General features: G+C 37.3%; 55 protein-coding genes (2 of these 55 cut by a window edge). 53 read left to right on the top strand and 2 right to left on the bottom strand.

What is annotated here, in order from left to right; all coding sequences use genetic code 11:
• From ACFQU5_RS04150 to ACFQU5_RS04125, 6 genes are all read left to right on the top strand, one after another.
• Window positions 1-904, top strand: the 3' portion of a protein-coding gene (locus ACFQU5_RS04150) for a YpbB family protein (RefSeq protein ID WP_390285038.1). 140 nt of this gene lie to the left of the window's left edge; only the last 904 of its 1,044 coding nucleotides appear in the window; its start codon lies off the left edge, out of view; its stop codon occupies window positions 902-904.
• Window positions 894-2,339, top strand: a complete 1,446-nt coding sequence (locus ACFQU5_RS04145) for a RecQ family ATP-dependent DNA helicase (protein WP_390285036.1) — start codon at window positions 894-896, stop codon at window positions 2,337-2,339. The genes ACFQU5_RS04150 and ACFQU5_RS04145 overlap by 11 nt, the downstream gene beginning before the upstream one ends.
• A gap of 162 nt (window positions 2,340-2,501) precedes the next feature.
• Window positions 2,502-3,149: a LysM peptidoglycan-binding domain-containing protein gene (locus ACFQU5_RS04140; protein WP_390285034.1), complete on the top strand. Its 648-nt coding sequence runs from the start codon at window positions 2,502-2,504 to the stop codon at window positions 3,147-3,149.
• Window positions 3,150-3,371: 222 nt separating this feature from the next.
• Window positions 3,372-4,136, top strand: a complete 765-nt coding sequence (locus ACFQU5_RS04135; protein WP_390285032.1) for a metallophosphoesterase — start codon at window positions 3,372-3,374, stop codon at window positions 4,134-4,136.
• Between the two features lie 135 nt (window positions 4,137-4,271).
• The gene (locus ACFQU5_RS04130) at window positions 4,272-5,237 is read left to right on the top strand and encodes a YpdA family putative bacillithiol disulfide reductase (RefSeq protein WP_390285030.1); all 966 of its coding nucleotides are present in this window, start codon (window positions 4,272-4,274) and stop codon (window positions 5,235-5,237) included.
• A 323-nt stretch (window positions 5,238-5,560) separates the two neighbouring features.
• On the top strand, window positions 5,561-7,402 hold the full coding sequence (locus ACFQU5_RS04125; RefSeq protein ID WP_390285028.1) for a V4R domain-containing protein: 1,842 nt from the start codon (window positions 5,561-5,563) through the stop codon (window positions 7,400-7,402).
• Between the two features lie 144 nt (window positions 7,403-7,546).
• On the opposite strand, the gene ACFQU5_RS04120 is transcribed toward ACFQU5_RS04125, so the two are convergent.
• Entirely contained in the window at window positions 7,547-8,512 is a 966-nt protein-coding gene (locus ACFQU5_RS04120; protein WP_390285026.1) for an asparaginase, read from the bottom strand.
• Between the two features lie 85 nt (window positions 8,513-8,597).
• Between ACFQU5_RS04120 and prsW the strand changes: the two genes are divergently transcribed.
• The 35 genes from prsW to ACFQU5_RS03945 all read left to right on the top strand — a co-directional run bounded on the left by prsW (window position 8,598) and on the right by ACFQU5_RS03945 (window position 41,887).
• On the top strand, window positions 8,598-9,272 hold the full coding sequence (gene prsW / locus ACFQU5_RS04115) for a glutamic-type intramembrane protease PrsW (protein ID WP_390286501.1): 675 nt from the start codon (window positions 8,598-8,600) through the stop codon (window positions 9,270-9,272).
• A gap of 144 nt (window positions 9,273-9,416) precedes the next feature.
• The gene (gene sleB, locus ACFQU5_RS04110) at window positions 9,417-10,202 is read left to right on the top strand and encodes a spore cortex-lytic enzyme (RefSeq protein ID WP_390285024.1); all 786 of its coding nucleotides are present in this window, start codon (window positions 9,417-9,419) and stop codon (window positions 10,200-10,202) included.
• A gap of 12 nt (window positions 10,203-10,214) precedes the next feature.
• Window positions 10,215-11,504: a PepSY1/2 domain-containing protein gene (locus tag ACFQU5_RS04105; RefSeq protein WP_390285022.1), complete on the top strand. Its 1,290-nt coding sequence runs from the start codon at window positions 10,215-10,217 to the stop codon at window positions 11,502-11,504.
• Between the two features lie 179 nt (window positions 11,505-11,683).
• Entirely contained in the window at window positions 11,684-12,343 is a 660-nt protein-coding gene (locus ACFQU5_RS04100) for a flagellar brake protein (protein ID WP_390285020.1), read from the top strand.
• A gap of 125 nt (window positions 12,344-12,468) precedes the next feature.
• Window positions 12,469-13,143: a (d)CMP kinase gene (gene cmk, locus ACFQU5_RS04095; RefSeq protein WP_390285018.1), complete on the top strand. Its 675-nt coding sequence runs from the start codon at window positions 12,469-12,471 to the stop codon at window positions 13,141-13,143.
• A 126-nt stretch (window positions 13,144-13,269) separates the two neighbouring features.
• Entirely contained in the window at window positions 13,270-14,415 is a 1,146-nt protein-coding gene (rpsA, locus tag ACFQU5_RS04090) for a 30S ribosomal protein S1 (protein WP_390285016.1), read from the top strand.
• A 228-nt stretch (window positions 14,416-14,643) separates the two neighbouring features.
• The gene (gene der / locus ACFQU5_RS04085) at window positions 14,644-15,954 is read left to right on the top strand and encodes a ribosome biogenesis GTPase Der (protein WP_390285014.1); all 1,311 of its coding nucleotides are present in this window, start codon (window positions 14,644-14,646) and stop codon (window positions 15,952-15,954) included.
• A 22-nt stretch (window positions 15,955-15,976) separates the two neighbouring features.
• Entirely contained in the window at window positions 15,977-16,987 is a 1,011-nt protein-coding gene (locus ACFQU5_RS04080) for an NAD(P)H-dependent glycerol-3-phosphate dehydrogenase (RefSeq protein WP_390285012.1), read from the top strand.
• 87 nt (window positions 16,988-17,074) lie between these two features.
• Window positions 17,075-17,335, top strand: coding sequence for a DUF2768 domain-containing protein (locus ACFQU5_RS04075; protein ID WP_390285010.1), 261 nt, complete (start codon window positions 17,075-17,077; stop codon window positions 17,333-17,335).
• A gap of 68 nt (window positions 17,336-17,403) precedes the next feature.
• Window positions 17,404-18,156: a hypothetical protein gene (locus ACFQU5_RS04070; RefSeq protein WP_390285008.1), complete on the top strand. Its 753-nt coding sequence runs from the start codon at window positions 17,404-17,406 to the stop codon at window positions 18,154-18,156.
• Window positions 18,157-18,386: 230 nt separating this feature from the next.
• Window positions 18,387-19,865: a stage IV sporulation protein A gene (gene spoIVA, locus ACFQU5_RS04065; protein ID WP_390286499.1), complete on the top strand. Its 1,479-nt coding sequence runs from the start codon at window positions 18,387-18,389 to the stop codon at window positions 19,863-19,865.
• Window positions 19,866-20,259: 394 nt separating this feature from the next.
• On the top strand, window positions 20,260-20,532 hold the full coding sequence (locus ACFQU5_RS04060) for an HU family DNA-binding protein (protein ID WP_004232618.1): 273 nt from the start codon (window positions 20,260-20,262) through the stop codon (window positions 20,530-20,532).
• A 302-nt stretch (window positions 20,533-20,834) separates the two neighbouring features.
• Entirely contained in the window at window positions 20,835-21,404 is a 570-nt protein-coding gene (folE, locus tag ACFQU5_RS04055) for a GTP cyclohydrolase I FolE (protein ID WP_390285005.1), read from the top strand.
• Window positions 21,405-21,614: 210 nt separating this feature from the next.
• Window positions 21,615-21,836 (top strand): trp RNA-binding attenuation protein MtrB, encoded by a 222-nt coding sequence (gene mtrB, locus ACFQU5_RS04050; RefSeq protein ID WP_390285003.1) that lies wholly within the window; start codon window positions 21,615-21,617, stop codon window positions 21,834-21,836.
• A 125-nt stretch (window positions 21,837-21,961) separates the two neighbouring features.
• Window positions 21,962-22,711, top strand: coding sequence for a heptaprenyl diphosphate synthase component 1 (locus ACFQU5_RS04045; protein ID WP_390285001.1), 750 nt, complete (start codon window positions 21,962-21,964; stop codon window positions 22,709-22,711).
• 28 nt (window positions 22,712-22,739) lie between these two features.
• A complete protein-coding gene (locus ACFQU5_RS04040; RefSeq protein ID WP_390284999.1) occupies window positions 22,740-23,444 on the top strand; it encodes a demethylmenaquinone methyltransferase in 705 nt (234 codons plus the stop codon).
• 18 nt (window positions 23,445-23,462) lie between these two features.
• Complete coding sequence (hepT, locus tag ACFQU5_RS04035; protein WP_390284996.1) at window positions 23,463-24,437, top strand: heptaprenyl diphosphate synthase component II; 975 nt, start codon at window positions 23,463-23,465, stop codon at window positions 24,435-24,437.
• Between the two features lie 109 nt (window positions 24,438-24,546).
• A complete protein-coding gene (gene ndk / locus ACFQU5_RS04030) occupies window positions 24,547-24,963 on the top strand; it encodes a nucleoside-diphosphate kinase (protein ID WP_390284994.1) in 417 nt (138 codons plus the stop codon).
• Between the two features lie 313 nt (window positions 24,964-25,276).
• Complete coding sequence (locus tag ACFQU5_RS04025) at window positions 25,277-25,534, top strand: hypothetical protein (protein ID WP_390284992.1); 258 nt, start codon at window positions 25,277-25,279, stop codon at window positions 25,532-25,534.
• 121 nt (window positions 25,535-25,655) lie between these two features.
• Window positions 25,656-26,426 (top strand): CheR family methyltransferase, encoded by a 771-nt coding sequence (locus ACFQU5_RS04020; protein WP_390284990.1) that lies wholly within the window; start codon window positions 25,656-25,658, stop codon window positions 26,424-26,426.
• Window positions 26,427-26,688: 262 nt separating this feature from the next.
• On the top strand, window positions 26,689-27,870 hold the full coding sequence (gene aroC / locus ACFQU5_RS04015) for a chorismate synthase (RefSeq protein ID WP_390284988.1): 1,182 nt from the start codon (window positions 26,689-26,691) through the stop codon (window positions 27,868-27,870).
• A gap of 2 nt (window positions 27,871-27,872) precedes the next feature.
• Window positions 27,873-28,964 (top strand): 3-dehydroquinate synthase, encoded by a 1,092-nt coding sequence (gene aroB / locus ACFQU5_RS04010; protein WP_390284986.1) that lies wholly within the window; start codon window positions 27,873-27,875, stop codon window positions 28,962-28,964.
• Window positions 28,961-29,335 carry a chorismate mutase gene (gene aroH, locus ACFQU5_RS04005; RefSeq protein WP_390284984.1) on the top strand — a complete coding sequence of 125 codons (375 nt, stop codon included), beginning with the start codon at window positions 28,961-28,963 and terminating at the stop codon, window positions 29,333-29,335. Before aroB ends, aroH begins: the two co-directional genes overlap by 4 nt.
• A gap of 13 nt (window positions 29,336-29,348) precedes the next feature.
• A complete protein-coding gene (gene hisC, locus ACFQU5_RS04000) occupies window positions 29,349-30,449 on the top strand; it encodes a histidinol-phosphate transaminase (RefSeq protein ID WP_390284982.1) in 1,101 nt (366 codons plus the stop codon).
• Entirely contained in the window at window positions 30,446-31,543 is a 1,098-nt protein-coding gene (locus ACFQU5_RS03995) for a prephenate dehydrogenase (protein ID WP_390284980.1), read from the top strand. Before hisC ends, ACFQU5_RS03995 begins: the two co-directional genes overlap by 4 nt.
• A 34-nt stretch (window positions 31,544-31,577) precedes the next feature.
• On the top strand, window positions 31,578-32,876 hold the full coding sequence (gene aroA / locus ACFQU5_RS03990) for a 3-phosphoshikimate 1-carboxyvinyltransferase (protein WP_390284978.1): 1,299 nt from the start codon (window positions 31,578-31,580) through the stop codon (window positions 32,874-32,876).
• Window positions 32,877-33,043: 167 nt separating this feature from the next.
• Complete coding sequence (locus ACFQU5_RS03985; RefSeq protein ID WP_390286497.1) at window positions 33,044-34,279, top strand: tetratricopeptide repeat protein; 1,236 nt, start codon at window positions 33,044-33,046, stop codon at window positions 34,277-34,279.
• A gap of 16 nt (window positions 34,280-34,295) precedes the next feature.
• On the top strand, window positions 34,296-34,853 hold the full coding sequence (locus tag ACFQU5_RS03980; protein WP_390284976.1) for a ReoY family proteolytic degradation factor: 558 nt from the start codon (window positions 34,296-34,298) through the stop codon (window positions 34,851-34,853).
• 426 nt (window positions 34,854-35,279) lie between these two features.
• Window positions 35,280-35,729 (top strand): YpiF family protein, encoded by a 450-nt coding sequence (locus ACFQU5_RS03975; protein WP_390284974.1) that lies wholly within the window; start codon window positions 35,280-35,282, stop codon window positions 35,727-35,729.
• Between the two features lie 156 nt (window positions 35,730-35,885).
• Window positions 35,886-36,389, top strand: coding sequence for a QcrA and Rieske domain-containing protein (locus tag ACFQU5_RS03970; protein ID WP_390284972.1), 504 nt, complete (start codon window positions 35,886-35,888; stop codon window positions 36,387-36,389).
• A gap of 21 nt (window positions 36,390-36,410) precedes the next feature.
• Entirely contained in the window at window positions 36,411-37,085 is a 675-nt protein-coding gene (gene qcrB, locus ACFQU5_RS03965) for a menaquinol-cytochrome c reductase cytochrome b subunit (protein WP_036203671.1), read from the top strand.
• A 52-nt stretch (window positions 37,086-37,137) separates the two neighbouring features.
• A complete protein-coding gene (locus tag ACFQU5_RS03960) occupies window positions 37,138-37,926 on the top strand; it encodes a menaquinol-cytochrome c reductase cytochrome b/c subunit (RefSeq protein WP_390284969.1) in 789 nt (262 codons plus the stop codon).
• Between the two features lie 128 nt (window positions 37,927-38,054).
• On the top strand, window positions 38,055-38,663 hold the full coding sequence (lhaT, locus tag ACFQU5_RS03955) for a lipoprotein heptaprenylglyceryl N-acetyltransferase LhaT (RefSeq protein ID WP_390284967.1): 609 nt from the start codon (window positions 38,055-38,057) through the stop codon (window positions 38,661-38,663).
• Window positions 38,664-38,797: 134 nt separating this feature from the next.
• Entirely contained in the window at window positions 38,798-39,472 is a 675-nt protein-coding gene (locus ACFQU5_RS03950; RefSeq protein ID WP_408063436.1) for a zinc metallopeptidase, read from the top strand.
• Between the two features lie 201 nt (window positions 39,473-39,673).
• Window positions 39,674-41,887: an outer membrane protein assembly factor BamB family protein gene (locus tag ACFQU5_RS03945; protein WP_390284963.1), complete on the top strand. Its 2,214-nt coding sequence runs from the start codon at window positions 39,674-39,676 to the stop codon at window positions 41,885-41,887.
• A gap of 163 nt (window positions 41,888-42,050) precedes the next feature.
• Here the strand turns inward: ACFQU5_RS03945 and ACFQU5_RS03940 are convergent, their stop codons facing one another.
• On the bottom strand, window positions 42,051-42,917 hold the full coding sequence (locus tag ACFQU5_RS03940) for a YitT family protein (RefSeq protein ID WP_390284961.1): 867 nt from the start codon (window positions 42,915-42,917) through the stop codon (window positions 42,051-42,053).
• A gap of 528 nt (window positions 42,918-43,445) precedes the next feature.
• Between ACFQU5_RS03940 and dapB the strand changes: the two genes are divergently transcribed.
• The 12 genes from dapB to asnS form a co-directional block, all read left to right on the top strand.
• Window positions 43,446-44,243 (top strand): 4-hydroxy-tetrahydrodipicolinate reductase, encoded by a 798-nt coding sequence (gene dapB, locus ACFQU5_RS03935; protein WP_390284959.1) that lies wholly within the window; start codon window positions 43,446-43,448, stop codon window positions 44,241-44,243.
• Between the two features lie 15 nt (window positions 44,244-44,258).
• The gene (gene mgsA, locus ACFQU5_RS03930) at window positions 44,259-44,663 is read left to right on the top strand and encodes a methylglyoxal synthase (RefSeq protein WP_390284957.1); all 405 of its coding nucleotides are present in this window, start codon (window positions 44,259-44,261) and stop codon (window positions 44,661-44,663) included.
• A 191-nt stretch (window positions 44,664-44,854) separates the two neighbouring features.
• Window positions 44,855-45,991 carry an N-acetyl-alpha-D-glucosaminyl L-malate synthase BshA gene (gene bshA, locus ACFQU5_RS03925; RefSeq protein ID WP_390284955.1) on the top strand — a complete coding sequence of 379 codons (1,137 nt, stop codon included), beginning with the start codon at window positions 44,855-44,857 and terminating at the stop codon, window positions 45,989-45,991.
• Window positions 45,988-47,172, top strand: coding sequence for a CCA tRNA nucleotidyltransferase (locus ACFQU5_RS03920; protein ID WP_390284953.1), 1,185 nt, complete (start codon window positions 45,988-45,990; stop codon window positions 47,170-47,172). The genes bshA and ACFQU5_RS03920 overlap by 4 nt, the downstream gene beginning before the upstream one ends.
• A complete protein-coding gene (locus tag ACFQU5_RS03915; RefSeq protein ID WP_390284951.1) occupies window positions 47,150-48,136 on the top strand; it encodes a biotin--[acetyl-CoA-carboxylase] ligase in 987 nt (328 codons plus the stop codon). The genes ACFQU5_RS03920 and ACFQU5_RS03915 overlap by 23 nt, the downstream gene beginning before the upstream one ends.
• 955 nt (window positions 48,137-49,091) lie before the next feature.
• A complete protein-coding gene (gene panB / locus ACFQU5_RS03910; RefSeq protein ID WP_390286495.1) occupies window positions 49,092-49,925 on the top strand; it encodes a 3-methyl-2-oxobutanoate hydroxymethyltransferase in 834 nt (277 codons plus the stop codon).
• A 3-nt stretch (window positions 49,926-49,928) separates the two neighbouring features.
• Window positions 49,929-50,792 (top strand): pantoate--beta-alanine ligase, encoded by an 864-nt coding sequence (gene panC / locus ACFQU5_RS03905; protein ID WP_390284949.1) that lies wholly within the window; start codon window positions 49,929-49,931, stop codon window positions 50,790-50,792.
• Window positions 50,785-51,168 carry an aspartate 1-decarboxylase gene (gene panD, locus ACFQU5_RS03900; protein WP_390284947.1) on the top strand — a complete coding sequence of 128 codons (384 nt, stop codon included), beginning with the start codon at window positions 50,785-50,787 and terminating at the stop codon, window positions 51,166-51,168. The genes panC and panD overlap by 8 nt, the downstream gene beginning before the upstream one ends.
• 650 nt (window positions 51,169-51,818) lie before the next feature.
• Window positions 51,819-54,623, top strand: coding sequence for an ATP-dependent DNA helicase DinG (gene dinG, locus ACFQU5_RS03895; protein WP_390284945.1), 2,805 nt, complete (start codon window positions 51,819-51,821; stop codon window positions 54,621-54,623).
• Between the two features lie 39 nt (window positions 54,624-54,662).
• On the top strand, window positions 54,663-55,148 hold the full coding sequence (locus ACFQU5_RS03890) for a cell wall elongation regulator TseB-like domain-containing protein (protein WP_390284943.1): 486 nt from the start codon (window positions 54,663-54,665) through the stop codon (window positions 55,146-55,148).
• A 15-nt stretch (window positions 55,149-55,163) separates the two neighbouring features.
• Entirely contained in the window at window positions 55,164-56,357 is a 1,194-nt protein-coding gene (locus ACFQU5_RS03885; RefSeq protein WP_390284941.1) for a pyridoxal phosphate-dependent aminotransferase, read from the top strand.
• A 119-nt stretch (window positions 56,358-56,476) separates the two neighbouring features.
• On the top strand, window positions 56,477-57,671 hold the 5' portion of the coding sequence (gene asnS, locus ACFQU5_RS03880; RefSeq protein ID WP_390284939.1) for an asparagine--tRNA ligase. The gene runs 101 nt beyond the window's last position; only the first 1,195 of its 1,296 coding nucleotides appear in the window; the start codon lies at window positions 56,477-56,479; its stop codon lies off the right edge, out of view.

Below are 57,671 nucleotides of genomic sequence, written 5' to 3'. Positions count from 1 at the left end.
TTTCGGGATTTTACCAAAGTTATCGAGAAATATGTATGATAAGGAATTGTCTGTATTAATAGAAGACCAATATCTCGTCGTTAAAGATGATGGATTTTATGAATTAACAAAAAAAGCAACGGAACGTATTATAGACATGCAGAGTCTCTCATTTGATGGTTGGCATTACCGAGGGAATGAGCATGAATTCTTTTCTAGATTATCGTTGATAGTCCAAACATTATCTCATCAGAAGGCCAATCAGATGACCTTTATCCCTATTCAGAAGGAAGAACAGGTTCAACAATGGACAAGAAATTTTCTAAAAGCAAATCATTATCAGGATGGTCAATTACAACAAAGTTTATTAATTGAAATCAATAACAGTCTAGAACAAACCGCTATTGAAGAATTGGGAAAAAATATACTCATGCTTCGATTATCAGGTTTTGAATCAGCAGGTCTAACTTGGCAACAAATTAGTTTCCAAGTAAATCTAAACGAGATGGATTTACAATTAACTTATATTGCATCCTTACATAATTGGATTAATGAAATTTTAGTTTATAGTGGGCAATTTCCACTGTTATTCCAAATGGTGGAGGATATCCGCATCAAAAATCCTCTGACAGGATCTGCATTTCAATCGGCTGAGCTTTTTAATAATGGCCATTCCATCGAACAAATTAGCAGGATTCGAAGGTTAAAGATGAGTACGATAGAAGACCATATTGTGGAACTCGCTATGAACGAACCACAATTTAATGTTGAGCAGTTCGTATCTGGTGAGGATATTAAAAAGGTTTTAACAGCAGTGGATGATTATAATACGAGGAAGTTAAAAGTCTTGCATGAGGTTGTCCCTCATCTTTCCTATTTTCAATTAAGACTTGTACTAGCAAGAGGTGAACGTGTTGAAGCTTGAGACAATCTTAAATAAATTTTTCGGCTATACAAATTTCCGCCCAGGCCAAAAAGAAGTGATCGAAAAGGTACTAGATGGACAAGACGTAGTGGCATTATTGCCGACTGGAATGGGAAAATCTCTTTGTTACCAACTACCAGGCTATATTTTTAATAAGCCGGTATTAATCATCTCGCCGCTTCTTTCCCTGATGCAGGACCAGGTGGATCAAATGAAGCAATTTAAGGAAAAGCGAGTCATCGCATTGAATTCGTTTTTAAACCCTGCACAAAAAAGAGCAACGATCCAACATTTACATGATTATCGTTTTATATTTATTTCTCCCGAGATGATGCTTCAAGAGCAGGTTCAACATAAATTGAATTCCATGGAGCTCTCTTTAATTGTAGTAGATGAAGCCCATTGCATCTCTCAGTGGGGATTTGATTTTAGACCCGATTATTTACGTATTGGACAAGTGATCGCAAAAGAAAATCGCCCTCCCATCTTGGCATTGTCAGCAACAGCTACAGATAAGGTGCTTGGTGATATTGAAAGTTATTTGAGTATGGAAAATCCTTATAAGTTTATCCATTCTGTAGATCGACCTAATATTCACTTAGGTAAAATACAGTTTCAAAGTAGAGAAGATAAAATTGAGTGGCTACTTGATCATGTTACGAAAACAGCTGCTCCAGGCATCATATATACACAGTCCAGGTCAAAAACAGAAAGCCTTGGCAGGAGATTGCTTCAAGCAGGAATAGCTTGTGCTGCTTATCATGGTGGAATGGAGCCGTTGGATAGGCAATTTATCCAACAACAGTTCATAGATGGCTCTATTGAATGGATTGTAGCAACAAATGCCTTTGGTATGGGGGTTCATAAGCAGGATGTTCGTCAAGTCATCCATGAATCCCTTCCTTCTAATATGGCCAATTACATGCAGGAAATTGGGAGGGCAGGAAGAGATGGCAAAGATTCGCTCGCCATCTTGCTATATGCAGAGGGTGACGAAGAGCTTGCGAAGTTTGTAGGAATCGATGATTACCCGGTAGATGCCCATGTTGATAGTTATATTAATTATCGAATAAGAAATGAACTCCCGACTTCAATGATTCATAATGGCGAAATTTCCGAAACAGCATTTCGTGTGTTGGATTATTGGATGCATCAGCTTCAGCCAGCCCAAGTAAAACAGCGTTTAACTTCGATGAAATATGAAAAAATTAGATCTGTCGAAGAAGTAATGAAATTGATCAATACAGATACTTGCATGAGGGAAAAGCTTGTCCATTATTTTGGCCAAACTTTAGAAAACAGACCAAGCGATTGCTGTCAGTGCTGTGGAATTGATTATGAAAATATTATTCAATCACGCAAAATGAACGAGTCTACTTCTATCGTATTGAACTGGAAAAATAGAATTGAAAAACTATTACTCGGTAATTCTTAAACTGTGCGTTTGCGGAAAGTTTTAAGTAGAAAAACTATTTTCCGCATTCTACCAACTTTATTAATTTATCGACATAAATCTCTTAAATTTTCCAATCCTATCATTTACTTTTTAGAGAAATTTCGTCATAATTAGGGAAAGATAGTGTTGGAGGTGGTACTCATGAGTAATGGAGATTACAGAGAGAAAATTGAAGAGCATCGTCAATCCATTGAATTAGAAGACCAACAAAGCTCTAGAATGTCACGCTCACGTCAAAAAGGTAAAAAGAAAAAGAAAAATAGAAAAAATCCACTATTGAATATTCTTCTATTTGTACTACTGGGTATTCCTTTTGCGTTATTAATTTACGTATCATTCTTTTATACTCCAGCAGATACTGATGTAGCAGAAGTGGAAGAAAACGGTTCAGTAGTAGAGGTCCAAAAAAATAATACAGTCTCTGCTAGCGGCAATAAAACGGATGAACCAAAGATTGAACAGACTGAAGATGACTCAACAACGAAAGTGAATGAAAGTGCCGATGATAAAGAGGCCATAGTTGTGGAGCAGGCTGACGTGGAAGCCGAAAAAGCAGAGCAAGCTAAGGTAGAACAAGAAAAGCTGGCAAAACAACAAGAACAACAAGAGCAGCAAGAACAAAAAGAAGAGCAGGCTGACGCTGGTACACATACTGTACAGCCGAACGAAAACTTATTCCGCATCGCATTAAAGTACTACAATGATGCAAGTGGTGTTGATAAAATTATGGAAGCAAATAATTTATCATCAAACAGCATTTCTGTTGGACAAACATTAATTATTCCATAAACGAGCAAAAGAAAATTCTAGAGTAGACTAAAGAATGTTAACCATTCCTTTAGTCTTTTTTTGGCTGAAAGTCATGCAATGATTATGGCTTTTTTGAGTATTTTACTAATGGAATATGATAAAATGTTGTGAAGTAACTTCAGTAGCTTTTTTAAATTACTCATTATATAAATTGAGTGTAATTAGTTTGTGTATTTTTTTAGGAAGAAAGGGGGAGTGGGAGTGTTTGAGCTATTCATCATCGTGGTTGTCATCTTACTTGCATTTTTACTTTTAATGCTCAAGCAAGCTTCGGAAAACAATCTGCTTTACCATGATGTCGTTTTAGATGGACAAAAAGAGCGGGCAGCTCTGTTTTTTATTTCTGATGTACATTTAAGAAAAATTAATGAAAAGATGCTCCGTAAAATTGATAGAAAAATTGATGCAGTCATTATCGGTGGGGATTTTGCCGATAAACGTACACCGATTGATCGAATTTATGACAACATTGAGTTGTTGCAAACATTAGGACCAGTCTATTTTGTTTGGGGTAATAATGACAGAGAAGTTGGAGAGACAACGTTGCGGAAAATTTTCAACGAAAAAAACGTAACGATACTTGAAAATAATGCTATATTGATCCAATCTCTACGGAACCGATTTTGGTTAAGTGCCATCGATGATCCATCCTCAAAAAATGTAAGATACAGTCAAACTTTTAAAAAATGCAGGGAAGGGGATCCTGTTATTTTTATTTCCCATAATCCCGAAGTTTTTTCATTTGTACGGCAAAATTATAATGCCAACATTATGATGGGCGGTCATTTACACGGCGGGCAAATTCGATTTGGACCTTACGGGATTCATCCTCATGGGTCTTTTTCTATGCGTGAAGGAGTAGCGACGCTGATTAGTAATGGGTATGGTACTACCGCAATTCCATTAAGATTTGGTGCAAAGCCGCAATGCCATGTCATTGACTTGCACTTCCAAAATAGGAATTAGTTTGGAGCAGAAAAAAAGCAGTATAGTAATAGTAGGATTTTTATATTGTTGGCAACCAAATTTGCTAACGATAAGAAAATGAATCACTTTTCTGATTGTGGGGAGTGAGATTTTCTAAAGGAGATGTAATTAATCATGCAAAATGTTGATGCTATAATCGTAGGTGGAGGTCCTTGTGGATTATCTGCTGCGATTGAATTAACGAATATAGGTTTAAAGCCGCTTGTTATTGAGAAGGGGAATATCGTCAATGCCATTTATAACTACCCTACACATCAAACTTTTTTTAGTTCAAGTGAGAAATTAGCCATTGGAGATGTTCCTTTTTTAATAGAAGAACGTAAACCGCGTAGAAATCAGGCACTTGTTTACTATCGTGAAGTTGTGCAAATGAAGAATATTCAAGTCAATCGTTTTGAAAAAGTAAAATCTGTGGAAAAAGAGCCCAATGGTCATTTTACGGTCAAGACCGATAAAAAGGTTTATGAAACACCTTATGTGATTTTGGCAACCGGCTATTACGACCAACCCAATTATATGAATATTCCAGGTGAGAATTTACCAAAAGTCCATCACTATTTCAAAGAAGCACACCCCTACTTTGATACAGATGTTTTAGTGATCGGAGGAAAAAACTCGGCAGTTGATGCTGCTCTTGAACTACATAAAGCAAAAGCGAGAATTACAGTCGCTTATCGTGGCAATGACTATTCCCCTTCCGTTAAACCATGGATTTTGCCTGAATTTGCTGCTCTAGTAAGAAATGAAGAAATAACAATGCATTTTAATACGACAGTAAAAGAGATACGGGAAAATGAAGTTGTTTTATTGGTAGATGGAAAAGAAAGAATCATTGCGAATGATTTTGTTTTTGCAATGACAGGATACCATCCAGATCATCAGTTTATTCGAGACATGGGAGTGACCATTGATGAGGAATCAGGTAGACCGAACTATAACCCGGAAACAATGGAAACGAATATAAAAAATCTCTATATAGCGGGAGTTTTATCAGCGGGGAATAATGCAAACGAGATTTTTATAGAAAACGGAAAGTTTCATGGCGGCTTTATTGCCAATCATATTCTATCTACTAAATAATTCATCTAAACTATGGAAATGAAGCAGGAATTGCTTTTGAGAGTGTAGACAAAGTCGAAATTCGATTTTGTCTACACTCTTTTTATTTAATCTTAATTAAATATTGATACTCAGAATGTCATCAACTTTATCAATATTCACACTAAGAAATCCTGCTAAATTCGGAATGCAACCTTTTGATAGGTTGCCTCGTCATAGTCATTAAGTTCCGTGTTTTTATCATTTTTTCTCGAAAATATATAGTTTTTTCTCGTTAAGTATCATATCATGTCGTTAGTGTTAATATATATTTCATAGGGCTTGTAATAGAATAGGGGGATTCTATGGTAAATTCTGAGACTACGAAGCACTTAAAAGACAAAAAAATATCAACTACCTCCGCAACCTTTGGATTATTGAGAAAAGGGTTAATAAGTCATTTAGGGATAAAGAGAGCGAAAGCGTTTCTATTAAGATATGGCTGGAATTTAGGTGTCGAAAATGCAAACGAGGTATTACAAAGCTCTGTAAATTTAGAAGAAATGATCAGTAAGGGAGAAAGTTTGCGATTACCAACGGGAGAACTATTGCAAATGGTTTCTAAAAGAACTTTGCAAACAAATGCAGATGGAGAAGTTGTCTATATCCATGCAACCGGGAAATGGATTGATTCATTTGAGGCAAAAGAGCATTTGAAAAATTATGGACTTTCAAATTCCCCGGTCTGCCATATTTTAGCAGGACTAGCTAGCGGGTTCACTACAATGATTACGAAGAGGAAAGTTTTTTTAAAGGAGATAAAATGCCGTGCAATGGGTCATGATGAGTGTTGCTATGATATGAGATTAGAAGAAGAGTGGCAGGACGATTCAGAGATGCTAGAGGAAATTAGTTTGTATAAAGAAAGTAGTTTCATAGATGAATTAAATCTTGTCTATGCAAAATTAATGGATCAAAAAAATTATATTGAAAAAGTGTCTACTTTTCATGAAACATTGACTGCGTCAAAATTATCAGAAGGCGATTCCATTGAAGAACTAATTCGAATGATATCTCATTCACTTGAAATTCCGGTTACTATAGAGGATTTAAATTTTCAGACAAGGTTTTTTGCAGGGATTCAACCAGATACTTACGACATATTAAATGAAGATTTTTCAAACTATATTTCAAGGATAAAAAATGAAAAGCTCCAATCATCTACCTACACTAACACATTCATCATTCGGGGGGAATTACACAATCGTCTAGTTACCCCGATTGTTGTACAAAATCAATCAATTGGATATATGACCTTTATTTATACCGATCAAACAATCGACCTTCAAAAGGATCTAATGCTAGTACAGCAGGGTGCTATTTCTGTTGCCAATTATTTATTAACTGAGAAGGCAAGTATGAAGGAAGTAGATAATTTAAGGGGGTATTTTCTAGAACAATTATTGTTAAAGCAATACTTTTCGGTGTCTCACATTATAAACCGGGGACATTCTATGGGATTTGATTTAAAGGAACCGTTCTATATTGCGACCTTACAATTTTCTTCTGACCAGCGAGATGCAAATAATAGCGATTTTCGTGCTAGAGTGATTCAGTCAATCACCAGGTACCTTATATTGCAAAATTATCAGATCTTAATTACCCAATTTGAAAACCAAATTGTCATGCTGTTACCGAAAGTAAAGGAACTAAAACTAAAGCTAGAAAATATTCTGGACTTTTTAAATCACCAGTTCCAAGAAGTAATTTTCCGTATCGGCCTAAGTAATGAAAGTGACTCGATTGAAAACAATTCCGGGAGTTTGGAAGAATCTCAAATTGTATTAAGAACTAACAACCAGGATCCAATTGTGTTCTTTGAAAATGCAGGTATGATCGGTTCATTAATCAATTCCAATAATATGTCTATCATTCGTCGGAAAGCTCAAAAAGAATTACAGCCAATTTTACAGTTAAAAGAAGTGAAGAGAAACGAACTATTAAAAACAATGTATATTTTTTTGATGAACGGAGGGAATTTACAACAATCCATCAGCGAGCTTTCTTTATCGTTGAGTGGTTTGCTTTATCGAATTTCAAAGATTGAAAAACTATTAAATAAAGAATTGCGCAATCCCAAAAATGCATATGAGTTATTGATCATGTTAGATGCGCTAAAAGTTTTAGGAGATATCGATGTATCATGATATCAGTTTTTAGCATGTAGAAACACTTTAGATTGGTTGTTTAAATACAAATTCAAAATTCAAAGAAGCTGGGACAAAAATGCTTTCTACTTCTGTCCCAGCCCCTTGTCTGCTATCCAAAATTTTATTCGCTAATCAAATGTTTTAATTAAAATATTCTTTCAAATCAATTGGCGAATTTTCTTGATTTAAACCAATCAACAGCTTTAGTCGTGCTTTTTGACCATTAATGCCATTCGCGAAAATTACTCCTGAATTTTCCAGGCTTTTTCCGCCGCCCACATAGCCATACACCCCTTCAGCAATACCGTTAAAGCAGCGGGATACAAGGATGACAGGGATATTTGCATCAAGTAGTTTTTGAATTCCCACAGCTACATCAGGAGGGACATTCCCTTGACCTAAGCCTTCCAAAACGACACCATCATAGCCTAGTGTCAAAATCGCTTCAATCAAATCTCTTTCCATTCCAGCATATACTTTTAATAGTCCCACTCTTTTTTCGATTGAATTGACTTCAACATAGCGTCTTTTAACGGGTGCCTGGTGAATATGGACCATTTTCTTTGTCACTAAACCGATTGGGCCATATTGGGGACTTTGAAATGTGTTAACACTTGATGTAGACGTTTTTGTAATGTTGAATGCCTGATGAATTTCATCATTCATGACAACAAGGACACCTTTGTCTCTTGCCTCATCACTACAAGCTACACGAACTGCTTCCACTAAGTTATAAACACCATCTGCTCCTAGTTCATTGGATGAACGCATCGCACCTGTCAAAACGATAGGGAAATCAAACTTCGTTGTTAAGTCTAAGAAGTAGGCTGTTTCTTCTAATGTATCTGTTCCATGAGTAATCACTACTCCATCAACAGCGTGATCCTTTACATATTCAACTAAAACGTTTCGTAAGTATAGCATCTCCTTGGGCGTAATATGAGGAGAAGGGTAATTAAATGCTTCCAACTCAACAATACTAGCGTATTTGTCGAGTTGTTCACTCACACCTAGAAGTGGATTTTTTTCGTTCGGAAGTACAGCTCCTGTTTCATTCATTTTCATGGAGATTGTGCCGCCAGTGTGAATTAATAAAATATTCTTCATTGGAAAAAACCTCTCTTAACCATCTTTTCGTTAGCTACTAATGTTATAATAACATTAATGAGGTTTTAAGGAAGGAGTGTAGCCTATTTTTATTTTATTGTCAGCTGCAGTAGCTCCCGGTCTAGCTTTGTTAAGTTATTTCTATTTGCGTAATCAAATGGCAACAGAGCCAAGAAGAACGTTATTACAGGCCTTCTTCTTTGGGACTATAATTACATTCCCAATCATGTTCATTCAGTATGTTATAAAAGAAGAAGAAGCTATTGTGAACCCATTTATTGCAGATGTATTATTTTCAAGTGGGTTGGAAGAGTTTTTCAAATGGCTAGTCATTTTAACGCTTATTTTCAGGCATGTTGAATTTGATGATCCTTATGATGGAATTTTATATGGTGCCAGTGTTTCACTTGGATTTGCCACAGTAGAAAATGTATTATTTTTACTGACGTTCGGGATTGATACCGCTCTAATTAGGGCGATATTACCTGTCTCCAGCCATGCCTTATTTGGTGTTGTCATGGGGTATTATTACGGCAAGAGTAAATTTGCAAAAAATGATAAACAAAAGGAGTATTTGGTCCTCTCCTTAGTTGCACCATTATTTTTACATATCATCTACAATTCAATTCTAACGTTTCAAGGGTATTGGGTGTATTTGATTGCACCTTTCATGTTTTTCTTATGGTGGTTTGCTTTAAGAAAAGTCAAGTTGGCCCATCAGCATCTTGTACAACATTTGTTTGAACAAAATAAAATTTAAAAGCTTCTATTTTCATTGTATACATGAAAATGGGGGCTTTTTTTGTTATCGAACTCTTTCTAATTTTCATCATTATATGTTTTTCTGATTGAAAACGTATAAAAGCAAATCTTTTTTACATGCTATGAGAAAGGAGTGAAATAAATGGTAAGAAGTATTTTTATGTCTGTGATTTTAATATTTGGCACACTTGCAGTAATAAAGCCAAATGAACCATTAGCATTTTCAGGACAAACCATTGAACGTGGAGCATTTGGGGATGATGTGATTGAGTTGCAGGCACGATTACAATACTTGGGGTTTTATAAAGGCAAAATTGATGGGATTTTTGGATATGGGACATATTGGGCTCTACGCAACTTCCAAGACCAATATGAACTCGGAATTGACGGAATAGCAGGAGCAAGATCAAAAGATGCACTAGTAAGAGCAAGTGATTATCACGAAGACTGGGTTCATGAACAAATAGAGAATGGAAATCGATTTACCCATTATGGTGGTATTCCATTAGCCCAACAAACTAGTGCAGGTGCAGGCTCATCTGAAAGTACCGATGTACAGCTTCCAGTAAAATATTCTGAGAGAGATTTACAGTTAATGGCAAATGCGGTTTATGGAGAAGCGCGTGGTGAGCCTTATGAGGGACAAGTGGCGGTAGCTGCAGTAATTTTAAATCGATTAGAGTCCGCAGAATTTCCAAATACAATTTCTGATATCATCTTCCAGCCCGGCGCGTTTACAGCAGTAGCAGATGGCCAGATTTGGTTAACTCCAAATGAGAGGGCAAAAGAGGCTGTTTTGGATGCCATGAACGGATGGGACCCTACAGAAAATGCACTATTCTATTTTAACCCGAAAACCGCTACAAGTAAGTGGATTTGGTCGAGACCGCAAATTAAGCAAATTGGTGAACATATATTCTGCTACTAAAGGAGGGACAATATGAAGAGTGCTATCTATTTACTTTCCATTGCAGTGTTAGCGCTAGGATTATATTCTTATGAAGTCAGGAAAGATAATAAACATTTAGAACAAACAGTTCATGCACAATATACAAATTCATTAACAAATGCATCAGAAAAGTTATCCACTCTACAACAGTCAGTATCTCAATCTTTATTGTTTCAAGATGAAGTAGCACTGGAAAATGAACTGGATAATATTTGGCGAATCAGTAACGAATTTCGATCGACAATTAGTAGCCTACCTTTAAGTAGAGAAGTATCAAATGAATGGCTTCGATATGTAGGCAATATCGGTGAAGAAGCGAAATATGCAGCAGATAACAGCAATTTTGAATCATGGCATAAACGTATGCCAGTAGTAAATCAGAATTTACAAGCCTTGGCAGATGAATGGACTGTCGCAACATCTAATTTTTACCAAAATGATGCGAGTATATCAGAGTGGGCTTCTGTTGCGGAAAAGGAAACAAATGAATCTCCATTTAAAACCGTGACTGCAAATTTAAAGTCTTATGGCGAAACCGATTTCCCTTTAACAACTAGTGAATCGGATTGGCTAAAGAAAAAAGAACTCCAAAATTTGAATGACCAAGAAATCACGAAAGACCAAGCAATTGAAAAACTGGAGTTACTAATACCAGGCATAAAGGATGCCACATACACCGTAACAAAGAGTAAAGATAATGCTGCATATCCTTTCTATCACATTCAATTTGTTAAAGGCAGTCGAATTGGGTATGCAGATATTACCGTAAAGGGCGGCTATATTTTATCTTTCTTATCTGAACGACCAGTTCAGGAGAAAACAGGAATTACACAACAGCAAATCCGTGATTTAGTCACTAAAATTCTAAACCAAGCAGGGTATAAAGATCTGCAATTGGTAGAAATGCGTGAAAACCATGAAGCTTGGCATATGTCCTTAGCTCGTGTTGTTGGGGACGACAAAGCATTAGTTTATGCAGATGGTGTTCAAATGAAGATTTCGAAGGATAGTGGAGAACTCTTAGGTTTAAACGCTATGGAATATGTTCAAAAGGAAGAGATAAACGAAGACCAAGAAGTAGTGCCAATCGATTGGGAAGCTTTCTTTAGACCTGGAACTCAGGTAGAAGATGAACAATTAATCTACACAGAAAACGAAGCGTTCCAACTAAGAAAATGCTATCAAGTCATTGCGCATTTTGATAACGATCTGAACGAGACATTCAGAGTGGTTGTCGATGCTGAAAATCATGATGTACTAAAAGTTGAATACATGCAGTAAACCAATTACTCGTTGAAAACGACATGACTTCCCACAGAGCTTTTTTCACTTCATTCTCCTGGATTTGTTTTAATCGATTTTACGAACTAAAAGAATGAAGTGAAAAATCATCATGTTTATAGAAAAAAAGTAATTTTCGTGCAATAATTAGACTATTATGATTGTGCGAGGCGAAGATTATGCAACTAAAGATAGGGACTGCATTGACTTTAGAACCCACTTATACCGATCGAGTTGAAAAATTCCGTTGTAAAATTGTGGAACAAGAACATCACATACTTTATATTGACTATCCGGTCAATACTGCGACAAATAAAACTGCTTTTTTAGTAGACGGTTCACAATTTCGTGCCTCGTTTACGGGCGAAGATAAAGTAAGTTATGCATTTAATACAGAAGTATTAGGACGAAAATTAGGGAACATTCCTACAATCATGTTGGCATGTCCGCCATCTGATGAGTTCGTGAAAATTCAGAGACGTGAATTTGTACGAGTGAATACTCCAGTAGATATTGCAATTGAATATAATAGTAAATTCCACCAATGTGTCACCGACGATATCAGTGCTGGTGGATTAGCAATCCATTTAATAAAAGACGTCCCATTCAAAGAAGATGAGAACGTTAACCTCACAATTGTATTGCCTTTTATAAACGGAGAAATTCGTTATATAAAAACTTCAGGGAAGATCATTCGTATCTTTGAAAAGAATCATGTAAGAATAGCGTCTCTTCAATTTACGGAGACAGAGGATATAGACAAGCAGTATATAGTACGTTTTTGTTTTGAGAGGCAACTGATGATCAGAAGAAAAAATGAAGCGAATACAATCGACTAACACAAGGTGTGTCCCGAAGGTTTGTTTAACAAACTTTTGGGACATTTTTAGGTAGTTAAAGAAAGCTTATTGTAAGTGTATCAACAACGTAATATGGTACAATATTGTTGGAAAGTAGGGATTTTATGATTAAACAAATTCAAATTGCAATCGATGGACCAGCCGGTGCCGGTAAAAGTACTATAGCTAAAATTGTAGCAGAGAATTTAGGCTTTACTTATATCGATACAGGGGCAATGTATAGAGCAGTTACGAATAAAGCAATGTCTCAAAACATAGACTTAAGTGATGCAAACTCGCTAGAAAAAATGCTGTTAAATACTTCTATTATCCTGGAACCCTCACAAAATGGACAATTGGTTTTTGTTGATGGAGAAAACGTAACTGAAGCGATTCGCTCAAATGAAGTGACAGCAAATGTAAGTGAAGTAGCAGCACATGCAAACATTCGTGAAATCCTGGTTGCAAAACAGCAAGAACTTGCAGCGCGTGGTGGAATCGTTATGGACGGAAGAGATATTGCCACACATGTTCTAAAAGATGCAGAATTGAAAATTTTCATGTCTGCTTCGGTTGAAGAAAGGGCAAAACGTCGATTTTTGGATAATGAAAGAAGGGGAATACCTTCCACGATCGAAAAACTTCAAGAAGAAATTGCACTGCGAGATCAACTTGATAGTCAGAGAGAAGCGTCTCCATTAATCCAAGCTGAAGATGCCATCTATCTTGATACTACTAAGCTTTCAATAGAAGAAGCGGCACAAGAAATACTAAAATTAGCCAAGCAAGAAATGGAATAAAATCCATCCAAATTTAAAGCAAGAGAAAAAAAGTTAATGAAATTTCTGATATTAGAGGAAAATTTTTTGTTTTTATGAACTATTTAGAATAAAATAGAAATTGGAAGATGCGAAGGAGGGTTACATATGTCTGAAGAAATGAACTTAGGATCAAACCAAGAGTTTAAAGAAGGAGATATTGTGAAAGGTGTTGCTGCGCAGGTAGATGAAAAAGCAGTAACAATCTCAATTGAAGGTGCTCCTTTCGATGGGATTTTACCAATCAGCGAACTTTCAAGCTTACACATTGAAAAAGCTTCTGACGTAGTATCAATTGGAGATGAGCTAGAGCTCATGATAACGAAAGTAGAAGAAGAAAACTTTGTATTATCTAAACGCAAAGTAGATGCGTTGAAAGCTTGGGATAAGCTTGAAGAGCAATTTGCATCAGGAGAAGTGTTCGAAGCAGAGGTAAAGGATGTCGTGAAGGGCGGCCTTGTTGTTGATTTAGGTGTACGTGGCTTCGTTCCTGCATCTCTTGTGGAAGACCATTTCGTAGAAGATTTCGAAGATTATAAAGGCAAAACATTAACTTTTAAAATTACTGAACTTGATAAAGAAAAAGGACGTCTGATTTTATCTCACCGTGCAGTCCTTGAAGAACAAAAAGCTTCTAACAAGAAACGTGTATTGCACGAAATCAATGCTGGTGATGTAATCGAGGGTAAAGTGCAACGTTTAGCACCATTTGGAGCATTTGTTGATATTGGTGGTGTGGATGGATTAGTTCACATTTCTCAAGTTTCCCATGATCATGTCGATGATGTAAGTACGGTATTATCAGAGGGTCAAGCTGTTAAAGTAAAAGTGCTGTCTGTTGACCCAGAAAACGAACGCATTTCATTATCGATCAAAGATACATTACCTGGACCTTGGTCAAAAGTAGCGCAGCAGGTTACAAGGGGTTCGATTTTAACTGGTACAGTAAGACGTTTAGTATCTTTCGGTGCATTTGTTGAGTTGTTCCCTGGCGTAGAAGGGTTAGTTCATATCTCGCAAATTTCACATAAGCATATTAATACACCTCATGAAGCACTAAAAGAAGGCGACGAGGTGCAAGTAAAAGTATTAGATGTGAACGCGGAAGAAAAGCGACTTTCCCTGAGCATTAAAGAACTTCAAAACAACCCTGAAAAAGAAGAAGAGTTCGACTACGAATTACCGGAAGAAACAACGGGATTCTCACTTAGTGATGTAATCGGAGATAAACTTAAAGGATTCACAAATAAATAATACGATGTAAAAAGGCGTACCATATAGGTGCGTCTTTTTATATGGCGATAATTAAAATATCATTCTCTCTTCATTAATTTTTGATTCAGAAAGTTTTCCACTATAGTTGTTTTGCTTCAACAAGTGGCTAAGTTTTCCAAGAAACAATTGCTTAGAATTGAAAAAATGATATAATTTATATTTTCGTGTATAATACTAAAGATAAGAAATTGGAAGGATGAAGTACAGATGACAAAACCAGTAATCGCCATCGTAGGTCGTCCGAACGTTGGAAAATCCACAATATTTAACCGTATTGTTGGTGAACGCGTCTCAATCGTGGAAGATATTCCAGGAGTAACACGTGACCGCATATATAGTTCGGCAGATTGGTTAACACATGAATTTAATATCATTGATACAGGTGGAATTGAAATAGGAGACGAACCTTTCTTAGAACAAATTCGCGGACAAGCCGAGATTGCTATTCGAGAAGCCGATGTCATTATCTTTATGACAAACGGACGTGAAGGCGTTACATTAGCCGATGAACAAGTAGCTAAAATTTTATATAAAACAAAAAAACCAATTGTTTTAGCAGTAAATAAAATTGATAATCCAGACATGCGTGAAATGATTTACGATTTCTACTCTTTAGGCTTTGGAGAACCATTCCCAATTTCCGGTTCACATGGTTTAGGACTTGGAGATTTATTAGATGAATGTGCTAAACACTTCCCTAAAGAAGATGAAGCGCAATATTCGGAAGAAACGATTAAATTTAGTTTAATCGGTCGCCCAAATGTTGGGAAATCGTCATTAGTTAATGCGTTTTTAGGACAAGAACGTGTTATCGTTAGTGATATAGCAGGAACAACACGCGATGCTATCGATACGCCATATTCTTATGATGGCCAAGAATACGTAATCATTGATACTGCAGGTATGCGTAAAAAAGGGAAAGTCTATGAATCGACTGAAAAATACTCTGTCCTGCGCGCACTAAGAGCAATTGAACGCTCAGACGTTGTTTTGGTTGTATTAAATGGTGAAGAGGGTATTCAGGAACAGGATAAGAAAATTGCGGGTTATGCTCATGAAGCGGGTAAAGCAGTGATTGTCGTTGTGAATAAATGGGATGCAGTAGAGAAAGACGAAAAAACGATGAAACTCTACACACAACAAATTCGAGAACACTTCCTATACTTACACTATGCACCGATCATTTTCGTATCTGCGAAAACAAAACAGCGTGTTCATCAAATCTTGAATATTGTTCAACGTGTAAGTGAAAACCATGCAATGCGTATTCAATCTTCAATACTAAATGAAGTTATTGAAGATTCAGTTGCACGTAATCCTGCACCATCAGACAAAGGGAAACGTTTACGTATTTACTACACGACACAAGTTGCGGTAAAACCACCAACATTCGTTACCTTTGTAAACGATCCAGAATTAATGCATTTCTCTTATGAACGATTCCTTGAAAACCGAATTCGTGAAACCTTCGATTTTGAAGGAACACCAATTCGATTAATCGCTCGTGCACGCGACTAATTGAATTTAAGGGGGAGAGAATATGGAAAATGTTACGGTTTTAGGGGCAGGCTCCTGGGGCTCGGCATTAGCACTTGTATTAGCTGAAAATGGTCACAACACGCTTGTTTGGACACATCGTGATGAACAAGCAATTGAGATTAATTTACATCATTCAAATCAAAAGTATTTACCAAATATTCAATTGCCTGAAAAACTAGTTGCTACGAGTAATTTGGAACAAGCCATACTTCATTCTGACATTGTTGTTGTAGCTGTACCAACAAAGGCCATTCGTGAAGTATGCAGCACGATGGAGCCTTTCCTGACAGGTAAAAAATTGTTTGTCCATGTATCAAAGGGAATTGAACCAGATTCGCTTATGCGTATTTCCGAGATTCTAACAGAAAGTCTTTCACCGGAAGTAGTGGAGGAAATTGTTGTACTATCTGGTCCAAGTCATGCAGAAGAGGTAGTACTGCATCATCCAACAACAATTACAGCAGCGTGTAGTAACTTAGATGCTGCTGAAAAGGTTCAAGACTTATTTATGAATAATTATTTCCGTGTTTATACAAACGATGATGTTATTGGTGTAGAGCTTGGCGGAGCATTAAAAAATGTTATTGCCTTAGCTGCCGGTATATCTGATGGCTTGGATTATGGAGATAATGCAAAAGCTGCTCTGATCACAAGAGGATTGGCTGAAATCACTCGTCTCGGTGTGAAAATGGGCGGAAATCCTTTTACTTTTGCCGGTTTAACAGGCATGGGAGATCTAATCGCAACGTGTACAAGTGTACACTCCCGCAACTGGAAAGCAGGAAACATGCTTGGTAAGGGGTTAAAACTCGATGAAGTTTTAGAGCAGATTGGCATGGTAGTTGAAGGTGTACGCACTACAAAAGCAGCCTACCAATTATCTGAAAGATATGAGGTGCCAATGCCGATTACTATGGCACTTTTTGAAATTTTATTTGATAATAAGGAACCAAAAGTAGCGGTGGATGAATTGATGATCCGAATGAAAAAACGTGAAATAGACCTTTATTAATAATTTTTGCATTTTCTCTATTAAGAATAAATGGGTATGTGGAGGTAGTTTGTTTACCTCCTCTTCTTGTGAAAGGAGGTTTACAACTTGCAAAATTTGTTATCTTCCATGAATTATCTAACGCTGCAAACGGCGAGGGGACCACTTGCGAGTATGCATGCACTAGATGTGATGTGGGTTTCTTTTTATTCAATTGGTGCCATGTTATTATCTGTATTGCTTGTGGGAGTCACAAGAAAATGGGTAAACAATGGTTGCTTATCTCTGGCTCTGCGATTCGTTGCTTTTGGCATTTTTGCAATCGGTTCCATCTTAATGGTGCTCGTGGTTTTGACATGGCCAAACTAAATTACATACATAGTGATGCTTCAATATGGTAGCTGTTAGCGAAACAATTTACCCGAGGTGAGTAGAAAATGAAAAGACAATGGAGCCTGTTTTTTATACTAGCTCTAACTACAGTTTTATTATCAGGCTGCCTCTTCCCGGAAGAGGAGAAAGCAGAAAATCAGGTGCCGGATGACCTTCAATTAGCCTCTGTTCAAAAGGCTGTGGAGGAATTTCAAGCAGATACCGGTGTACTTCCGATTAAAACAAGGGACATGGATACAGATATTTTTATTAAATATCCGATTGATTTTGAAAAATTAGTTCCAAAATATTTAGCCAATGCACCAGCCAATTCATTTGAAAAGGGTGGGCTATTTCAATATATTATTTGGGATCCTGAAGTAAAGCCAACAGTAAAGTTAGTCGACCTACGATCTGCTGAAAGAATTCGTGAATTGAACATACGATTTATGAGTACCTATTACCCAACTTTTAAAGAACAGATTGCAGATTACGTCTATTCGATTGATTTTGAAAAAATTGGATATGAGGAAGATTTAACTGTACAAAGCCCGTACACGAATAATTTACTTCCTTTAATCGTTACGACTGAAGGGGAAATCTACATTGATTATTCAATGGATTTAAATATTTTCATACAAGAAAATAAGCTTAAGCCAACGCCAGGGGAAGATATACGTATGTTATTGGTCGATGCGTATCCGGTCGTACCAGCTTATTCATTACCTTACACAGTCGATCAAAACAACGAACCGATTTTTATGTACGAACCAACGGCAAAAGAAACAGAGGAACAAGAAACCACGTCTAAACAATAAAAAATACAACAACATACCAAAAATGAAAAGTGTTTAAAAAATATGGATTTTTACATATTTTTTAAACACTTTTTTCATATATATAAATAAGATTCAGTTTGTGCGATATACCTCTTCAATTAGGCCAGCGATATCGATCATACATTCCCTATCCAAAAATTTTCGTACAAGGCGTTTTCATATTTGAAGAATGTCGTACATAGACTAAATTACGTAAAGGAGGAGCTACAATAGGCGAAGAAATCTTTCATCAAATAGCAGAAAGAACGAATGGGGACGTATATATCGGTGTTGTAGGGCCTGTTAGAGTTGGTAAGTCTACTTTTGTGAAAAAAATGATGGAGTCAGTTGTGCTCCCGAATATCGTAAATGAAGAAGATCGCAAAAGAGCACTGGACGAGCTGCCTCAAAGTTCACCAGGTCCTGTTATTATGACTGCTGAGCCAAAGTTTGTTCCTGCACAAGGAACAGAGATTACAATTGGTGAGAGCGAAATTCCGTTCCGTATTCGTTTTGCAGACTGTGTTGGGTATGTAATTGACGGTGTTAGAGGTTACGAGGATGAGGACGGTCCGAAATATGTTCATACGCCATGGCATTCAGAAGCGATTCCTTTTGAAGAAGCGGCGAAAATCGGTACGGATAAAGTAATTCGCGACCATGCAAATATTGGGGTTGTCGTAACGACAGATGGATCGGTTAATGGTATTAACCGGCATGCAGCAGCAGTTGCCGAAGAGCAAATTGTTAGCCAACTAAAAGAAATTGGGAAACCGTTTGTTATTGTGTTGAACTGTCAAATGCCAACACACAATAACACAATGGCACTTCGTCATGAGTTACTTGAAAAATACGAGGTTCCAGTAATTCCGGTTGCAATTGATCAAATGAATACGAAGGATATGGAATATATCCTCCAAGAGGCATTATATGAGTTCCCTATTGAAGATATTGAGGTAGAAAAACCAGATTGGTTAGATGTGTTAGATTATACACATCCGCTAAATGTAACGCTTTCTGATGCAGTAGGAAACGTTTTAAATTCGGTGACGAAGATTCGTGATGTGTCTCAAGCCGCTTCAGAGTTACGAGAGATTGACTTTGTGGAAGAAAGTGAAATTGAACGGGTAGATGCTGGTTTAGGTGTAGCGACTGTACGGATAACGTTAAAACCTGAAATTTATAAAGCTGTATGCAACGAATGGTTAGATGCTCCTATTGATACAAAGAAAGATTGGTTGCTATTCATTAAAGAAGCAGCGGAAGCGAAGCAAGCTCAAAAAAGATTCCGTGAGGCGATTGATGAAGCGAGTGATAATGGCTACGGTATCTCTCTTCCAACATTAGAAGAATTCCAGCCAAGCGAACCAGAAATTATTAAACAAAATAATTTCTATGGTGTTCGTATGAAAGCGAGTGCACCATCGTACCATATTATCCGTGTGGATATGGAAACAGAATTTGCACCTTTAATTGGTACAGAATTCTATGCGAACCAACTACTGAAAGACTTGCAGTACTCTTATAAGCATGATCGTGATCAATTATGGCAAACCCAATTATTTGGCACTACACTTCATGAAGTGCTTCAAGAGGGAATTCGCTATAAAATGAATGCCGTACCTCCAGGCGCCAAGAAGAGAATGCGTCAAACAATTGAAAGAATGGTTAACGAAGGTGAACGTGGTTTAGTAACCTTTATAATTTAGTAAAATTGTCTTCTCGATTAAACAAGGGTGAATAATTATGCACTTATATCTTTAGTCACATCTTGAGGCAACATGGTATGGACCGTTATCTAATAGGTCGCAACCTTAAGAAATTCCTTCTGACCCCTTAAGTATTGTCTGAATTTTAAGAAGGTTTGAGCATAAAAGCAATTATACTACGATGTAGCTTTAATGTATAAAATAAATAAATTTGGTATAAATTAGGAACAGGACTTTTCATTTAGCAGGTGAAAAGTCCTGTTATTTATGTTTTAATTGAAAAAAACCGATTGATTGTTGAAAACATGGATAAATACAGTTGCGCAGGGATTTTCTATATGTTAATCTTTTTACATGATTTAGGTTCATGACCCTTTGAGAGGAGGTGAATGGTGTGAATAAAACAGAATTAGTAAACTCTGTTGCTGAAGCTGCAGGTCTTTCAAAAAAAGACGCTTCTAAAGCAGTTGAAGCTGTATTTGATACAATTCAAGATGCTCTTGCAAAGGGTGACAAAGTACAATTAATTGGTTTTGGTAACTTCGAAGTACGTGAACGTGCAGCTCGTAAAGGGCGTAACCCACAAACAGGTAAAGAAATCGAAATCGCTGCTAGCAAGGTACCTGCGTTTAAACCAGGTAAAGCTCTTAAAGATGCTGTTAAATAATTATAGAAGCGTCTAGCAGTTACATAGAGCAGTCGTCATGGACAAGCATGATGACTGCTCTTTTTACTTTTTGTAAAACTTGATATGATTAAGATTTATAGGTGTAGAATCATTAAATAACTAAAGATATAGAAAACATAAGAGAATCAAGAAGTGAATGCTCAAGAAATGACGAAAATCGAGCTTTCAAAATATATACATAACACTTTAGTGATAAAGATAATCCTTTTTGCGTAAAGGGTTAGGATGTGCTACGATTCTTTTTGTGTAGCGACTGTCCATCTGGACTAGGAGGAAGAAAGATGTCGAAAGTAAATTTAGAAAAAATAGAAGAAGCTGTAAAAATGATTTTAGAAGCTGTTGGCGAAGATGTAGATCGTGAGGGACTACTTGATACACCAAAGCGTGTTTCAAAAATGTATGCGGAAATGTTTAGTGGAATAGAAGAAGATCCAAGAGAATTTTTTAGCACAGTTTTCCATGAGAATCATGAAGAACTAGTACTAGTAAAAGATATACCTTTTTATTCGATGTGTGAACATCACTTGGTCCCGTTTTATGGAAAAGCTCATGTAGCCTATTTACCGCAGGGTGGTCGAGTTGCAGGATTAAGCAAACTTGGAAGATGTGTGGAATCTGTGGCACGAAGACCACAGTTGCAGGAAAGAATCACCTCAACGGTGGCAGATACAATCATGGAAATGCTGGAACCATATGGTGTGTATGTAGTAATTGAAGCAGAACATATGTGTATGACGATGCGTGGACTAAAAAAACCTGGCTCTAAAACAGTTACTTCTGTTGCTCGCGGGATTTATGCGGAAGATGACGTTTTACGAAGAGAAGTAATATCATTTATTCAAATGTCTTAAAACTATAGTTTTATTATGATATGATGTACAAGAATATATTTTAACTTCATTTAGCGAAATGAAGTGACCATAAGGCGAAGACATGCGCTTTTTAAAGGGATTTTTCGAGCGGGCTCGTCTAAAATCTTGGCGCAAATGTTTGATTGTGACAAAAGCTTGCCACAGTCGCAGATACGTCGAGACGAATTTGATTTTGAGGAGACAAATAATATGACTCAAACAGACTATATTATCATTGAAGCTCTAGAAGATGGCGTACATGTAATCGGTTTAACACGTGGTACGGATACTAAATTTCATCATTCTGAAAAATTAGACACTGGGGAAGTAATGATTGCCCAATTTACAGAAAATACATCTGCGATGAAAATTCGTGGAAAAGCTAAGATTTTATCCACGCATGGCGAGGTTGAAAGCGGTTCGAAGAAGTAATTAACTTATAAAATGACAAACATTAATTGTAATACAAACTGGTTTATTTAATTGTATTGGTGTACCGAAAGAACCATTGCAATGGAAGCCATACATTGCACTTTAAGTAGAATGGAGTAATATCTATGGATGCAACATACATTCAACAATCAATAGAACAATTAAAAACAAATATTTTCATGCATGTTCGTCATAGAACTTTGATTCAATATACGGGATTGCCAGTGCTTGATGAAAATCAATTGTTTTATATGCTATTACCATTTTTAAATGGAGAAAAATGGGATGAGCAAATACAAGAAAGTGCAATTACGGTAGGGATCGTCCATGCTTCGCTTAGCGAACACGACAAAATAAGTGAAAAAAATGCTACAACTAAAGAACAACAGCTTACTGTTCTTTCAGGTGATTATTATAGTGGACGTTATTATGAGATATTGGCACAATCCGGCAATATCGCTCTAATTCGACAGCTTTCTGAAGGTATTGTAAGTAGGTGTGAACACCAAATTAAGTTGTATGAAACATCCCATTACACAGTCAATGAGTGGTATCAAGTTATCTCCGTCATTCAAACAGAGCTAATCAAACGTTTTTACCAAGTCTATCAATATGAACAGTATAGTTCATTAATGCATACTGGTTTATTATTGCTTCATTTGCAAAAGGAACTTCATCAACATCAAAGTGGTATTACTTCAAACCTTTTTGCAAAAATGCAAGAGAGTGTTATTGGGGAAGAGAGCTCATTTGAGTTAATCATTCAAAAAGAAATTGACGATCTCAAAAATTTGCTAAACGAATATCTTCAAACGTCCAATATTTTAAAAGACGATTTAAAGTTATACATACAGCAACAAGTTGCGTTTAATTAAAAAAAACGCTTAGAAAGGTAATGACAAAATGGCTAAATCGAAAGAAGAACACGTACACGAAGTCTTTGAGAGCATATCGGATAACTATGACAAGATGAACTCCGTAATTAGTTTTCAACTTCATGTAAAGTGGCGTGAAGATACAATGAAACGTATGGCTGTTAAACCAGGATCTAAATGTCTAGATGTTTGTTGTGGTACTGCCGATTGGACAGTAGCACTTGCACAGGCAGCTGGAGAAACAGGTGTGGTAAAAGGATTAGATTTCAGTAAAAATATGCTTAAAGTTGGAGAGAACAAGGTTAAACCTTATCCTCAGGTAGAATTGATACATGGAAACGCAATGGAGCTCCCATTCGAGGACGATACATTCGATTATGTAACGATTGGATTTGGTTTACGTAATGTTCCGGACTATGTGCAAGTCCTAAAGGAAATGAATAGAGTGTTAAAGCCAGGTGGGATGGCAGTTTGTCTTGAAACATCACAATCTGAAATTCCCGTATATAGACAATTATTCAGATTCTATTTCAACTACATTATGCCGGTATTCGGTAAATTATTTGCAAAAAGCTATAAAGAATATTCTTGGCTGCAAGAGTCTGCAAACGATTTCCCAGGTATGAAAAAATTAGCGAAAATGTTCGAGGAAGCAAATTTTGAAAAGGTAACATATAAAGCATATAGCGGTGGGGCTTCCGCTATGCATATGGGCTTTAAAAAAGAAAACTAGGGGGAGAAGGTTTCGCGCGTGGAAAAGATGAAATTAACATTACTCTATTCCGATCTAAAGTCGGATATAGACATCATCGAAAAAGAATTAGAAACTGCGTTAAACTCGTCTTCACACTTGATAAATGATGCTTCTCTCCATTTGTTACAGGCTGGCGGTAAACGAATTCGCCCTGTTTTTGTTTTAATGTGTGCAAAATTTGGGCAGTATAATATTGATCAAATCAAAAATATTGCCGTACCGTTAGAGTTAATTCATATGGCATCACTTGTACATGATGATGTTATTGATGATTCAGATTTGAGAAGAGGTAGGCATACTGTAAAAGCACAATGGAATAATCGAGTTGCCATGTATACAGGTGATTTTATTTTTGCAAGAGCTTTAGAGTATGTGACATCTATCGAAAATAGTAAAGTTCATCAAATTTTAGCTAAAACAATGGTTGAAATTTGTAATGGTGAAGTAATTCAAATTGAAGACAAGTTTCGAGGGCAACAAAACCTAAAAGATTATTTCCGCCGAATAAAGCGTAAAACAGCTCTACTCATTGAATCAAGCTGTGAATTAGGGGCTGTCGTTGGTGGACTTGATGATAAAACTGTAAGACATCTAAAACGGTTTGGTTATTTTGTTGGGATGAGCTATCAAATTGTAGATGATATTTTAGATTTCACTGCAACAGATAAAGAGCTGGGAAAACCTGCTGGAAGCGATTTGCTCCAGGGAAATATCACTCTGCCTATTTTATTATTGAAGGATCATCCTACAATCCAGCGTTTTGTTGACAAAGCGTCAAATGGTGAGGTTTCAGAAGCAGATCGCTTGGAAATGCTGAAGGTTGTCCGCAATTCCGATGCAATCAAACAAGCGATTACTTTGAGCAATCAATATTTAAGAAAAGCGTTAAAGGAAGTGGACGCTTTGCCAAACCACCCCATGAAGAAAAAACTTAGAGATGTAGCTTTATTTATTGGTAAACGTAAATTTTAAGTAAAATTACCAAGGTTTAATTAGTAAAAGTTGATGTATTGCGGTTCTTTTGGTAATATTTATCGGTAGGTGTAACGCCTTATACAAACTTAAGGAGTGTTTTATAATAATGGCAATTGAAAAAACTTTTTTAATGATTAAACCAGACGGAGTAAAACGTCAAGTAATTGGAGATATCGTAGACCGTTTCGAACGTCGCGGTTTCGAACTAAAAGGTGCTAAATTAATGGTAGCTCCTCGTGAAGTAGCTGAAGCTCACTACGCAGAACATGCGGACAAACCATTCTTCGGTGAATTAGTTGATTTCATTACTTCTGGTCCAGTCTTTGCAATGGTATGGGAAGGCGAAAGCGTAATTTCTTTAGCTCGTACGATGATGGGTGCTACAAAACCATCTGATTCTCAACCAGGTACAATCCGTGGTGACTATGCTGTGACAATTTCTGAAAACGTAATCCACGGTTCAGATTCAGCAGAATCAGCAGAACGTGAAATTAGCTTATGGTTCGGCGGAGAAGTAGCTTAATTTTCCCTCTGGCGAAATTTAAGAGTGTAGTCAAAGTTGATATACGACTTTGTCTACACTTTTTTTATGTAACTGTTCTAAACTGAACGATTAACCCAGAATGTCTGGAAAACACTTATCAGCCAAGGAGGGCGGGCGCTCTAAGACCAAATAGATTCTTGAGGCACTGAGCGAGTCAAGTAAAGCTTGGATGTGAGCGTGCGTCTTCATCTGGAATAAATACTGCTTAGGCAATAGTTATTTTTTGTATTAACGGAACTTTTTGGAAACTCTCTCGTGAATTTTGGTATAATCGGTACTGGAGGTGATAGAGATGGCAGATTACGTAATTCTGGTATTGGGAATTGTTGTAATTGGCGCAGCTATTCCAATCACAGCAATATTAACAAGTCATTTCAGTAAACAGTCTAAATTGAAATTAGAAGTGTTAAAGCAAGAGATTGAACTAGAAAAAGTAAGAAAAGAAGGTTATATCATCGAAACAGAAAAGCTTCGATTGGAAATTGAACAAACGAGACAACATTTAGCCCTGGATCAACCTGTACAGTTAAAGTTAGAAGATAAGTTCTAGAAAAAATACCACTTTCTTCACCCCCTCTCAACATTTTAAATAGTCGAAATGATATATATTTCCGATTTTCTACATTTCCGATATAATGAAATGAGGAAATAACGAGGGGAAAGATTAACCAATGTCAGACTATGAACAATTTATTGCCGGAATAAATAAGAAAACAGGAATAAATTTAGCTCTCTATAAAGAAGCTCAGATGAAGAGACGTTTAACTTCCCTTTATGAAAAAAAAGGGTATCGTAATTTTGTCGAATTCTTGCAAGCTCTTGAAAGAAACCGTGATTTAATGAATGAATTTCTAGACCGAATGACCATTAATGTATCGGAATTTTATCGGAACGGTAAACGTTGGGAAGTTTTGCAAAATAAAATATTTCCATTATTGCTTCAGACCAATAAACGCTTGAAAATTTGGAGTGCTGCTTGTTCAACGGGGGAAGAACCCTATACAATTTCCATGGTTTTATCCCATCATTTGCCGCTTTCACAAATTCAGGTATTAGCGACAGATCTCGATGAGAATGTGATTCAAAAAGCTAAACTAGGATTATATCCAGAGCGTTCTCTTGCAGAAGTTCCAAACGATGTAAAAACGAAATATTTCGCACAAGAAGGGGCTTTCTTTAAAGTAAGAGATGAAATTAAAAGAACGGTTAATTACAAGAAACATAATTTGTTAAATGATCAATATGAATCAAACTATGATTTAATTGTTTGCAGAAATGTAATGATTTATTTTACAGAGGAAGCGAAAGATCAAATCTATCGTAATTTTAGTAAATCGTTACGTCCAGGAGGGATTTTGTTTGTTGGTTCTACAGAACAAATTTTCAACCCTGCTCAATACGGCTTCGAAATTGAAGATACTTTCTTTTATCGAAAGAAATAAGATGGTTAGCCACTTGTTTCATGAATATGCTTTTAAACTTCGCTTTTCGCATAGAACGAAAAGCGTATTTTACTATAAAATGACTTTTTTTAAGGTGAAAATGAAAAGGTTAAGGGAATTAATCCAATAATATTATATAATGGAATTTCTGAATATTCGGTACTATTTTCTATCATATTCAAAAAATAGCACTGTTTTTTGGGTTATAATATGTTATATTTAAAAATACATACTTTAGCGAGTTGAAGGGAGAAAGTGTTTTATGCGTTACCTTACAGCAGGAGAGTCTCACGGACCTCAATTAACTACAATTATCGAGGGTCTTCCATCCCTATTACCAATATCGGCAGAAACTATAAATTATGATTTAAAGCGACGTCAAGGTGGACATGGCCGCGGAAGAAGAATGCAAATCGAAACAGATACCGTTGAAATTGTAGGTGGTGTTCGTCATGGGAAAACACTGGGATCCCCGGTTTCATTAATAGTGAAAAATGATGATTGGAAGCACTGGACGAAAATTATGGGGGCCGATCCACTTCCGGATGACGTTGATCCAAACGAAATTAAACGTCAAATTTCACGTCCACGTCCAGGACATGCAGATCTAGTAGGCGGCATGAAGTATGGCCATAGAGATTTACGTAACGTATTAGAACGTTCCAGTGCCCGTGAAACGACAGTTCGTGTAGCAGTAGGTTCGGTTGCGAAGGCATTATTAAGTGAATTGGGTATTTCAATAGTAGCCCATGTAACAGAAATTGCTGGCATTAAAGCTGATACATCAAAAGCTGAGGGTAAATCTGCAAGTGAAATCCGCGAAATAGTTGAACAGGATCCTTGCTACTGTGTAGATGCAGAAGCTTCAAGTCAAATGGTACAAATGATTGATGACACAAAAAAAGCTGGAGATTCTATCGGCGGTGTAGTGGAAGTAATCGTTGAAGGCCTTCCGGCAGGTATTGGTTCATACGTACATTATGACCGTAAATTAGATGGCAGGCTTGCTCAGGCAATGTTATCAATCAATGCTTTTAAAGGTGTTGAATTTGGAATTGGTTTTGAAATGGCACGTCGAAAAGGTTCAGAAGTGCATGATGAAATTCTTTGGGATGAAGAAAGTGGGTACACCCGTGCAACAAATCGTCTGGGTGGTCTAGAGGGCGGTATGTCAACGGGTATGCCAATTGTTGTTCGCGGTGTGATGAAACCAATCCCAACTTTATATAAACCGTTACAAAGTGTGGATATTGAAACAAAAGAAGCATTTAAAGCAAGTGTTGAACGTTCTGATAGTTGTGCAGTACCAGCGGCATCCATTGTTGCGGAGAGTGTTATTGCTTGGGAAGTAGCAAGTGTACTTGTAGATCAATTCCATAGTGATCAATTGCCGCAGCTGAAAGCGCAAATCGAAGAAATGAGAAAATACTCAAAGGAGTTTTAAAAATGAAAATTCCAGTAAACACAGCATCACACCAATATGAAGTTGTGATTGGGAACGACATTTTAACGAGTGCAATTGATTCCTTATGTGAACAATTACCAAAAGTTGATAAAATCATCGTTTTTACAGATCAAAACGTATGGGATGCAGGAGGGGACTATTTCTCTGAAAATTTCCCATTACCTTTTGAAGTTTTTGTAATGCCACCTGGTGAAGAATGCAAAAGCTTTGAAAACTATAAAGCAGCGCATACATTTTTAATCAACAATCAGTGCACCCGAAAATCCCTTTTGATGGCCTTTGGTGGAGGGGCAGTAGGTGATTTAACCGGTTTTGTTGCTGCCACTTATATGAGAGGGATTCCTTTTGTACAGATCCCTACGACAATATTAGCTCATGACTCGGCAGTTGGTGGCAAAACAGCGATTAACCACCCTGAAGGAAAAAATCTCATTGGTGCCTTTTATCAACCAAAGGCAGTGATTTATGATATCCATTTTTTAAGCTCGTTAAGTGAGCGTGAGGTTCGTTCTGGAATGGCAGAAGTTATTAAACATGCAATGATTTCCGATGAAAAATGGTTACAAGAATTAATGTTGATTGATTCGATTACGAACATCCCGAGCGATCAGCTGGCATCTTATTTAAAAGCTGGAATTGAAGTGAAGGCAAAGATTGTAGCCGAAGACGAAACAGAGCAATCCGTTCGAAAATATCTTAACCTTGGTCATACTTATGGGCATGCCATTGAAGCCGCAGCAGGGTATGGTGGATTGGCCCATGGAGAGGCAGTTGTAATTGGGCTTGTTTACACGCTGCTTTTAAGTGAGCGTTATGGAAAGGTAACACGCGAGTTCACAAAATCTTTTTTACAATTTGCTTACAACAATGGATACCCATTTGAAGCAGTATCAAAATATACATTCGAAACATTAGAATCGTTTTTGGTTAAGGATAAAAAGGTTGAATATGGCGATTTGCAATTTGTTTTACTGAACACGATCGGCAATCCTTTTATTCAATCAATTGAAATATCAGAATGTAGAGAAATAGACTTAGAGTATCGCGCTTTACTTATGGAGGTATGTAAATGATTAGAGGAGTAAGAGGGGCAACGACAGTAACAGAGGATAGAGCCGAGTTAATCTTTATTGAAACTGAAAATTTGGTGAAGGAAATTGTGCGTGTAAATAATATACAACCAGATGAGATCATCTCAGTATTAATCTCGACAACTACGGATATTACTTCTGGATTTCCAGCTAAAGCAGTACGTTCCATTGAAGGATGGGAATATGTTCCGACGATGTGTACGCATGAAATGAGTGTCCCGAATGCTCTTCCATTGTGCATTCGTGTTTTACTGCATGTCAATACTGAGTTAACTCAAAAAGACGTACGCCATATCTATTTAAATAAAGCGGTAAATTTAAGACCTGATTTAGTACAAGAAGCTAACAAGTAAGGAGACATTAGTCATGAAATGGAAACAGCAAATATATGAGATGAAAGCATACCTTCCAGGGAAGCCAATTGAAGAAGTGAAAAAAGAATTTGGATTGGATGAAGTAGTAAAACTTGCTTCGAACGAAAATCCTTATGGTTTTTCACCAAAAGTAGAGGCATTTTTAGCTAGTGATCATTCAAATCATGCAATTTATCCAGATGGCTATGCACAGGAGTTGCGTACAGCTGTTGCCAATCATTTAAATGTTAAAGAGACGAATGTTATTTTTGGGAACGGATCAGATGATTTAATTGCGATAATTACCCGTGCATTACTTTACCCAGGTGTGAATACAGTTATGGCAACTCCTTCTTTCTCGCAATATCGCCATAATGCAGAAATTGAAGGAGCGGAAGTTAGGGAAATTCCATTACAAAATGGAAAGCATGATCTCGTTGCAATGTTGGATGCAATTGATGAAAATACATCTGTTGTATGGGTATGTAATCCGAATAACCCAACAGGTACGATTGTCAATGATGATGACCTACAAAACTTTCTAAAGAAGGTACCTACTGAAGCACTAGTAGTGCTGGATGAAGCTTATTTTGAGTACGTGAACTCATCAGGTCACAAAGATTCGCTTTCATATATAAATGAATACCCAAATGTAATTATTTTGCGAACTTTTTCAAAAGCTTATGGACTTGCATCGTTCCGTGTTGGTTATGGAATTGCACAAGAGGAAACGATTGCAAAATTAGATGCGGTTCGTGCTCCTTTCAATAACACAATTCTAAGTCAAAAAGCTGCAATTATTGCCTTGGAAGACCAGGATTTCATCAATGAATGCAAGGAAAGAAATGAAGATGGCAAAAAGCAATTTGTTCAGTTTTGCGAAAAACATGGTTTGAAGTACTATCCAACGGAAACAAACTTTATTTTATTCGAAGTAAAAGCTGATAGTGATGTTGTGTTTAAAGAGATGATGAAGCGCGGGTTTATTATTCGAAGCGGAAATGCATTAGGTGTACGTGAGTTTATACGTGTGACGATTGGGACAGTGGAGCAAAATGACAAATTCTTAACTCTGCTGGAAGAAGTACTTACGGAACAGGGAGTTTTTGCATGACACGGAATGTCTTAGTCATCGGACTAGGTTTGATAGGAGGGTCGATTGCTCTTTCCTGTCAAAAAGCACCGAACACGAAAGTATACGGTTTCGATTTATATGAAAAAACCCGGCAGCAAGCACTTGAGCTAAATATTGTCCATGAAGTTGTAGATGATGTAATACTTGCTGCAAGTACGGCAGATGTTATTATATTTGGAACACCTGTAAATGCAACGCTTGACTGGCTGGACCGTATGAAAGAATGGCCGCTTAAGAAGAATGTGATAGTAACTGACACAGGAAGTACGAAAGGTTTAATTATGGAAAAGGGTGCACAATTGCGAGAAAAGGGCATTACTTTTATCGGCGGTCATCCAATGGCTGGTTCTCATAAAAGTGGTGTTCAAGCCGCAAAAACGTATCTCTTCGAAAACGCGTATTATATTTTAACCCCTTTAGAAAACGAATTAGAAGAACAGATCAAGCAACTTGAAGATTTATTAAAATTTACACTAGCGAAAATAGTGAGGCTTGATGCTTATGAACATGATCATATGACAGCAGTTGTAAGTCATTTTCCGCATATCGTTGCAGCGTCCCTCGTACATCAGCTCCATAGTGAACAGCATAAGTATCCAATGACTAGTATGCTTGCTGCAGGAGGTTTTCGTGATGTGACGCGAATTGCTTCTTCCAATCCATTAATGTGGAAAGATATTGTACTGCAAAATAGGGATGAGTTACTAAACCAGTTAAATTCCTGGCAGGATGAGATGAATCGTGTAAAATCACTCCTTCTTGGTTCCAATGCCGAATCAATTGAAGAGTACTTTGCTAATGCAAAAGAAGTACGCGATCAATTGCCGAAAAATACTGGTGCTTTCTATACAACGTATGATTTATATATTGATATCCCTGACTATCCTGGTGTAATTTCCGAGTTAACAGGTTATTTAGCGCACGAGCAGATAAGCATCACGAATATCCGTGTTGTAGAGGCTCGTGAAGATGTATTTGGTATTTTAGTTATTAGCTTCCAAAATGCTGATGACCGTGACAAAGCGCAACAATGTATAAGTAAAAGAACAAAGTATGAAATGTATATGTCATAATTAAGTAAATGTCTATTCTGAAAGGAGCATACGGATGTCTTCTACAACAAATTTAGATTATAAAAATGTCAGTCTAAATGGAACAATCACTGTTCCAGGTGACAAATCCATTTCTCATCGTTCTGTCATGTTTGGATCGATTGCACAAGGAAAAACAACGGTCAGCGGATTTCTCCTTGGGGAGGATTGTCTTAGTACCATTGATTGTTTTCGCAAGCTTGGCGTAGAAATCCATGTTGAGGGAACTAATGTTACCATATCGAGCCCTGGCATGGACAACTGGGAAGAACCGAAAGAAGTCTTGTATACTGGTAATTCTGGTACAACAACTAGACTCATGTTGGGTATTTTATCGGGAACAACGCTGCATACAGTAATGACTGGTGATGCTTCTATCGGTAAACGACCAATGCGTAGAGTTGCAGATCCATTGCGTTTGATGGGAGCGAAAATTGCTGGAAGAGAAAATGGCCAATATACACCTTTAGCTGTTCAAGGAACAAAGTTAAAAGCAATTGACTATACGATGCCTGTGGCAAGTGCCCAAGTTAAATCAGCAATTTTACTCGCAGGACTACGTGCCGAAGGGACAACAATTGTTCGAGAAAAAGAAGTCTCACGCGATCACACGGAAAGAATGCTTAAACAATTCGGTGCAACAGTTGAAGTAGAAGGTGGTGCGGTAGCGTTCGAAGGTGGACAACAACTGCGAGCTACCCATGTCAATATTCCAGGTGATATCTCATCAGCAGCATTTTTCCTAGTTGCAGGGGCAATTGTTCCAGGAAGCGAAATTATCATGGAAAACGTTGGTATTAATCCGACTAGGGCAGGGATTATTGAAGTGCTGGAGAAAATGGGGGCAGATTTGTCTGTCGAAATAGATGATGACCAAGCAGCAGAACCAACTGCAACATTAACGATACGAACTTCTGGCCTTAAAGCAACAACGATTGGGGGAGAGATAATCCCGCGACTAATCGATGAAATCCCGATTATTGCCCTTTTAGCGACCCAAGCAGAGGGTACTACAATCATCCGTAATGCCGAGGAGTTAAAAGTTAAAGAAACGGACCGTATCACTGCTGTAGTAACAGAACTTCAAAAGCTCGGAGCAGAAATTGAAGCAACTGATGATGGGATGATCATTCATGGACCTACAAAACTCCATGGAGCTGATTTACAGTCATACGGAGATCATCGTATCGGAATGATGTCAGCAATCGCTGCCTTAATATCAACTTCTCCTATTGAAATTGATGATACCGAGTGTATTGCTGTTTCGTACCCAACCTTCTTCGAACATGTAGAAGGACTTTTGAAAAATTCGTAATCAATTATATACTGTTTAAGTAGAAAGACAAGATTTTATTATAGCAGGGCCTCCTCGAATTCTAGCGGGACAGGTCCTTTTTCTTGTTTCTATTAAACAAGTGAAGTAGCATAGTATTGACTAAACATAAAAAAAGGTGAGCAAAGTTGACAAATACAGCGAACGAAATGATACAAGCCATCCAAAATGGAGAACTACAACAAATTAATAATTTGTTAGAAACATTTTTATTAAACGAACAGGCAGATGTCCAATACGAGATTGCGGATTTATTGATGCAATACGGATTTTTAAATGAAGCAAATCGAGTTTATGAACATTTACAGTTTTTATTCCCAGATGAAGCTCAGGTGGCGATTGATCGTGCATCAGTATTAATCGAGCTAGGTGACGAAGATGAAGCGCTCCAATTACTGATGGGCATTGATTCCGAGGCGCCAGAGTATCCACAAAGCTTACTGTTGTTAGCGGATTATTATCAGATGCAAGGGTTATATGAAGTGGCTGATATTCGTATTACAGAAGCATTGGACTTATTGCCTAATGAGCCATTGTTACAATTTGCAAAAGCTGAACTATTATTTGAAACAGGACGCTTCACGGAAGCTGCTCGTATTTACGAAGAACTGCATGCAAAAGAAAAAGACATTGCAGGAGTATTATTAGCTTCAAGGCTAGCGGAAGTATACCGTGCAGGCGGTGGATATGAAACTGCCTTGGATTATTATCTGGAAGCATTAGAGGACTCTGTATCACCTGATTTATTATTTGGCTCGGCTTACGCAGCTTTCCAAACGGAAAAATATGAATTAGCTACTAAACAGCTGGAGGATTTGAAAGAACTCGATCCAGATTATTTTAGCGCTTACTTATTGTTGGCAGAAAGTTATGCGATGATGGAAGATAATAAAAGAGCTTTAAAAACCATTGAAGAAGGATTGCAGCGCGATGAATATGAAAAATCATTCTATTTATTTGCTGGAAAAATGGCATTGAAAAATAGTTTGCCAAATGAGGCAACACAGTATTTACAACAAGCCATTGCACTTGACCCTGAGTATATGGAAGCGATTTTAGTACTTATGTCGGTCTATGCAAATCAAGAACGTTACGAGGAAATTGTTGAATTGTATGAAAATTTAAAAAATAATGATTTCGACTGGAGTGCTTTATATCCCTATGTTGCGGATGCTTATGCAAAGAATGAGCAGTATGAACGTGCATCCGAAGTTTATAAGGTAGCATATAATGATTTTAAAGACGAACCATCGTTTTTAGAAAAATATTGTTATTTCTTGATTGAAGAAGGAAAAAGAGAGGAAGCACGAAGTATCGTTAATCGTTTAATTGCCTTGGAACCTACCGAGCAGCAATGGTTAGATCTTCTCTACACTCTTGAATAAAAGGAGGGATAGCAAAGTGACTTCTTCCATTCCGATTATTGATAAAAAAACATTTGTTCGTTGGTTTCTTAAAAATTATCAATTAAAAAGAAGAGAATGCGTTTGGATACTGAATTATTTATTAAGTAACGATAACCTACTTGAAAATATTCACTTTGTAGAAGAAGCGCATTATTGTCCGCGAGCGATTGTAATGTCCTCTGTTGATTCAACTGGAGTACCATTTCGATTTTACAAAGGAAATATCATGACAAGTGATGCTGAAAAATCGTTTCATGATTTACGATTACATCCAAGTGAAAGCATGTATATCCAATTAAACTTTCCTAATATTCCACCTAGCCAGCAGTATTTAGCTGTATTAGAGGAAAATCCATTTATGCCAAAGTATTTGCATATTAGTGAAAAGGATCGACTAATTGCGGAAGAAATGCTAAATAATAGTTTGTTGGCATTTCAAGAAGAGAAATTATTAAAAGAAATTGACGACGCATTAGATAGAGGAGACAAGGAAAGATTCTATTCGCTATCTAATTTACTCCAGGCATTGAAGCAAACTACTAAAAATGTGTAACTAGATTATTGTAAGATAGAAATAGAGAAGAAGGATATCAAATTAAGAAACAATTAAATTTGAAGCATACAACTCTACAATATACGATAGATTCCCGAGTGTAGACAAAGTTGTTATTGACTTTGTCTACACAAATTTTTAGGTTATTCCTTTAGCCTTTCTTGAAAACGCTTGCCATAAAAGCGGGAAGCGTAAATGTTGAACCATACAGAACAATCACGTACTTGAGGAACGAACGAGGCAACCATGCAGTATGTGAGAATTGATCAACCATTCTTAGTCTCATTCAGTCGGGAATAGATCAGCTGGATGAGACTATATTTGTGCTATCAATACATATTTTATAAAGTGATATTTGTATAAAATTAATCTGTTATTTTTTTTTGTTTTTGGCAATAGTAAATATTGATATATGGAGGAAAAGTAATGTTCTTTAATGTAAATGATGTACAACAATTTCAATCACAAAAAGATTTTATTGATACGGCGCTCGTACCACTGCTTGCTCTAGATTTTGATGATGCAAGAATAAAACAAAGCAGCTCTGCGGCAGAGTATTTAATGTCCCTGACAGCATTTGTCGAACAACAGTTTAAAGGGAGATTAATGCTTGTCCCTCCATTTTCTTATACGGAACAAACAAAACCTGGCTTGTCAGTAAACTCGTTAAAGGAAGACCTGCAAAAAGCAGGTTTTAAGCATGTAATCTTTATTACAAGCGACTACACGTGGACAAGTTTTAGTGAAGAAGTTGATGTAATCTGGTTACCTGCTATTCCACTGGAGTCTATGGATAAAGGGGTAAAGAAAACAGTGCTTGAAGAGCAATTAAAACAAATCATACCGGTACTGACTTCCAAGTGGTTCCAAGTTTAGTAAATTATTTCAATAAATGTTCACAAACTTGTCGAAAGTATAGAAAGCCAATATTGACCAACCTATTTTCTTGATATATCATAGATATGTCCTAGTAATTACTATTTGTAAAAGTATGTCCGTTGGACTGACCTTTTAGTTAGAGGGGGGAAAAGGATGAGTAACAATCGAGTTTCAAGACGTCAATTTCTTAACTACACTTTAACTGGTGTTGGTGGATTTATGGCGGCGGGTATTTTAATGCCAATGGTTCGCTTTGCAATTGATCCAGCTTTACAGACTAAAGCTGATGGTGATTTTGTACAAACTAGCCAAAAAGTTGCAGATCTTACAGAGGAGCCTGTAAAAGTTGACTTTTCATATGAACAAGTTGATGCATGGTACACATCTGAAGTTACTGATACTGCTTGGGTTTATAAAAGTGGAGATTCTATAGTTGCACTATCGCCAGTTTGTAAACACTTAGGCTGTACTGTTAACTGGAATAGTGATACTGAGCACCCAAATCAATTCTTCTGTGCTTGTCACGGTGGACGTTATGAAAAAACTGGTAAAAACGTTCCAGGTACACCACCATTAGGTCCATTGGATGCATACGAAGTATCAGAACAAGATGGCTTTTTATTGCTTGGGAAAAAAATCGCAAATAATTTAGTTTAATTAGTAAGGGGGTAGACATCAGTGCTAAATAAAATTTATGATTGGGTCGATGAACGACTGGATATCACTCCAATCTGGCGTGATATTGCCGACCACGAAGTGCCAGAGCACGTTAACCCTGCACATCACTTTTCTGCATTTGTTTACTGTTTCGGTGGTTTAACATTCTTTATAACTGTTATCCAGATATTATCGGGTATGTTCTTAACAATGTACTACGTACCGGACGTAGAAAATGCATGGAAATCAGTTTATTACTTACAAAACGAAGTAGCTTTTGGTGAAATCGTACGTGGGATGCACCACTGGGGAGCTTCATTAGTTATCGTAATGATGTTCTTACATACACTTCGTGTGTTCTTTACAGGTTCTTATAAAAAACCTCGTGAGTTAAACTGGATTGTAGGAGTTTTAATTTTCTGTGTAATGTTAGGATTAGGTTTCACAGGATACTTATTACCTTGGGATATGAAAGCGCTATTCGCTACTAAAGTAGGTATTGAAATCGCTGCTTCTGTTCCGTTTATTGGAGAACTTATTAAAATTTTACTTGCTGGGGATGCTACAATAATTGGTGCTCAAACGCTAACACGTTTCTTCGCAATTCATGTATTCTTCTTACCTGCAGCATTATTTGCATTACTAGCAGCACACTTTATCATGATTCGTCGTCAAGGTATTTCTGGACCGCTTTGATTCAATATTGGATTGATGAAATGGTCTATGATTTTCTAAAGGAGGGGACACTATGCATCGCGGAAAAGGGATGAAATTCGTAGGTGATTCACGCGTTAAAGCAAATAACCGTATGGTGAATATGCCTAAAGATTATTCCGAGTATCCAGGTAAAACAGAAGCTTTCTGGCCTGACTTCTTATTAAAAGAATGGATGGTTGGTGCAGTTTTCTTAATTGGATATTTATTATTAACTGTCGCTCATCCTTCACCACTTGAAGGTCCGGCAGATCCAACCAATGCTTCATATATTCCATTACCAGACTGGTACTTCCTATTCTTGTACCAATTATTAAAATACACTTATGCATCAGGTCCATACAATGTAATCGGCGCGATTATTATGCCTGGTTTAGCAATCGGTGCATTAATGTTGATGCCGTTCTTGGACAAAGGTCCTGAACGTCGTCCATCAAAACGTCCATTGCCAACTGCGTTTATGTTGTTATCACTTGCTGCAATGATTTTCTTAACTTGGGAATCAGTTGTAAACCATGACTGGGAAGCAGCAGCAAAACAAGGTGAAATCAAAGAACAAGTGGACATTGAAATTGATGAAACTGCAGAAGGTTTCTTAATTTTCTCAGGTGAACAAGGTAAATCATGTATCGCATGTCACGGTGCTGATATGCAAGGTGGCGCAGCAGCACCTGCTCTAGTAGGTAACGAACTAACAGCTGAAGAAGTTGCAGAAGTAATTAAAAATGGTCGTGGCGCAATGCCAGCGGGTCAATTTGCAGGTACTGATGAAGAACTTCAAGTATTAGCTGAATTTATCGCTAGTTTAAAAGCTGAAGAATAATATTTTTTCAAAAGAGAGTCGGGAAACTGACTCTCTTCTCTTTTAGTTATTTCTATTTACATATGTAGTATCGTAAGAAAAAATACATAATTTTTATAATTTAAAGGAATAATAAGGGGAATTGAAAAATGAAGTTATTTTTAAGTCAAGTATCGTTTCTATTAACGCATCGTTCTTTTTTAACATTATTATTTTTGATTAACTTTTTTGGTACAATCTATGGTTATATCTGGTACGGTTCTCAATTATCTAGAACTGAACCGAAATTTTTAATTTTTGTTCCAGACAGTCCTACCGCAAGTTTATTTTTTTGTATAGCAGTTCTTGGTTGGATATTTGGAAGACATTTTAAATTGATTGAGGCATTAGCTCTAATTACCCTCGTGAAGTATGGAGTATGGGCAGTTGTCATGAATTTATTGACTTTAAAAGAAATTGGCTCAATTGGTGCTTCTGGATGGATGCTGGTCGTTTCCCATGGATTAATGGCTGTTCAAGCAATACTTTATATGTCAAAATATCGGTTTGGAGCGGTTCATATCGCAATCGCTGGTATTTGGACATTGCATAATGATGTGATTGATTATGTTTTTGGACAAATGCCTATTTACTCCGTGCTCGACCAATATACAAGTCAAATCGGTTATTTTACATTTTGGCTATCTATTGTTTGCATTGCGATTGCCTATTTTGTTTATACTACCAATAGCAAAAAATATGTGAATCAGTTTAAGTAAAAAAGTGAAAATCGCTATTTTTTGTCAATAAGATTTTTTCTAATAGGTGTGATTATTTGCATAACCCTTCATGAGCTACTAGAATTAGTAGTATAGTAATTTATTAGAAAGGAAGAGGTTAATTGACAGCAGGTATGTATATTATCTACTTTCTGATTATTTTAATATTGCCGATTTATGCACAGATGAAAGTGAGAAGTACTTACAAGAAATTTTCTCAAGTGCAATCTTCAAAAAGAGTAACTGGTGCTCAAGTAGCACGACAGATATTGGATCAGCATGGATTATTTGATGTACGAGTAGTACCGACACAAGGCGTTTTATCGGATCATTACAACCCGGCAACAAAAACTGTAGCATTATCCGAAAAGAATTTCTATGAATCATCAATTGCCGGAGTCGCTGTTGCAGCACACGAGGTTGGCCATGCCATTCAACATAAAGAAGCTTATTCATTTTTAAATATACGTTCTAAATTAGCGCCCGTAGCAAATATTACGTCTAATGCATCTTGGATTTTTGTAATGATTGGTATTTTTGCATCCAGTTCCGGCTTTTTATTGTTAGGTATTGGATTACTTCTTGCAGGAGTTATATTCCAAGTAGTTACTTTACCAGTCGAATTCGATGCTTCAAAACGTGCGATGAATGAAGTGGTGTCTTTAGGTATTATTGCAAATAATGAAGAGCGTTCGGCGAAAAAGGTTTTAAATGCAGCTGCTATGACTTATGTTGCTGCAGCAGCGGTAGCGGTATTGGAACTACTGCGTTTAATCCTAATCTATACAGGTATGAGATCAGACGATTAAATATATGACTACGAAAGATTTGTCCCAAAGGTTTTTTCAACAAACTTTTGGGGCATTTTTTTTGTCTAATTTTCACAAAGCAAAAAATATTTTCAAACAAATAATAACTAGTACTTTAGATTAATAGAATGTAGAGTAATATTCCTCAGTTATGAAAGCGCCATCAAGTGCTTTACATAACAAATTAAAGGGGGGAGAGAGATGAAATTTAGTATTTCTAAAGTGCTGTTGTTTAGTTTTGTTGGGATAATTGTTATTGCTGTCCTTGCTTTCTATGCCGGAGTGTTAACGAAACAAAGTCTGGAAGAGGGAAAAATTGTAGATGATGGTGCTGCGTTCACCATCAATACAAGTACAGAGGATGCAGAGGAAAACGATGGAAAAAGTCCTAGTCAACCAGATATAAAAGTAGACTATGCAAAAGACGAATGGGTTACCCATGGAGGGGACTATTACAACCGCCGCTTCTCGGAACTCGAACAAATTAACTTAGAAACAATTGAAGAATTGCAGCCGCAGTGGGTCACAAGTTTAGGTGCAAGCCTGGACATGAAGTTTTCGGGAGAAGCAACACCTATAGTGGTAGATGGGATTATGTATATTGCAACAGCCGAAAATGATGTTTTGGCGCTGGATGCAAAATCAGGCGAAAAAATTTGGGAGTTTCGTCCCGAAATCGAAGAAAAGCTTGATACGGTTTGTTGTGGTTGGACGACTCGAGGCGTTGCAGTTGCGGATGGAAAAGTTTTTGCGGGTCTATTGGATGCTAGATTGGTAGCATTAGACCAACAAACTGGTGAACTGCTTTGGGAGACAGAAGTAGCTGATTGGGAAGAGGGCTATACGATTACGAGTGCTCCACTTTTTTATAACGGTAAGGTATACACAGGGGTTGCAGGTGGGGAGTATGGAATTCGTGGGAGAATTATGGCTTACGATGCTGAATATGGGCATGAAGTATGGCGATGGTATTCGATTCCTACACCATATGAAAAAAATGGTGATACATGGCCTGATGATGAAGATAAAAACTGGTTACATGGTGGTGCTCCGGTATGGAACACACCGGCAGTTGACCCAGAACTGGGGTATATTTACTTTGTAACAGGCAATACGTCCCCGGATTTAGATGGAAGCAAACGGGAAGGGGATAATCTTTATGCCAATTCCATTATTGCTTTAAATGCTGAAACTGGTGAGTATGTATGGCATTTCCAACAAGTGCATCATGATATATGGGACTTGGATCCTACAAATCCTGTTATATTATTTGATGTAGAAATAAATGGGGAAACAAGAAAAGCACTTGGGGAAGCTGGTAAGACCGGGTGGATTTACTTCTTAGATCGAGAAACCGGTGAACCATTAATAGGTATTGAGGAAAAAGAAGTACCTCAGCTTGCTGAGCAAAAGACCTCACCTACTCAGCCATTCCCGGTCGGTGATTCCTTTGTTCCTCAAGAAGTCACGGAAGCGGATGTAGAGCGTGATTTAAGTGAAGATTTTGAAGGAGAAGTTGGTTCTATCTTTACTCCTTTCTGGGATGAACCAATCACCTTAAAACCATCTGCATTCGGCGGAGCAAACTGGCCACCATCAGCCTACTCTCCTGAAACAGAATATTTCTATGTTTTAGGTACAGATGGCTATATTGCCCTATCTCGAATGGACGAAGACATCTATGAAGAAGGCGGAATGTATATAGGCAGTATCATGGTTCCGGTCTCTGATGCACCAACTAGGGGAACAATAACTGCCATGGATGTAAAAACAAATACTATTGCTTGGCAAGTTGTTTGGGATACCAATGCATATTCAGGAGTACTGGCAACAGCTGGGGACTTGATTTTTGTTGGTCATAATGATGGACGTCTGATTGCATTCAATGCAAAAACGGGAGAAGAAGTATGGAGCTATAAAATGGATGCAGGTGCCAATGCCCCTTCCGTTACGTATGAAATAGATGGTGAACAATATCTTTCGATTTTTGCTGCAGGGAATTCGTTGGCTGGATCTGTACATGGGGATAAAGTATATACGTTCAAACTAAATGGCAGCTGGGATGGAACACCGATTGATGCTTCAGAAAAAAATAGTGCAGAAGCTGATGGCGACGTAGCGGCAGCTGAAGAGCCGGCAGAACCAGATACAACTGGTGACACAAGTGATTCTTACGAATTAGGGCTTTCCATTTATGAAGGGAACTGCTTATCGTGTCATGGAAATATGGGGGAAAACGGACATAATGGACCAAACCTTCAACTAAGTGAGTTAGCGGAAAACTATGATGGTGTGGTAGACAGAATTAAAAATGGTGGGTCCACAATGCCGGCATTTGGAACAATTTTAACAGAAGAAGAGGTTGAAGAAGTTGCTCGTTATGTGAATGAGGTATTGTCGAAGGCAGATGAATAACACGTGTTCACTAATCATCTTGTATAACCCACGAAAAAGCAGAATGTAAATTAAATGAGCGCTTGGAATAATACTAAATCCAAGCGCTCTCATTTAATTATCTTTCAAGTGTAGCTACTTATCGATAGCAAAAAAATCATATTCAAAAGAAGAGATACCAAGGTTATTCATCAATTCTGAATCCTTCTCCGGTGACATCCTTTACATCGATGATGGAAACAAAAGCGTTTGGATCGATGGAACGTATAATCGATTTTAGTCGCACTAACTCGTTTCGTGCCACAATACAGTATAGAACATCCTTCGATTGCTTTGTAAAGTGCCCATAACCATGGAAAACCGTAATCCCGCGTTCCATTTTTTCAGAAATTAAATTCGCGATTTCATCAGGATTACTTGAAATGATGAGTGCAGCTTTCGCAGTGTAAGCACCTTCCTGAACCATGTCAATAACTCGAGCCCCTACGTAAACAGCAACAAGAGTATACATCATGGACCGTGCATCTAAAAAAGTCATCCAGGATGCAAAAATAACAAAAGCATCAAATAAAAACATCGTACGGCCCATACTCCAACCGACATGCTTATGAGTCACACGTGCAATGATATCCACACCGCCCGTAGTTCCTCCACAACGGAAAATGATTCCAAGTCCTATACCAACAAATACACCTGCAAATAATGAAGCTAATAACAAGTCATCTTGTAAGCCCAGGGTGAATTGGTAAACTTGGAAAATCCGAAGAAAGACTGAAACAGCTACCGTACCGATAATTGTGTAGATAAATTCCCTACGTCCGAATTGTTTCCAACCTAATATGAACATCGGAATATTGAGAATTAGATTCATAATGGCTGGATCCCAATTTAAAGTGAAGTATAAAATTAAAGTGATTCCGCTGAAGCCGCCTTCACCAAGTTCGTTTTGCATATTAAAGTGTACAAAACCGAAACTATAAATGGCCGCACCGATCAAGATCCCAATGATATTTTTAATTCTTAAGCCTTTCAATAAAAAACCTCCAAACATTGACCATTAATATTTTTATTATCGCTTCTAGTTGCATGATTTTTGCGGCATTAAATTGTAGTATGACCCACGGAATTTTTAATAACGGAAATATAACAGATTTAATTGCGACAACCTTTGTGTCTTATATTCCCACTAATTTAAGGTTTACTATATTATGTTGTATTTTTCTTCTTTTGACAACATAGTCCTTTATTATATACGATGATAGTAGGTGCGTGGTATGATGTCGAATAGATATTTACTAACGTAAAAATTATTGATGAGTACATAGTAAATTTTAAGAATTTGATTATGTCTTCCCGACTAATTGCTTTTAAAAACCATCTAGGGTACTAGGTATCATTTTCATTTTTCAACCTTAAGAAAAATTGTACTAAATGCAAGAATATCAATGCCGAATTAGGAGATTTTATTCTTATATTTAGTATGACATGAAGATGTATTGGGTATCCAATCAGATTACACTTTTAAATGGCAAAGAAAAAAAGGGACGATACGATTATGGACTTGAAAGGATGAGCAATTATGACAATTCGAGTAGCAATAGCAGGCAGTAGAGGAAAGATGGGTTCAGAAGCCGTAAAAACGGTTTGTAATCGTGATGGATTGGAGCTTGTAGCTGCATTGGATTACAAGCATGTAGGAGAAAGTTTAGCTGAGCTTGAAATGTTTCCATCCAATCTAGATGTCCCTATTTATACAAACTTAACTCAGTTAATCACCGAAACCAAACCAGATGTATTAATTGATTTAACAAATCCGCATTCTGTATACGAACATACGAAAGAAGCGATGTTACATAATGTTCGTACGGTTGTTGGGACTACGGGATTTACCGATGAGCAATTGGAAGAGTTGACAAATTTGGCGAAAGTTAACAAGGTTGGATGCATCATTGCGCCAAATTTTGCAATTGGTGCTGTATTAATGATGAAATTCGCTAAAGAGGCTGCAAAGTATATGCCGCATGTTGAAATCATTGAATTACACCATGATCGTAAATTAGACGCTCCTTCTGGCACAGGAAAGAAAACAGCTCAAATGATTGCTGAAGTACGTGAAGCAACAAAGCAAGGGCATGAATTTGAAGTGGAAACGATGCCGGGTGCAAGAGGTGCAGACTTTGAAGGAATGCGAATCCACTCGGTGCGTTTACCAGGTTTAGTAGCCCATCAAGAGGTTCTATTTGGCGGGGAAGGTCAAATGCTTACAATCCGCCATGATTCCTATAATCGCGAATCCTTTATGGGTGGGGTAGTTTACTGTGTTGAAAAAGTCATGACACTGGAAGAATTAGTATATGGATTAGAAAATATCCTATAAGAATGGAGATTTAACATGAAAATCGCTCTAATTGCACATGACCGTAAAAAGGATAGTCTAGTTGAGTTTGCAATTGCATATAAAGAGATATTGTCCGAGCATGAATTATTTGCAACGGGGACAACTGGCCAGCGAATACATGACGAGGTTGGTTTAAATCTAACAAGATTTCGTTCAGGTCCACTAGGTGGCGACCAGCAAATCGGTTCCATGATTGCTAATAATGATATGGATATGGTCATTTTCTTTCGAGATCCCTTAACTGCACAGCCACACGAACCGGATGTAACAGCACTTGTTCGATTATGTGATGTTTACCACATTCCCTTAGCAACGAATATGGGTACAGCCGAAATTTTACTAAAAGGGCTGCAAGAAGGATTTGTCGATTGGCGATTAATCCAAGAAAGACGTAAATAAAAATAGTAATTAAAATAGTACTTTTGCATTAAAATAACTGTTAATAATCTAAATATAGAGAACCTCTGACGGATGCTAAATTCAATTCTCGCAATCAATAAGGCATAAACGAATCTACACATATTTGATTAATTAATTTGTTTTCAATGATTAAAGTAATTAATTGTTTAGATAGAGAGGATGAACGTCGGATGAGAAAGTTAAAAATCGGTATTACATGTTATCCAACTGTTGGTGGTTCAGGAGTTCTTGCCACAGAACTTGGAAAAATGCTTGCTGAAAGAGGACATGAAATACATTTTATCACTTCAAGTGTTCCTTTTCGGTTAAATAAAGTTTATCCTAATGTATTTTTCCACGAAGTTGAAGTCAATAATTACTCAGTATTCCAGTTCCCTCCCTATGACATTGCTTTGGCAAGCAAGATGGCTGATGTCATTAAGGAAAAGAAATTAGATGTGCTTCATGTTCACTATGCGATTCCGCATGCCGTATGTGCGGTACTGGCACGTGAAATGAGTGGAGAAAATATCGGGATTCTTACAACTCTGCATGGAACGGATATTTCTGTATTAGGTCAGGATTCAACTATGGCTCAAGCTATTAAGTACGGGATTGAAAAATCTGATATAGTGACAACCGTTTCAGATGCCCTAAAAGAACAGACCTATCAGCTAATCGATACAAACAAGGAAATCGAAACAGTTCATAATTTCGTGGATGAGTCAGTATTTAAGCCTGTAGATTCCAGTAATTTAAAAGCGCAGTATGGAATTGGCGATAATGAACGTGTGCTCATTCATGTATCGAACTTCCGTAAAATTAAAAATTTACCCGATATCATTCATACATTCTTTAAAGTTCGGGAAGAAATGCCTGCCAAACTACTTTTAGTAGGCGATGGCCCAGAAAAACAAAGAATGGTGGATTTAGTGAAATCATCTCCATTTAAAGAAGATGTACTATTTTTAGGAAAACAAGAAAATGTGGCAGAGTTATTCGGTTTAAGCGACTTAAAATTATTACTGTCGGAAACCGAGTCATTTGGGTTGGTTTTATTAGAAGGGATGGCCTGCGGTGTACCTGGAATTGGAACAAATGTAGGTGGAATTCCAGAAGTGATTCAACATGGAGAAAACGGTTATATCGTTGAACTGGGTGATATCGAGGGAGCAGCTAAATATGCAATAGAATTATTAAGAGATGAAGAGAAGCTGATTCAATTCCGACAAGCAGCAATCACGTCAATTCAAACGAAATTTTTAGCCAAAACGATTATTGACCATTATGAACATCTATATGAGCGATTGGTGGCACTTCGTGTATGAAAGTGAATAAAGAATGGCACGCAGCGCTCAGTGTAATTGACAAGATTGAAAGAAGTGGATTTGAAGCGGTCATTGTAGGTGGAGCTGTTCGTGATTATCTATTGCAAAGAAAAGTCAATGATGTAGATGTAGCAACAAGTGCCTTGCCTTCTGAGGTGAAAGAAATTTTTTCATCGACAGTAGATGTTGGAATCGAACATGGAACCGTCCTGGTATTGGATGAAGGGGAACCAATTGAAGTAACAACCTATCGTACAGAGGGTACATATAGTGATTATCGCAGACCCGAAGAGGTAGCCTTTGTTCGAAATCTGGAAGAGGACTTGCAAAGACGGGACTTTACAATTAATGCAATGGCATTTACAAAGGACGGCCAGATAATAGATCTATACGGTGGGAATGAGGATATAGCAAATAAGGTAATTCGTGCAGTTGGTGATCCGAACGTCCGTTTTCGTGAGGATGCCCTTCGAATGTTAAGGGCTGTTCGATTTGGTGCACAATTAGGGTTTTCGATTGAAGAAGGGACTTTAAAGGCAATTCAAATAGATAGTGATTTGATTGATTTTATTGCGAACGAAAGAATTTCAATGGAAATGGCAAAGTTATGGAAAAGTAAATATGCCTATTACGGAATTCAATTACTTGTTGAAAGTAACCTTTCGAAATTTCTAGCTGGCCATTTTGCTGAACAGCTGGAGAATTGGCGGACCTTTAAAGCTGATAAATCTGAAGTTGGCTGGGCTTATTTATGTCAGCTGAATCGACAAGAATTTCAAAACATTGTTGATTTCTACCGCTTGTCGAATAAAGAAAAAACGTATATTCGTAAAGTTCTAAATGCATATGATGCTCTTTTACAAAAATGGACTGCAATGGACTATTTTATAAATGATTTGGATGTACTTGAAACTGCTTATGATTTTGCGGGGTGGCAAAATGTGAGGCTGCCATTTAAAAAGGAAAATATACAAGAAGTTAAAAGTAACTTACCTCTACAATCGATCAGTCAACTAGCGATCAATGGCAATCATTTGATGAGTTGGACTACTAGGAAGAGGGGTCCCTGGATTAAAGTAGCATTGGATGCCGCAATCATTGCCGTCTTAAATGGATATGTAAAAAATGACGAAGAGAAGTTGAAGGAATGGTTCTTAAATGACTTTATCAATGAAGGATAAAATATTAAAACGTTTCCTTTTAGCTTTGGGTGAACCCATTTCAGGTCAGCATCTAGCTGAAGAATTAGGAATCTCTCGAACGGCGGTATGGAAACATTTACAGTCTCTGCAAGAAGAGGGATATGCTTTTGATACCATAAAGAAAAAGGGGTATCTTTTAGTAAGTAAACCAGACAGAGTGGATGCTGCGAGCATAGCATCCACTCTGTCTACAGAACGATTTGGACAGACAATTCATTATTTTGAAGAGTGCGGCTCAACACAAACAATTGCCCATGAACTAGCGCGAAATGGAGCACTCGATGGAACTGTTGTCATTGCAGAGACCCAAACTGATGGGAAGGGACGAATGAGCCGTCCGTGGGAATCTACCAAAGGCAAAGGCATTTGGATGACGGTTATCATTAAGCCGGATGTATTGCCCCATCAAGCTCCGCAATTTACATTAGTAGCAGCAGTTTCGATTGTAAATGCGATGAAATCTCTCTACAGCAATTTTACACCGGTGATTAAATGGCCAAATGATATATTGATCAACGGCCTGAAATGCACCGGCATTCTAACAGAAATGATTGCTGAAATGGATCGCGTACAAGCTTTATTGATTGGAATCGGTATTAATGTAAATCAACAACCATCAGATTTTCCACATGCCCTACATTCAATTGCAACTTCTCTAAGTATAGAGGAAGAAAAAACATTGAATCGATCACAACTGGTTGCAACCATTTTAAACTATCTAGAGAATTATAGTGATCTCTATATAGCAGAAGGCTTCGGTCCAATAAAAAAGCTTTGGGAAGAAGCATCTGGAACAATTGGGAAACAAATTAAAGCAACGACGTTAACAGAAGTTATCCGAGGAAAAGCAATTGGAATAACGGAATCAGGAGTCCTTGAAATACAGCTCGATGATGGAGAAATTCGGAGTATCTATTCTGCAGACATTGAATTAAGTGAATAAAGTTTAGTAATTTAAAAACTCTTATTCAAAGGTGAAATTTCACTTTTGAAAAGGGTTTTTATTTTTTTTGTAGGTAATAAGTTTATTAAATTATAAAAAAAGGGATGAGTAATTAGGGTAAAATGTAAAAATATTCAAAAAATAATTACATTAAAACTATAAATATGGTATTTTCTCTAATAGTGAGGAATATAATAATAAGTAAATTAGGTACAATTGATTAAAAAATACAAGGTTTGAGGTGCACTAGCATTATGAAAATGATAAGCTCTTTGTTTTGTCGTATGGTTGGCTATCATAAATACAGTTATTTTACAGACCGTTGTGTCCGTTGTGGAAAAGTACGTTCATCAAATTCCTCATCTGTAGAAAATACATAAGCTCGGCACTTGTAATTTGAATCCTAGTAAGCTAATGACTATTTACCCGTCCATTTCTAAAAGGAGTGGATGGGTTTATTTATGGATGAAAGCTTCCAGAAATTTGTTGAACGTCTATTTTAAAAGATAAAGAAAGTGTAAATTTTCGGAGTATGAACAGTGTCTAGCTACATGCGCCATTCAGCTCGGGGTCTGCTTGTCGCTGGTAAGCGGTGCTCTTTGCTCTTTTTAAAAAATAGTGACAGAGTTTCATATAAATTTATATACGTTTAGTTCAAAACTTGTTATAGTAGCGGTATGGACAGTATCATTTTGAACTGTACCTTTTACACAGTTTTATAATTAAAAAGATCTGCCTTGATCTAGTAAAAGACAGGGACGGAAGAAAACAAAATGCGTTAATTTATATTCGTCACAACGCAATCCTTCTGTCTATTTTAAGATGGAAGGATTTTTTTATGCTCTAGACCCATATTGACGAGGGTCGAAAGTATAAGAGAAAAACATCGATTATCGCTGTATTCCGATAGCGTGTTCTTCTTATGTTTTCTTCTTAAAAAAAGGAGGAGAAAATGGTGAAAAGTACGAGTGATTTTTTGAAAATGAAGGCGCAGGGTGAAAAAGTGGTAATGATTACTGCCTATGACTACCCGGCTGCAAAGTTCTCTGAAGAGGCTGGGGTCGATATGATTTTGGTCGGAGATTCACTAGGAATGGTTGTACTTGGTTATGATTCAACACTGCCTGTTACAGTTGAAGATATGATCCACCATGCAAAAGCGGTACGGCGTGGAGCGAAGGATACATTTGTCGTAGTTGACATGCCTTTCGGTTCATATCAAGGGGATTCTAATGAGACATTGAAAACTGCCGTAAGAATGATGCAAGAAACAAGCGCTAATGCTTTAAAGCTTGAGGGTGCCGGTGAAGTAGTAAAAACAATTGAAAAGTTAACAAGTATAGGGATTCCGGTCGTTGCCCATTTAGGCTTGCAACCACAGCTGGCAAATGTTCTAGGTGGATATAAAGTACAAGGAAAAACGGCTGAGCAAGCTATGAAATTAATACAAGACGCAAAAGACTGTGAAGCAGCAGGTGCCTTTGCCGTTGTATTGGAATGCATTCCTCATCAGCTAACGGAAGCGGTTACAAAATCATTAACGATTCCGACAATCGGTATTGGTGCAGGGGCTCCATCTGACGGGCAAGTACTTGTTTATCATGATTTATTGCGATATGGAAATCATCATATTCCAAAATTTGTTGAAAGCTTTTCTTTCATTGGTGAAGAGGTTGAACGAGGAATTAAAAACTACACTAATGCAGTAAGAACTGGGACCTTCCCAACATTAAAGCACAGCTTTACGATGAAGGACGAAGAATTAACCCAAATTTATGGGGGCGCATGATATATGAAAATTGTAAACACAATTACCGAGTTAAAATCTTTGATCCAGCAAGCGAAAAAAGAAGAAAAATCAATTGGCTTAGTTCCTACTATGGGGTTCTTGCATGAGGGACATCTGGCATTAGCTAGTACAGCAAGAGATGAAAATGAACTTGTCGTTATGAGCATTTTTGTGAATCCAACTCAATTTGGACCAACTGAAGACTTTGAGTCATACCCTCGTGATTTAAAACGGGATACGCAACTGGCCGAGTCAGCAGGAGTTGACATCGTTTTTGCTCCATCGGTTGAAGAGATGTACCCGGAAGATGGTGGTATTTCAATAAGAGCTGGAAGACAATCTGAAATTTTATGTGGCGCTTCTAGATCAGGTCACTTTGATGGCGTTTTACAAGTTGTATCAAAGTTATTTCATATTGCAGAACCAACTCGTGCTTACTTTGGGCAAAAAGATGCACAGCAGGTGGCAATTATACAAACTTTTGTGAGAGATTACAATTTTCCGTTAGAAATCAGAACTCTGCCAATCGTGCGTGAAGAGGATGGGTTGGCAAAATCATCACGCAATGTCTATTTAACGGAACAGGAACGTAGTGAGGCACCAGCTATTTATAAAGCAATGATATTAGCCAAAGAAGAGTTTTTATTAAATGGGAACGCAAGGGCAGCGATTGAACGGGCTTCAATGCATTTGACGAGTAAAACTTCGGGGAAAATCGATTATATCGAGCTCTTATCTTATCCAGACTTAAAAGAGGTTACAGGGGATACACACCACTTTTTACTTGCAAGTGCAGTGTATATAGGAAAAACAAGATTGATAGATAATATAATTTTTTCTTCTAAAGGGGAAACAGTAAATGTTTAGAATGATGATGAACAGTAAAATCCATCGAGCACAAGTGACGCAAGCAGATTTAAATTATGTAGGGTCCATAACGATCGATGAGGATATTTTGGATGCTGTTGGGATGCTGCCAAATGAAAAGGTGCATATCGTAAATAATAATAATGGTGCTCGTTTTGAAACCTATATTATTGCAGGGGAACGCGGCAGTGGCGTAATCTGTGTGAATGGTGCAGCTGCAAGACTTGTTCAAAAAGGAGATATTGTCATTATTATTTCTTATGTCTATGTGACAAATGAAGAAGCGAAAGACCATAAACCAACAGTAGCGATTATGGGTGAACATAATACAATCAAAGAAATGATTTCGTATGAACCGGAAGCTACTATTAAATAAGTATAGTTGCAAACTATTTCCACTTGAATTTCTATGAATCTTGATATAAGATAACTATAGGTGCCAAACCTATGTAAAGTTTATACTTTACAACCAAAGTACTCATCACGACACGGATTTGTCGGAGTACTTTGTTTTTATGAGCAGGGAGATGAGCCCCTGCTCTTTTTATTTGTTTAAAATACTTAATAGTTTGCATCGCGGATATGAGGGGAAATCCCTTTCAATGTACGTATTTTCAGCTTTTGTATTGAATTTAATCTAATTTAGAAGCCGCAGCCTACCACGTAAGCTGTGCAATACATAAAGAAATTATAGAAATTTCACATTGCCGCAAAGACAAGTTGTAGATTCAACTACAAGTTGTTTCGAATTGCATAGTGCTTATACCGCTCACATAAGAATTATTATTAGTACAATCCCAGCCTATATACTTTTTTCTCCCAACTGAAATAATGAATTGATTTCCTCAAGGGTCTATATGACTTTTGGGGTTTTTTTAATTTCGAGATGGGCATAAGATGACCGATAGACTGCAGGTATGATAAAATTCGCTTATCTAGTTCAAGATTTCCAATCAGGTCATAAAATTATTACGAAATAACAATAAGATAAAATGATTATAAATATTAAATTGTGAGTTGAGAAAAATGATGGAAAGTCAGAAATATGCAATTGTGGATATTGAAACAACAGGACATTCGCAAGCTAACGGAGACCGAATGATTCAAATTGCAATTGTCATCATGGAGGATTGGTGTATCAAGAAGACTTTTACATCATTCATTCATCCGGGGAAGTCGATCCCTCTATTTATACAAGATTTAACGAACATTACTGATATAGATGTTCAAGATGCACTGCCATTTGAGGCACATGCAGATTATATATATGAACTGCTGCAGGATGCAGTGTTTGTAGCGCATAATACTGATTTTGATTTATCTTTTTTACAAGGTGAATTCAAACGTGTAGGCTTGCCAAACTGGAATGGGAAAAAAATTGATACTGTCGAATTGGCAAAAATATTATTTCCTTCCTCATTAAGCTATAAATTAGGAGATTTAGCATCGGAGTTAAATATTCCATTAAACAATGCCCATCGTGCGGATGATGATGCAAAGGCGTGTGCCTTGTTATTAAAGGAATGCTGGGGAAATCTCCTTTCATTGCCACAAGTTACGTTGGAGCAATTGCATAAAAAATCCTTCCGTTTAAAATCCAATATTTCTCAACTGTTTTTTGAGGCATTACAAATCCAGAGAAATAAAGTTTCCAAAGAAGATGGTTTCGTTTATTACAACAAACTTGCATTGAGGAAACCGGCAAAAGGTGCAAAAGATTTGCAAGAAGGAATGTTATATCCGCATACAACTAAGGAAAAAGTAGAGCTTTTTACTCGAGCAATGGATCGGTTTGAGGAGCGGAAGCAACAATTCGAAATGATGGATGTTATTTGGGAAAATTTGAATAACAAATCCGAGATAATGATTGAAGCTTCAACTGGAATAGGAAAAACGATTGGATATTTATTGCCATCTATACTGTATGCAAAACAAAATAACCGAAAAGTTTGCATAAGTACGTATACAACGAACGTACTTGAACAGCTTCTAAGCAGTGAAATTCCAAAGGTAGAAAAAATTATTGGCCGTCCAATCAATGTAACATTGCTAAAAGGGAAGAAGAACTATGTAGATGTTACCCTCTTTGAACAGTTAATGAAAAGTCAGGACCTATCTTATGATGAAACCTTAACCGTTCTGCAAGTACTTGTTTGGTTATCGAAAACAGAAACTGGCGATCTTTCAGAGCTGAATTGTTCAGGTGGAGGACAGCTGTTTATTGATAAGATTCGAAAAAATGGCGAAAGTAGCGAGAAAAAACAAGCATTTGATTATTATGAGCTTGCGATTCAAGAGAGTGTAGATGCGGATTTAATTATTACAAATCATTCCATGTTACTTGCAGACCTTGTTCGTCATGAACCGATATTTGAAGAAATTGACGGTTGGATCATCGATGAAGCCCATCAATTTGTCCAAGCGGCAGAACAAAGAGATCAGGCCATTTTCACCTTTACAAATTGGAAGTATATCTTCGGTCGGATTGGACTTTCATCAGATCAGGAGTTATTCTCGACATTTCAAAAAATCGCAGTAAAAAAACAAAAAATCCCTCTAAAAACATTTCATCAATTGGAAAAAGTATTTATTCAAATGGTTGATTTGTTTGATAAATCCATGCAGGACATTGTTTCTCAAATGAAACTATCTGCTAGCCATTCAAGATCAAATCCAAAACGAGTAGCTTTTTTCGATGAGTTAACGTTAAATCGAGATCTTTTTGTAGACTTTTCAAAATCAATGCAACACTGGATTGATTTGGCTGAACAAATGTCCATACTTTTCAAAAAGGATATTGAGCAAGTTGCACCAGAGCATAAATTGATTCTTGAACAGTGGGACTTTTTTGTCCGTGAGTACAAAATGAAGGCGAGCGAATGGGATGGAATCTTTATTGGAACAGATCAGGATTATACAACTTGGATTGAAATCGACCAAAGAAATATTCCGGGTAGTATTCGAGTCCTAAAGAAACCAATCACCATCTCGTCTACAATTGAACGTTTATTTACCCCGATCCGGGAGAAATCTGCAGTGATTTGGACTTCTGGTACTCTGACTGTGCCTAACAATGAACGATATATAGCAAAACAATTAGGAATCAAGGAAGATGTGCCGCTTAAAATGCTGCAAGCACCAAAACAATATTATCAAGGCGCAAAAGCATTTATCGTCAATGATATGCCAGATATTCAATCGGTCTCACAGTCTGATTATATTGAATCTGTTGCATTAGCAATAACCCAGATTGTGCGTTCTACAGAGGGTAGATGTTTTGTATTGTTTACCTCACAGGATATGTTGAGAAAAACCGTGGAGTTAATCCAAGAAAGTGAATTGCTTGACGACTATATGATTTTTGCCCAAGGTGTCACAAATGGTAGCAGAATACGTTTATTAAAGGCCTTCCAAAAGTTTAGCCATTCTGTATTATTTGGAACGAATAGCTTTTGGGAAGGGGTAGACGTACCTGGTGATGGACTATCCTCTGTTGTAGTCGTGCGTTTACCGTTTTCTGCACCGGAGGAACCAACCTTTAAAGCTAAATCAGCTGTCTTGCAACAACAAGGCAAGAATGCTTTTTCCGAGCTCTCCTTGCCAGAAGCTATACTACGATTTAAACAAGGGTTCGGAAGACTAATCAGATCTTCGGAAGATAAGGGCGTTTTTGTCGTATTAGATCGACGAATTGAAACGAAATCGTATGGAGCAGAATTTTTACGTGCATTACCTCAAATTTATGTCAATAAACTACCCCTACAAGATATGGTTTTAGAGGTAGAACATTGGTATAATAACAAGGATGAGGATAGAAAGCAGGTTGACTAACATGACAGACAAAAAGGCAGCAGAGATGAAGGTGATTCGATGAAGAACTGGATAATTTTCATTTCCGTTTTTATTGTTTCTTTGGCACTTGTTATTTCTGTACTCGTAATTTGGAAATCCGACGAACCATTCAATGAAATTGAAGAGAAGGCAGAAGAGCTGGCGTTGACAACTAATTCATTGGCAGAAGTATCGGACTCATATGTTTATAATGGTAATAAACCGTACGTTACTGTGTTCGGGGAAGACGAGGATGGTAGCGAAAAAGCAATATTTGTTCCAATCAGTTTAGAAGAAAAATCGATTCAGGAAGTATTTTTGCAAGACGGTGTTACTAAGGAACAAGCATTGTCGGTTTTAAATAATGAGGTAGAAGTAAATGAAATCCTTCATACAAAATTAGGCTATGAGGAAGAAGTTGGCCCCGTTTGGGAAATTACCTATACAAACGGAGATGAAAAACTCAATTATGTCTATATTGTTTTTGAGGACGGACAATGGTGGAAACGTATTTTGAACTTGTAGAGGAGTAGATTATTCATGAGAGAATTATTAGCCAATCGTGTTAAAACATTAACACCATCAGCAACTTTAGCCATTACTGCAAAAGCAAAAGAGTTAAAAGCAAATGGTATTGATGTGATTGGTTTAGGAGCAGGGGAACCAGATTTCAATACACCAAAAAATATTCTTGATGCTGCAGCGGAATCCATGTATCAAGGACATACAAAATACACTCCAGCTGGTGGACTGCCTGCTTTAAAGAAAGCGATTATTGATAAGTTGGCCAGGGACAACAAACTCAATTACAAGCCAAATGAAATACTCGTGGGAATTGGGGCAAAACATGTTCTTTATACCCTATTCCAAGTCATCCTGAATGAGGGGGATGAGGTAATTATTCCAATCCCTTATTGGGTTTCTTATCCTGAACAAGTAAAACTGGCCGGCGGTGTTCCAGTATACGTTGAAAGTACAAGTGAGCAAAACTTTAAAATCACAGCGGATCAATTACGAGATGCGGTAACGCCAAAAACAAAGGCAGTTATTATTAATTCACCAAGTAACCCTTCCGGAATGGTCTATTCACGTGAAGAGCTAGTTGCTTTAGCAGAAGTTGCTGTAGAAAAGGATATCTTAATCGTATCGGATGAAATTTATGAAAAACTTCTATACAATGGACTAGAACATTTTTCTGTTGCGTCTATTTCTGAAGAAGTGAAAGCACGTACAATTTTAATAAATGGTGTAGCGAAATCCCACTCAATGACAGGATGGCGTATTGGTTATGCTGCAGGAAATGCAGAGATTATTGAATCGATGACAGATCTTGCTTCACACTCAACTTCCAATCCAACTACTACATCGCAATATGCAACAATCGAAGCTTATAACGGATCACAAGATTCTGTAGAAGAGATGAGAGTTGCATTTGAATCTCGACTGGAAACAATCTATCCAAAACTAAATGCAATTCCTGGATTTAATGTTATTAAACCACAAGGTGCATTTTATTTATTGCCGGATGTTTCAGAAGCAGCCCGCAAAACAGGGTACACATCTGTAGATGAATTTGTAACTGCACTTCTTACCGAAGCAAATGTAGCGGTAGTGCCGGGCTCAGGATTCGGACTACCATCTACTATTCGTTTAAGCTATGCCACTTCTTTAGAGAACCTGGAAGAAGCGGTTCGTCGCATGGATAATTTCGTAAAATCAAAATGGCAAGACTAATTTTTGTTAACTGAACAGTTTGCAGGCGAGCAGAAGACACGCTGGTCTGCAAGTTGGCTATTCATCTAGCAGGGGTTGGGTGAATTCTAACAGTATTAGTACTTTGTGGAGGAACAACTATGAAAAAAATTATGATTCAAGACATGCCAGGAGCAATTGGCGAAACTGTAAAATTAGGCGCTTGGTTAGCAAACAAACGTTCAAGCGGTAAAATTGCTTTCCTGCAATTACGTGATGGTTCAGGCTTTGTACAAGGAGTAATTGTAAAAGAGGAAGTAGGAGAAGAACTATTTGCTGCAGCAAAAGGTTTAACTCAAGAGACATCGATGTACGTTACAGGTGTAGTAAAAGAAGATACACGTTCAAGCTTTGGCTGTGAATTAGCCATTACTGGCATCGAAGTAATTCATGCTGCAGTAGACTATCCAATTACGCCAAAAGAGCATGGTGTCGAATTTTTAATGGACAACCGTCATTTATGGTTACGTTCACGTAAACAACATGCCATTATGAAAATTCGTAACGAAGTAATTCGTGCAACATATGAATTTTTCAATAATAATGGCTTTGTGAAAATTGATCCGCCAATCTTGACAGGATCTGCTCCGGAAGGAACGTCAGAGCTTTTCCAGACAAAATACTTTGATGAAGATGCATATCTTTCACAATCAGGTCAATTATATATGGAAGCAGCTGCAATGGCTTTAGGAAAAGTATTTTCATTTGGTCCTACATTCCGAGCGGAAAAGTCAAAAACGCGTCGTCATTTAATTGAGTTTTGGATGATTGAACCAGAAATGGCTTTCGTTGAATTTGAAGAGAACCTGGAAGTACAAGAGCAATATGTGGCATTCATTGTTCAATCTGTGTTGAAAAACTGTAAGCTTGAATTAGAGCGTCTTGGAAGAGACACTTCTAAATTAGAAAATATTCAGGCACCATTCCCACGCATCTCTTATGATGATGCGATTAAATTCTTGCATGAAAAAGGTTTTGATGATATTCAGTGGGGTGACGATTTCGGTTCACCACATGAGACTGCAATTGCAGAGCACTACGATAAACCAGTATTTATCACATGCTATCCAGTAGGCATCAAGCCATTCTATATGCAACCACATCCAGACCGAGAGGATGTTGTTCTATGTGCTGATCTAATTGCACCGGAAGGCTATGGTGAAATTATCGGTGGATCCGAACGTATTCATGATTATGATTTATTAAAACAACGTATTGCTGAACATAAATTGGACGAATCTGCTTATGCATGGTATTTAGATTTACGTAAACAAGGTTCAGTACCACACTCTGGTT

The organism is Ureibacillus sp. GCM10028918, from assembly GCF_042666115.1.
Classification (GTDB): domain Bacteria; phylum Bacillota; class Bacilli; order Bacillales_A; family Planococcaceae; genus Ureibacillus.
The sequence above is the reverse complement of the archived record's forward strand: the minus strand, read 5'-3'. Positions and strand labels throughout refer to the sequence as shown.

Excerpts from the sequence above, each read along its gene's own strand:
- ACFQU5_RS04140 (WP_390285034.1), top strand. The coding sequence starts at position 2,502 with ATGAGTAATGGAGATTACAGAGAGAAAATTGAAGAGCATCGTCAATCC.
- ACFQU5_RS04130 (WP_390285030.1), top strand. The coding sequence starts at position 4,272 with ATGCAAAATGTTGATGCTATAATCGTAGGTGGAGGTCCTTGTGGATTA.
- ACFQU5_RS04125 (WP_390285028.1), top strand. The coding sequence starts at position 5,561 with ATGGTAAATTCTGAGACTACGAAGCACTTAAAAGACAAAAAAATATCA.
- ACFQU5_RS04120 (WP_390285026.1), bottom strand. The coding sequence starts at position 8,512 with ATGAAGAATATTTTATTAATTCACACTGGCGGCACAATCTCCATGAAA.
- sleB (WP_390285024.1), top strand. The coding sequence starts at position 9,417 with ATGGTAAGAAGTATTTTTATGTCTGTGATTTTAATATTTGGCACACTT.
- ACFQU5_RS04105 (WP_390285022.1), top strand. The coding sequence starts at position 10,215 with ATGAAGAGTGCTATCTATTTACTTTCCATTGCAGTGTTAGCGCTAGGA.
- ACFQU5_RS04100 (WP_390285020.1), top strand. The coding sequence starts at position 11,684 with ATGCAACTAAAGATAGGGACTGCATTGACTTTAGAACCCACTTATACC.
- cmk (WP_390285018.1), top strand. The coding sequence starts at position 12,469 with ATGATTAAACAAATTCAAATTGCAATCGATGGACCAGCCGGTGCCGGT.
- rpsA (WP_390285016.1), top strand. The coding sequence starts at position 13,270 with ATGTCTGAAGAAATGAACTTAGGATCAAACCAAGAGTTTAAAGAAGGA.
- der (WP_390285014.1), top strand. The coding sequence starts at position 14,644 with ATGACAAAACCAGTAATCGCCATCGTAGGTCGTCCGAACGTTGGAAAA.
- ACFQU5_RS04080 (WP_390285012.1), top strand. The coding sequence starts at position 15,977 with ATGGAAAATGTTACGGTTTTAGGGGCAGGCTCCTGGGGCTCGGCATTA.
- ACFQU5_RS04070 (WP_390285008.1), top strand. The coding sequence starts at position 17,404 with ATGAAAAGACAATGGAGCCTGTTTTTTATACTAGCTCTAACTACAGTT.
- folE (WP_390285005.1), top strand. The coding sequence starts at position 20,835 with ATGTCGAAAGTAAATTTAGAAAAAATAGAAGAAGCTGTAAAAATGATT.
- mtrB (WP_390285003.1), top strand. The coding sequence starts at position 21,615 with ATGACTCAAACAGACTATATTATCATTGAAGCTCTAGAAGATGGCGTA.
- ACFQU5_RS04045 (WP_390285001.1), top strand. The coding sequence starts at position 21,962 with ATGGATGCAACATACATTCAACAATCAATAGAACAATTAAAAACAAAT.
- ACFQU5_RS04040 (WP_390284999.1), top strand. The coding sequence starts at position 22,740 with ATGGCTAAATCGAAAGAAGAACACGTACACGAAGTCTTTGAGAGCATA.
- ndk (WP_390284994.1), top strand. The coding sequence starts at position 24,547 with ATGGCAATTGAAAAAACTTTTTTAATGATTAAACCAGACGGAGTAAAA.
- ACFQU5_RS04025 (WP_390284992.1), top strand. The coding sequence starts at position 25,277 with ATGGCAGATTACGTAATTCTGGTATTGGGAATTGTTGTAATTGGCGCA.
- ACFQU5_RS04020 (WP_390284990.1), top strand. The coding sequence starts at position 25,656 with ATGTCAGACTATGAACAATTTATTGCCGGAATAAATAAGAAAACAGGA.
- aroC (WP_390284988.1), top strand. The coding sequence starts at position 26,689 with ATGCGTTACCTTACAGCAGGAGAGTCTCACGGACCTCAATTAACTACA.
- aroB (WP_390284986.1), top strand. The coding sequence starts at position 27,873 with ATGAAAATTCCAGTAAACACAGCATCACACCAATATGAAGTTGTGATT.
- aroH (WP_390284984.1), top strand. The coding sequence starts at position 28,961 with ATGATTAGAGGAGTAAGAGGGGCAACGACAGTAACAGAGGATAGAGCC.
- hisC (WP_390284982.1), top strand. The coding sequence starts at position 29,349 with ATGAAATGGAAACAGCAAATATATGAGATGAAAGCATACCTTCCAGGG.
- ACFQU5_RS03995 (WP_390284980.1), top strand. The coding sequence starts at position 30,446 with ATGACACGGAATGTCTTAGTCATCGGACTAGGTTTGATAGGAGGGTCG.
- aroA (WP_390284978.1), top strand. The coding sequence starts at position 31,578 with ATGTCTTCTACAACAAATTTAGATTATAAAAATGTCAGTCTAAATGGA.
- ACFQU5_RS03985 (WP_390286497.1), top strand. The coding sequence starts at position 33,044 with ATGATACAAGCCATCCAAAATGGAGAACTACAACAAATTAATAATTTG.
- ACFQU5_RS03975 (WP_390284974.1), top strand. The coding sequence starts at position 35,280 with ATGTTCTTTAATGTAAATGATGTACAACAATTTCAATCACAAAAAGAT.
- ACFQU5_RS03970 (WP_390284972.1), top strand. The coding sequence starts at position 35,886 with ATGAGTAACAATCGAGTTTCAAGACGTCAATTTCTTAACTACACTTTA.
- ACFQU5_RS03960 (WP_390284969.1), top strand. The coding sequence starts at position 37,138 with ATGCATCGCGGAAAAGGGATGAAATTCGTAGGTGATTCACGCGTTAAA.
- lhaT (WP_390284967.1), top strand. The coding sequence starts at position 38,055 with ATGAAGTTATTTTTAAGTCAAGTATCGTTTCTATTAACGCATCGTTCT.
- ACFQU5_RS03950 (WP_408063436.1), top strand. The coding sequence starts at position 38,798 with ATGTATATTATCTACTTTCTGATTATTTTAATATTGCCGATTTATGCA.
- ACFQU5_RS03945 (WP_390284963.1), top strand. The coding sequence starts at position 39,674 with ATGAAATTTAGTATTTCTAAAGTGCTGTTGTTTAGTTTTGTTGGGATA.
- ACFQU5_RS03940 (WP_390284961.1), bottom strand. The coding sequence starts at position 42,917 with ATGTTTGGAGGTTTTTTATTGAAAGGCTTAAGAATTAAAAATATCATT.
- dapB (WP_390284959.1), top strand. The coding sequence starts at position 43,446 with ATGACAATTCGAGTAGCAATAGCAGGCAGTAGAGGAAAGATGGGTTCA.
- mgsA (WP_390284957.1), top strand. The coding sequence starts at position 44,259 with ATGAAAATCGCTCTAATTGCACATGACCGTAAAAAGGATAGTCTAGTT.
- bshA (WP_390284955.1), top strand. The coding sequence starts at position 44,855 with ATGAGAAAGTTAAAAATCGGTATTACATGTTATCCAACTGTTGGTGGT.
- ACFQU5_RS03920 (WP_390284953.1), top strand. The coding sequence starts at position 45,988 with ATGAAAGTGAATAAAGAATGGCACGCAGCGCTCAGTGTAATTGACAAG.
- ACFQU5_RS03915 (WP_390284951.1), top strand. The coding sequence starts at position 47,150 with ATGACTTTATCAATGAAGGATAAAATATTAAAACGTTTCCTTTTAGCT.
- panC (WP_390284949.1), top strand. The coding sequence starts at position 49,929 with ATGAAAATTGTAAACACAATTACCGAGTTAAAATCTTTGATCCAGCAA.
- panD (WP_390284947.1), top strand. The coding sequence starts at position 50,785 with ATGTTTAGAATGATGATGAACAGTAAAATCCATCGAGCACAAGTGACG.
- dinG (WP_390284945.1), top strand. The coding sequence starts at position 51,819 with ATGATGGAAAGTCAGAAATATGCAATTGTGGATATTGAAACAACAGGA.
- ACFQU5_RS03890 (WP_390284943.1), top strand. The coding sequence starts at position 54,663 with ATGAAGAACTGGATAATTTTCATTTCCGTTTTTATTGTTTCTTTGGCA.
- ACFQU5_RS03885 (WP_390284941.1), top strand. The coding sequence starts at position 55,164 with ATGAGAGAATTATTAGCCAATCGTGTTAAAACATTAACACCATCAGCA.